Source organism: Verrucomicrobiaceae bacterium (genome assembly GCA_016713035.1).
Taxonomy (GTDB): domain Bacteria; phylum Verrucomicrobiota; class Verrucomicrobiia; order Verrucomicrobiales; family Verrucomicrobiaceae; genus Prosthecobacter.
In genome coordinates, this window is record JADJPW010000001.1 from 921,273 (window position 1) to 978,943 (window position 57,671).

44 protein-coding genes, 1 tRNA gene and 7 pseudogenes (2 of these 52 cut by a window edge) are annotated in these 57,671 nt (G+C 57.9%); 23 read left to right on the forward strand and 29 right to left on the reverse strand.

Features of this window, described 5'->3' with window-relative positions; genetic code table 11:
* Positions 1-46 carry the 3' end of a transposase gene (locus IPK32_03975; GenBank protein ID MBK8091161.1) on the forward strand. 260 nt of this gene lie to the left of the window's left edge, so 46 of the gene's 306 nt are visible here — the last part of the coding sequence; the start codon falls outside the window, past its left edge; it ends in the stop codon at positions 44-46.
* Between the two features lie 123 nt (positions 47-169).
* Here the strand turns inward: IPK32_03975 and IPK32_03980 are convergent, their stop codons facing one another.
* Entirely contained in the window at positions 170-1,240 is a 1,071-nt protein-coding gene (locus IPK32_03980; GenBank protein ID MBK8091162.1) for a leucine-rich repeat domain-containing protein, read from the reverse strand.
* 81 nt (positions 1,241-1,321) lie between these two features.
* Between IPK32_03980 and IPK32_03985 the strand changes: the two genes are divergently transcribed.
* Positions 1,322-1,627 (forward strand): antibiotic biosynthesis monooxygenase, encoded by a 306-nt coding sequence (locus tag IPK32_03985; protein MBK8091163.1) that lies wholly within the window; start codon positions 1,322-1,324, stop codon positions 1,625-1,627.
* Here the strand turns inward: IPK32_03985 and radC are convergent.
* Both radC and IPK32_03995 read right to left on the reverse strand, forming a co-directional pair.
* Entirely contained in the window at positions 1,616-2,314 is a 699-nt protein-coding gene (radC, locus tag IPK32_03990) for a DNA repair protein RadC (protein MBK8091164.1), read from the reverse strand. The two genes, IPK32_03985 and radC, sit on opposite strands and share 12 nt — an antisense overlap.
* Positions 2,315-2,478: 164 nt before the next feature.
* Positions 2,479-2,555 (reverse strand) — tRNA-Met (locus IPK32_03995).
* Between the two features lie 115 nt (positions 2,556-2,670).
* Between IPK32_03995 and IPK32_04000 the strand changes: the two genes are divergently transcribed.
* Positions 2,671-4,152: a hypothetical protein gene (locus IPK32_04000; protein MBK8091165.1), complete on the forward strand. Its 1,482-nt coding sequence runs from the start codon at positions 2,671-2,673 to the stop codon at positions 4,150-4,152.
* Between the two features lie 52 nt (positions 4,153-4,204).
* On the opposite strand, the gene IPK32_04005 is transcribed toward IPK32_04000, so the two are convergent.
* Together IPK32_04005 and IPK32_04010 are read right to left on the reverse strand one after the other, a co-directional pair.
* Complete coding sequence (locus IPK32_04005; protein ID MBK8091166.1) at positions 4,205-4,732, reverse strand: DUF5069 domain-containing protein; 528 nt, start codon at positions 4,730-4,732, stop codon at positions 4,205-4,207.
* Positions 4,733-4,763: 31 nt separating this feature from the next.
* Positions 4,764-5,675 (reverse strand): nucleotidyltransferase, encoded by a 912-nt coding sequence (locus tag IPK32_04010; GenBank protein ID MBK8091167.1) that lies wholly within the window; start codon positions 5,673-5,675, stop codon positions 4,764-4,766.
* 129 nt (positions 5,676-5,804) lie between these two features.
* Between IPK32_04010 and IPK32_04015 the strand changes: the two genes are divergently transcribed.
* Positions 5,805-6,569, forward strand: coding sequence for a M14 family metallocarboxypeptidase (locus tag IPK32_04015; protein ID MBK8091168.1), 765 nt, complete (start codon positions 5,805-5,807; stop codon positions 6,567-6,569).
* A complete protein-coding gene (locus tag IPK32_04020) occupies positions 6,566-7,522 on the forward strand; it encodes an alpha/beta fold hydrolase (GenBank protein MBK8091169.1) in 957 nt (318 codons plus the stop codon). Before IPK32_04015 ends, IPK32_04020 begins: the two co-directional genes overlap by 4 nt.
* Positions 7,523-7,552: 30 nt before the next feature.
* Here the strand turns inward: IPK32_04020 and IPK32_04025 are convergent, their stop codons facing one another.
* Positions 7,553-8,170 (reverse strand): MFS transporter, encoded by a 618-nt coding sequence (locus tag IPK32_04025; protein MBK8091170.1) that lies wholly within the window; start codon positions 8,168-8,170, stop codon positions 7,553-7,555.
* Between the two features lie 117 nt (positions 8,171-8,287).
* On the opposite strand from IPK32_04025, the gene IPK32_04030 reads away from it, so the two are divergent.
* Positions 8,288-8,722: a thioredoxin family protein gene (locus IPK32_04030; protein ID MBK8091171.1), complete on the forward strand. Its 435-nt coding sequence runs from the start codon at positions 8,288-8,290 to the stop codon at positions 8,720-8,722.
* 14 nt (positions 8,723-8,736) lie between these two features.
* Here the strand turns inward: IPK32_04030 and IPK32_04035 are convergent, their stop codons facing one another.
* Positions 8,737-10,671, reverse strand: a complete 1,935-nt coding sequence (locus tag IPK32_04035; GenBank protein MBK8091172.1) for a hypothetical protein — start codon at positions 10,669-10,671, stop codon at positions 8,737-8,739.
* 420 nt (positions 10,672-11,091) lie between these two features.
* On the opposite strand from IPK32_04035, the gene IPK32_04040 reads away from it, so the two are divergent.
* From IPK32_04040 to IPK32_04050, 3 genes are read left to right on the forward strand one after another with little or no spacing between them, the layout of a single operon-like run.
* Positions 11,092-13,335: a serine/threonine protein kinase gene (locus tag IPK32_04040; protein ID MBK8091173.1), complete on the forward strand. Its 2,244-nt coding sequence runs from the start codon at positions 11,092-11,094 to the stop codon at positions 13,333-13,335.
* A 34-nt stretch (positions 13,336-13,369) separates the two neighbouring features.
* Complete coding sequence (locus tag IPK32_04045; GenBank protein ID MBK8091174.1) at positions 13,370-14,155, forward strand: hypothetical protein; 786 nt, start codon at positions 13,370-13,372, stop codon at positions 14,153-14,155.
* A gap of 31 nt (positions 14,156-14,186) precedes the next feature.
* On the forward strand, positions 14,187-15,239 hold the full coding sequence (locus tag IPK32_04050) for a hypothetical protein (GenBank protein ID MBK8091175.1): 1,053 nt from the start codon (positions 14,187-14,189) through the stop codon (positions 15,237-15,239).
* 283 nt (positions 15,240-15,522) lie between these two features.
* On the opposite strand, the gene IPK32_04055 is transcribed toward IPK32_04050, so the two are convergent.
* The gene (locus tag IPK32_04055) at positions 15,523-15,729 is read right to left on the reverse strand and encodes a hypothetical protein (protein ID MBK8091176.1); all 207 of its coding nucleotides are present in this window, start codon (positions 15,727-15,729) and stop codon (positions 15,523-15,525) included.
* On the opposite strand from IPK32_04055, the gene IPK32_04060 reads away from it, so the two are divergent.
* The 7 genes and pseudogenes from IPK32_04060 (at position 15,718) to IPK32_04090 (ending at position 23,866) form a co-directional block, all read left to right on the forward strand.
* Positions 15,718-17,007, forward strand: a complete 1,290-nt coding sequence (locus IPK32_04060; GenBank protein MBK8091177.1) for a hypothetical protein — start codon at positions 15,718-15,720, stop codon at positions 17,005-17,007. The genes IPK32_04055 and IPK32_04060 overlap by 12 nt on opposite strands.
* A 14-nt stretch (positions 17,008-17,021) precedes the next feature.
* Positions 17,022-18,695: a hypothetical protein gene (locus tag IPK32_04065; protein MBK8091178.1), complete on the forward strand. Its 1,674-nt coding sequence runs from the start codon at positions 17,022-17,024 to the stop codon at positions 18,693-18,695.
* Between the two features lie 117 nt (positions 18,696-18,812).
* On the forward strand, positions 18,813-20,435 hold the full coding sequence (locus IPK32_04070; GenBank protein MBK8091179.1) for a hypothetical protein: 1,623 nt from the start codon (positions 18,813-18,815) through the stop codon (positions 20,433-20,435).
* A gap of 4 nt (positions 20,436-20,439) precedes the next feature.
* Positions 20,440-20,925 (forward strand): annotated as a pseudogene (locus tag IPK32_04075) (hypothetical protein).
* A 153-nt stretch (positions 20,926-21,078) separates the two neighbouring features.
* Positions 21,079-21,243, forward strand: a pseudogene (locus tag IPK32_04080) (autotransporter-associated beta strand repeat-containing protein).
* 186 nt (positions 21,244-21,429) lie between these two features.
* Positions 21,430-22,269 (forward strand): annotated as a pseudogene (locus IPK32_04085) (hypothetical protein).
* Positions 22,270-22,798: 529 nt separating this feature from the next.
* Entirely contained in the window at positions 22,799-23,866 is a 1,068-nt protein-coding gene (locus IPK32_04090; protein MBK8091180.1) for an autotransporter-associated beta strand repeat-containing protein, read from the forward strand.
* A gap of 28 nt (positions 23,867-23,894) precedes the next feature.
* Here IPK32_04090 and IPK32_04095 read toward each other — a convergent pair.
* From IPK32_04095 to IPK32_04130, 8 genes and pseudogenes are all read right to left on the reverse strand, one after another.
* Positions 23,895-26,014, reverse strand: a pseudogene (locus tag IPK32_04095) (DUF1553 domain-containing protein).
* Between the two features lie 111 nt (positions 26,015-26,125).
* A complete protein-coding gene (locus IPK32_04100; protein ID MBK8091181.1) occupies positions 26,126-26,815 on the reverse strand; it encodes a response regulator transcription factor in 690 nt (229 codons plus the stop codon).
* Positions 26,812-27,273 (reverse strand): FdtA/QdtA family cupin domain-containing protein, encoded by a 462-nt coding sequence (locus tag IPK32_04105; protein MBK8091182.1) that lies wholly within the window; start codon positions 27,271-27,273, stop codon positions 26,812-26,814. Before IPK32_04105 ends, IPK32_04100 begins: the two co-directional genes overlap by 4 nt.
* Positions 27,270-28,256 (reverse strand): glycosyltransferase, encoded by a 987-nt coding sequence (locus IPK32_04110; protein MBK8091183.1) that lies wholly within the window; start codon positions 28,254-28,256, stop codon positions 27,270-27,272. Before IPK32_04110 ends, IPK32_04105 begins: the two co-directional genes overlap by 4 nt.
* A gap of 123 nt (positions 28,257-28,379) precedes the next feature.
* Complete coding sequence (locus IPK32_04115; GenBank protein MBK8091184.1) at positions 28,380-30,320, reverse strand: tetratricopeptide repeat protein; 1,941 nt, start codon at positions 30,318-30,320, stop codon at positions 28,380-28,382.
* Positions 30,321-30,463: 143 nt separating this feature from the next.
* Positions 30,464-30,871, reverse strand: coding sequence for a hypothetical protein (locus tag IPK32_04120; GenBank protein ID MBK8091185.1), 408 nt, complete (start codon positions 30,869-30,871; stop codon positions 30,464-30,466).
* Positions 30,872-31,128: 257 nt separating this feature from the next.
* On the reverse strand, positions 31,129-31,275 hold the full coding sequence (locus IPK32_04125; GenBank protein ID MBK8091186.1) for a transposase: 147 nt from the start codon (positions 31,273-31,275) through the stop codon (positions 31,129-31,131).
* A 12-nt stretch (positions 31,276-31,287) separates the two neighbouring features.
* Positions 31,288-32,193: an ISL3 family transposase gene (locus tag IPK32_04130; protein MBK8091187.1), complete on the reverse strand. Its 906-nt coding sequence runs from the start codon at positions 32,191-32,193 to the stop codon at positions 31,288-31,290.
* A 220-nt stretch (positions 32,194-32,413) separates the two neighbouring features.
* Here IPK32_04130 and IPK32_04135 point away from each other — a divergent pair.
* Positions 32,414-33,446 (forward strand): annotated as a pseudogene (locus IPK32_04135) (IS630 family transposase).
* Between the two features lie 245 nt (positions 33,447-33,691).
* Here the strand turns inward: IPK32_04135 and tnpA are convergent.
* From tnpA to IPK32_04180, 9 genes and pseudogenes are all read right to left on the reverse strand, one after another.
* The gene (gene tnpA, locus IPK32_04140) at positions 33,692-34,126 is read right to left on the reverse strand and encodes an IS200/IS605 family transposase (protein MBK8091188.1); all 435 of its coding nucleotides are present in this window, start codon (positions 34,124-34,126) and stop codon (positions 33,692-33,694) included.
* 123 nt (positions 34,127-34,249) lie between these two features.
* A complete protein-coding gene (locus tag IPK32_04145; GenBank protein MBK8091189.1) occupies positions 34,250-35,644 on the reverse strand; it encodes an IS1380 family transposase in 1,395 nt (464 codons plus the stop codon).
* Positions 35,645-35,859: 215 nt separating this feature from the next.
* Positions 35,860-36,678: a UDP-2,3-diacylglucosamine diphosphatase LpxI gene (lpxI, locus tag IPK32_04150; GenBank protein ID MBK8091190.1), complete on the reverse strand. Its 819-nt coding sequence runs from the start codon at positions 36,676-36,678 to the stop codon at positions 35,860-35,862.
* A gap of 60 nt (positions 36,679-36,738) precedes the next feature.
* Complete coding sequence (locus tag IPK32_04155) at positions 36,739-37,566, reverse strand: hypothetical protein (GenBank protein ID MBK8091191.1); 828 nt, start codon at positions 37,564-37,566, stop codon at positions 36,739-36,741.
* 50 nt (positions 37,567-37,616) lie between these two features.
* Positions 37,617-38,808: pseudogene (kbl, locus tag IPK32_04160) on the reverse strand (glycine C-acetyltransferase).
* Positions 38,805-40,019: a DUF3472 domain-containing protein gene (locus tag IPK32_04165; protein ID MBK8091192.1), complete on the reverse strand. Its 1,215-nt coding sequence runs from the start codon at positions 40,017-40,019 to the stop codon at positions 38,805-38,807. Before IPK32_04165 ends, kbl begins: the two are co-directional and overlap by 4 nt.
* A gap of 72 nt (positions 40,020-40,091) precedes the next feature.
* A complete protein-coding gene (ccsA, locus tag IPK32_04170; GenBank protein ID MBK8091193.1) occupies positions 40,092-42,269 on the reverse strand; it encodes a cytochrome c biogenesis protein CcsA in 2,178 nt (725 codons plus the stop codon).
* 175 nt (positions 42,270-42,444) lie between these two features.
* The gene (locus IPK32_04175; protein MBK8091194.1) at positions 42,445-43,746 is read right to left on the reverse strand and encodes a cytochrome c biogenesis protein ResB; all 1,302 of its coding nucleotides are present in this window, start codon (positions 43,744-43,746) and stop codon (positions 42,445-42,447) included.
* 36 nt (positions 43,747-43,782) lie between these two features.
* Positions 43,783-44,436 carry a hypothetical protein gene (locus tag IPK32_04180; protein ID MBK8091195.1) on the reverse strand — a complete coding sequence of 218 codons (654 nt, stop codon included), beginning with the start codon at positions 44,434-44,436 and terminating at the stop codon, positions 43,783-43,785.
* 157 nt (positions 44,437-44,593) lie between these two features.
* Here IPK32_04180 and IPK32_04185 point away from each other — a divergent pair.
* From IPK32_04185 to IPK32_04200, 4 genes and pseudogenes are all read left to right on the forward strand, one after another.
* Positions 44,594-45,145: pseudogene (locus IPK32_04185) on the forward strand (glutathione peroxidase).
* 380 nt (positions 45,146-45,525) lie between these two features.
* Positions 45,526-47,439 carry a tetratricopeptide repeat protein gene (locus tag IPK32_04190; GenBank protein MBK8091196.1) on the forward strand — a complete coding sequence of 638 codons (1,914 nt, stop codon included), beginning with the start codon at positions 45,526-45,528 and terminating at the stop codon, positions 47,437-47,439.
* 66 nt (positions 47,440-47,505) lie between these two features.
* Positions 47,506-50,016, forward strand: a complete 2,511-nt coding sequence (locus IPK32_04195; GenBank protein ID MBK8091197.1) for a PSD1 domain-containing protein — start codon at positions 47,506-47,508, stop codon at positions 50,014-50,016.
* 19 nt (positions 50,017-50,035) lie between these two features.
* The gene (locus tag IPK32_04200; protein ID MBK8091198.1) at positions 50,036-51,469 is read left to right on the forward strand and encodes a DUF1501 domain-containing protein; all 1,434 of its coding nucleotides are present in this window, start codon (positions 50,036-50,038) and stop codon (positions 51,467-51,469) included.
* Here the strand turns inward: IPK32_04200 and IPK32_04205 are convergent.
* Both IPK32_04205 and IPK32_04210 read right to left on the reverse strand, forming a co-directional pair.
* Positions 51,426-52,811, reverse strand: a complete 1,386-nt coding sequence (locus IPK32_04205; protein ID MBK8091199.1) for a hypothetical protein — start codon at positions 52,809-52,811, stop codon at positions 51,426-51,428. The two genes, IPK32_04200 and IPK32_04205, sit on opposite strands and share 44 nt — an antisense overlap.
* Positions 52,812-52,897: 86 nt before the next feature.
* Entirely contained in the window at positions 52,898-53,416 is a 519-nt protein-coding gene (locus IPK32_04210; GenBank protein MBK8091200.1) for a hypothetical protein, read from the reverse strand.
* Between the two features lie 490 nt (positions 53,417-53,906).
* Between IPK32_04210 and IPK32_04215 the strand changes: the two genes are divergently transcribed.
* A complete protein-coding gene (locus IPK32_04215; GenBank protein ID MBK8091201.1) occupies positions 53,907-54,176 on the forward strand; it encodes a tetratricopeptide repeat protein in 270 nt (89 codons plus the stop codon).
* A 178-nt stretch (positions 54,177-54,354) separates the two neighbouring features.
* Here the strand turns inward: IPK32_04215 and IPK32_04220 are convergent, their stop codons facing one another.
* Positions 54,355-55,044, reverse strand: a complete 690-nt coding sequence (locus IPK32_04220) for a hypothetical protein (protein ID MBK8091202.1) — start codon at positions 55,042-55,044, stop codon at positions 54,355-54,357.
* Positions 55,010-56,932 carry a hypothetical protein gene (locus tag IPK32_04225; GenBank protein MBK8091203.1) on the reverse strand — a complete coding sequence of 641 codons (1,923 nt, stop codon included), beginning with the start codon at positions 56,930-56,932 and terminating at the stop codon, positions 55,010-55,012. Before IPK32_04225 ends, IPK32_04220 begins: the two co-directional genes overlap by 35 nt.
* Positions 56,933-57,149: 217 nt before the next feature.
* Between IPK32_04225 and IPK32_04230 the strand changes: the two genes are divergently transcribed.
* Positions 57,150-57,671, forward strand: the start of a protein-coding gene (locus IPK32_04230; protein MBK8091204.1) for a phospho-sugar mutase. It continues 1,446 nt past the right edge of the window; 522 of the gene's 1,968 nt are visible here — the first part of the coding sequence; its start codon is at positions 57,150-57,152; its stop codon lies beyond the right edge, outside the window.

The window sequence follows — 57,671 nt, forward strand, 5'->3', positions numbered from 1 at the left end:
GCTGGAAACCTTCGTGCAGAGCATAGGGAGACTCTTTGGACAATAACACCCCTCTGTGCCTCTCCGTGCCTCTCTGTGGTAGAACTCTGAGGCCGCAGGGTGTCGGAGTCGGAGGCAGAGACGGAGTTGACCTGCCCCCTTCCCTCTTGCTTTCCCCGGCAGCCGGGCATCAGGGGGTGATGCGGGCACCGGCGGTTTTGAGTTCAAGGAGGAGTTTTTGGGAGGCGTCGGTCAAGGGGTTGTTGGCGAGGGTGATCTGGCAGTAAGGGGACCAGTTGCGGGCGGTGGCGTGGTCTTTTTTCCAGGCGCGGTGAAGGGGCTGGAGGTCGGTGATTTTGTTGCCGTCGAGGTGGAGGAATTTGAGCTCGGTGAGGGGCTCGAGCGGGCTGAGGTCGGTGATGGCATTGCCGTTGAGGGAGAGCATGCTGAGCCACTTCATGCCGCCGATGCCTGCGAGGCTGCTGATTTGATTGCCATCGAGGTAGAGGGTCCAGGCTTTGGGGAGCTGAAAGAGGGGGGTGGCGTCTTGGATCTGGTTGTTGGCGAGGTAGAGGCTGGTGAGGGAGGTGATGCCGGAGAGAGGGCGGACGTCGCGGACGCGGTTGCCGGTGAGGGCGATGAATTGCAGGGCTTTGCAGGTGGCGAGTGGGCTGATGTCGGTGACTTGGTTGCCGGCGAGGTCGATGAATTGGAGGCGCTCGAGGCCTTGGAGCGGTGCGAGGCTGGTGATCTGATTGTCGGGGAGGGTGATGGAGGCAAGGGCGGTGCATTTTTCGAGCCCGCGGAGGTCTTTGATGCCGGCTTTGCGGGCATCGAGGATGGCGACTTGGGCGACTTCTTCGAGGGTGAGGGGCTCTTGGTTGTCGCGTTTGGCGAAGACTTGGTGGCGTATGGCGGCTTCGAGTGCTTTGTCGGCGAAGGTGGCTGCGGCAGGCTTGGGCGGTGCGGGGGCTGGGGCGGGTTTAGCGGCTGTGGGGGTAGGCTTGGCTGGTGTGGCAGACTTCGTTGCAGCGGTGGCGGGTTTTGTGGCGACGGGGGCGGGCTTCGTGGCGGCGGGGGGAGGCTTCGTGGCGGCGGGGGGGGGCTTGGTGGCTACGGGGGCAGGTTTGGCGGCTACGGGGGCAGGTTTCGCTGCGGGGGCCGTGGGGGCGGATTGGGGGGGCTGGGGCTTTTTCTCCTGGGCTGCGGCGGTGAGGTAGGTGCAAAGGATGGCGGCGAGGCAGAGGTGGGGCGTTTTCATGGCAGGTCGGAGAATGGGATGCGGCTTACTACGTGGACGGGGGCTTGCATGTTGGCAAAAAATGCGCCCTATCGCGGGTCTATGATTCATGTGATTGTCATTCTCGAGATCGATCCGGCGAAGATCGATGACTTCCTTTCGGTGGCGTTGGAAAATGCGGCTGCATCCCGCCAGGAGCCTGGCTGTGTGCGCTTTGAGGTGAGCCGCGATAGCACGCGGGGGAATTTCTTTGCGCTGAGTGAGAGCTACCGTGATGTGGCGGCGATGGAGGCACACTATACGACGCCGCATGTGGCGAAGTGGCGTGCCCGCGCACCCGAGTTCGTCCTCAATCGCTGGGCGGTCAAAGGCCCGGTGTATGAGGAGGATGCGGCGTCAAATGAGTAGATTGTGCTCGCGGAAGCTGAAGTAGGGCTGGGAGCGTGATTCTGAGGGCGTGCCGATGATGACGTGGTCCTGAAAGTGAAGGTCCATGCTGGCGGCGGCATTGCAGAGTCTGCGGGTGATGCGGCGGTCTGCCTCACTGGGATCTGGGTCGCCACTGGGGTGATTGTGCACGAGGACGAAGGAGTAGGCATTGTGGATGAGCACTTTGCGCAGCAGCTCTCTGGCATGCACGGTACATTCATTGATGCTGCCACGGAAGATCTCTTCACAGCGCATCAAGTTGAGCCGTGTGGTGAGCAGGATGAGGCGGACTGACTCATAAGGGAGTGCCTGGAGCTCGGGGCCGATGAAGTCATAGATGCGCTGGGGTTCATTCAGCGCGATGTCGCGGATGGAGGCCTCTGCGGCGGCGCGGCGACCGAGCTCAAAGGCGGCGGCGAGCTTGGCTGCCTTGGCGGGGCCGAGGGACTTGATCTTGGTGAGTACGGCGGGCTCCATGCGGGCAAGGTCACGCAGGGAGCCGTGCTGCTGGAGCAGCCGCTGGCCGATCTGGAGGGCGTTTTCCCCCTGGGTGCCGGTGTTGATGAAGAGGGCGAGGAGTTCTGCATCCGAGAGTGCCCCTGCGCCGAGTCGCAGTAGTCGCTCACGCGGTCGGTCATGGGCAGGGATATCAGCAATGCGGGACATGGGGATGTCAGGGCTTGATGGGGGGCGGAGTGGCGGCGGGAGTCCGAGCACATAGGCTGTCTGATCGGATGCGCAAATGGGGATCGACCATGGCCCCCTGGCGGTGTGGCCTTGAGCACCCACAAAAAAACCCTGGAATCCGATGATTCTCAGGGGTTTTAAATTGGTTGCGGGAGTAGGATTTGAACCTACGACCTTCAGGTTATGAGCCTGACGAGCTACCGGGCTGCTCCATCCCGCGATTGAGGTCTTCTCTATCGCCGTGCTCTAAGGCGGTAGCAACTTCTTTTTCCTCTTGCTCACGGATTCGCTCGAAACCAAGAAACGCATCCCTTAGCTTTCCCCCCGCACCCACTTTGATCACTGCCCCAAGCCACCTCTCCCGCTCTGCGCTCATCATCGTCGGCCATGGCTCGACGCTGAACCCGGACTCCAGTGCTCCGACGCACCTGCATGCGGATGCGATCCGCAGCCTGGGCATCTTCCAGGAGGTGGCGTGCTGCTTTTGGAAAGAGGAGCCGAATATGCGGGAGGTCTTTGAGATGGTGGAGTGTGACCGCATCTACATCGTGCCGAATTTTATCAGCGAGGGCTACTTCTGCCAGCAGGTGCTGCCGCGTGAGCTGCGGCTCGAGGGGCCGATCACACGCCGTGGCGAGAAAACCATCTGTTACTGCGATCCGGTGGGTATCCATCCGAATATGACTCGCCTGCTGCTCCAGCGTGCGGATGAGGTGGCTGCTGGGGTGCCCCGCTCAGAGACGAGCCTAGTCATCGTGGGCCATGGCACCAATCTGAATGACAACAGCACCAAGGCGATCCAGGACCAAGTGGCACACATCCGCGATGGCGGGTATGGCTTTGCTCAAGTCATCGACGCCTACATGGAGGAGGCACCCTTTGTGGCAGACTGGAAGACGCTCACCTCCGCGCCGCATGTGGTGATCGTGCCGTTTTTCATCGCGGATGGTCTGCATAGCTATCAGGACATCCCGGTGCTGCTCGGCATGCGGGAGGAAACGGGGGCGGCGCTGAGTGAGACGGGGCTCTTTCACTCGAACCCACACCTGCTCCATGGTCGCCAGCTTTACTACAGTGGTGCGATCGGTACGGAGCCGCTGCTGGCAGAGGTCATCCTGGATCAAGTGCGTGAGTTTGACAGCAAACACGGTGTGGAAGGTGCTGCACTAGCTGCGCCTCAGGCTGGCGTGCTCACACAACTCGGAGACTGGCTCGAAGCAGGCCGGAGCGAAATCGGTGAGGTGATCATCCGCCGCGTGGAAGCTGGAGGATACGCCGTGCAGCACCGGGAGGATGTCCCACTCCCGGCGGCCACCCATCACAAACCGGAAGACGCCCGCGAGATAGCCCGCTGGGACGCGAAAGGGGGCTTTCGCCCGCTGCACAGTGCTCCAACCCTGCGCCGTGGCTGGCGGCTCGATCTCGCATCGCTGGCCGAGCTGCGCCTTGCCCTAGATTTCCTGTATCCCGCCGCTGTCGGCATGCTGCATGCCCAGGAGGCGGGCACGCTCACTGCCACACCGTTGCGAGAGCTCCTGGGTCGCCAGAGCGGCATGTACCGCTTTACCAACACCATCACGGATGATGCCGCCCTGAAGATGATCGCGGATGTGTGTGCGAATTCACAATGCACACGCCGCATCCTCTGGCCGCTCACGCCAGAGCAACCACTCAGCGGCCCTGCTGCGTGCAAAGCAGCCGAAGCTCAAGATACCGGGAGCACTCTGCCCCTGCTCTGCATCGAGGCCTGCCCCAGAATCGTCACCACAGCCCGGAAGATCGCCCGTGAGCAGTTCGAGGCGAAGGCGGAGAAATAGGCGGAGAGCGGGGGGGGGCAATCTACAAGCACCACCGTGATGCAGCCATGCTTCAAGCCGAAGCATGCTTCACATAGTCGATGATCTTGCGATCATCCTCTCCAGCGGCCCAGGTGACACGCAGAAAGTCGGCAGGATGGATGTGGTGCTGAACAAAGAAGGCACGGTCACCGCCACAGCCGTACATCGTATCAGGGTCCATTTCACCATGCAGCTTTGCACGCGCTTTGACGATGAGGCGCGGCAGCCAGGGGATGCCATCGACAGCGGCAGGCTTTGGCGGCAGGGCGGAAGGCGGCACCGTCTTGCCGGTGAAGCGTCCCTTTTGGACAACCTTGAAGAAATCACGCCGCACGGCGGCGACGAGAAGCGCCGTCTCCAGCGTCGGTCCCTCTTCCCCATAGCGGCAGTGATCATCCACAAAGTCGAAAAACTCCTGCTTCGTGTGTCCGATAGAGCTCAGGAAAGCGGTATCGGCCTCGGTGAACCATTTTTCACCACGCGTATCGCCCGCTCGGTGAAGCCGTGCACAGCGCTCGAAAAGCTCACGGAAGGCGGTGTCCCAGGTGCGGTCGTTCATGATGGTGTGTTGTGTGTGGTTGTCGTTAAAATCATCCCCAGAGTGACTGCGGATAGGCTCCGGCATCGACGAGGGCGCGGATGCTGCGCACGACATCGGGCTTGTCCTCAGGATAGGTGACGCCGAACCAGGAATCATTCGATTCTAGGACGCGGACATCGGCATGGCCGTTTTGGATCAGCGTGTCGACCTCTTTGGGCACGTAGCACTCAGCCTTCATATCGGTGCCGTGCTCCTGCATGAAGCGTGTGAAGGCAGCCCGCAGGCGTGGGAAAATATCAGGCGTGAAGCCAAAGAAGTTCATGCTCACGACTTCATTGCCACTCAAAGGCACGTAGGCTCCCTCCACCTCGCGGTTTTCTGCCCCGGTGGGGGTTTTGAAGATTTTCGTCATCTCGGTGACGGTTTGCAGCATGCCATCCGCATGCCGTGTGCAGACGCCACGGGCCACGCTGCCGTGATCGGAGAGCGTGTTGCGCAGGTAGTAGCCGACCATGCTGAAGTGGCTCTTGCCATCCTGAGGACGTGGGGTGGTGAGATCCGCCGCGATCTTGGCAAAGGCATCCCGCCCATAAAAGTCATCGGCATTGATCATGAGAAAGGGCTCATGCACCACCTGCTCTGCCGCGAGCAGCGCATGCGTGGTGCCCCAGGGCTTCGTACGGCCCTCTGGCAGGGAGAAGCCGGCGGGCAGGTCGTTCAGATCCTGGAAGGCATATTCCACCGCGATCCGTCCTGCGAAGCGGGAGCCGATTTTCTCTTTGAAAAGGTCTTCAAAGTCGCGGCGAATGACGAAGACCACCTTGCCGAAACCCGCACGGATGGCGTCGAACACAGAGTAATCGAGCACCACCTCGCCACTGGGTCCCATGGCGTCGAGTTGCTTTAGGCCGCCGTAGCGGCTGCCCATGCCGGCAGCGAGAATGAGGAGAGTAGGCTTCATAAGGAAAAAAATTGTGGGCGCGATGGGTGGACTGAAAAACGAAAACTGAAAGCAGAAAGCTGAAAAATGAAAAACAGCACCCGTGCCTGCCAGCTTGAAACAGCCCCCCGCACCAAGTAAACGCCACGCATGTCCCCACCCCTCCAGCAGGCACATGATGCCTCCGAATTGCACCGCCGCTGGGTATCGCTCGCGCGGCGGCTACGGCTGACTGTGAGCATCCTGGCAGAGCCGCCCGGCGGCACACCTGTGCTCGCGCTCGAATCCGTCGCAGCACGGGCGGGCGAGCCTGCGGCCTATCTTTCTGCCGGAGTCCACGGGGATGAGGCCGCACCGCCATGGGCGCTGCTGCACTGGGCGGAGCAACATGCCCCTCAGGTGCGAGACGGCAGTTTCCTGATCCTTCCCTGCCTCAATCCTGTCGGTTTGCAGCAAAACACACGCACCGATGAACGCGGCCTCGATATCAATCGACGGTTTCATCTCACTCGTGATCCCCTGGCCCGTGCCTGGCAGCGCTGGATCACACAGCGGCGCATGACGATAGGCCTGTGCCTGCATGAGGATTACGACGCAGCAGGCTGCTATGTTTATGAGCTCGGAAATCATCGCTCCGGGCTCTCCGCAGGCATTTTGGAGCGCATGCGTGCGGTGCATGGCCGCATCACACCAGATCCACGCAGCGTCATCGATGGCCAGCGTGCCCGTGGTGGCGTGATCCGCCGGAAAAAGCTGCCCACGCACCTCCCTGGCATGCCAGAGGCCATCGAGCTGCATCTACGCGGCTGCCCTATCACGCTGACCTTTGAAACACCATCCGAGCTGGCTCTGCATGATCGCATCGACTGCCAACACGCTTTTATCCAGACGGCCCTCCAGCAGCTCTGCCCATGAAAAGACGCCCCATCCTCCTCGCGGGCATCAGCAGCGTGCTCAGTGCCTGCACCACCACGGCACCCCGTGTCTCCGCCACGCCTGCTCAGCTCAGGAAGCGTGACTGGACCAGTTTTGATGGCAAAACGATGCCTTTCACCACCTGGAGCACTCCACGGGGAAAAAAGCCGCGAGGCATCATCCTCGCCGTGCATGGCCTCAGTGGTGCTGCGTCTGATTTTTGGCCCTTGGGGGAGTCCTTGCGGCAAAGAGGGATCACCACCTACGCCCTCGAGCTGCGCGGTCAGGGCAATGATCCACAGCAGGCAGAGCGGGGAGACATCCGGGATGAAAAGCTCTGGCAGCGGGATCTGAAGACCTTTCACGCCCTCCTCAGGCAGCGGCACCCTCGCACGCCTATCTTTTGGTATGGTGAGAGCCTCGGTAGCCTCGTCGTGATGCACACACTGGCGCAGATCAGTCTAGCAGATCAGCCACAGGGCATCCTACTCGCCTCCCCCGTGGCGGGACTGCGCATGGAGGTCAGTGCAGCCCAGCGCTGGATGCTGGAAACAGGTGCCGCCGTGACACCGCGCACACGCCTGAGCCTGGGCACGCTCGCCGGAGTGGATGAAAGCTCCATCCAAGTCACCTCCACCACCACGCATGGCAGCCAGATGGCGAAGACGCCGCATCACATCAGCGCCTTTAGCCTGCGGCTCATCGTCGCCATCGGTCGCATGATCGATGCCCTGCCCGCCGCTGCCGCCGGACTACGGCAGCCCCTACTCGTGCTCGCATCCCCGCATGATGTCATCAGCTCGCCAGAGCAAATCCAGGCCTTCTTTGATCAAATCGGCTCCAGAGAGAAAAAGCTCCTGTGGTTCACCCGCTCGCGCCACCTCATCCTGCATGACGTGCAGCGTGTGGAGGCCCTGCAAGACATCATCCACTGGCTGGAGGGCCAAATTTGATCCGCCAGCGCCTACGGGCCTACATTTTGGCTATTTGCCCTTTTTCTTCACCTTTTTCACAGGCTTCTCGGGCTCCTGCACGGCCAGTTTGACGGTGTGAACCTCCAGCGGAGCACTGGTCGCACTGTCAAACTCTGCCGCAGCCTCTAGCCCGATGCGGGCGATCTCCTCCGCGCTCTCGCAGCGATCATAGGCCGCCTGCATGGCCCCCAGGGCGTAGTCACGGCCAGAGCCCGCCGCCCAGAACTTATGAAACTGCTGCGCCGACCGATAGGAATACAGGGCGAAGATGCCGTGCGCATTCGCCGCGAGGCCGTAGAACTGCGTCGTCTCATACTCCTCACCTTTATCCGGCATCGCGCTCATGAAATACTCCGCCTTCAGCCAGCCATGCGCATAGCGGAAGGTTTCAAAGATGGCATCTGGGGATGAAAAATCACGCGGACGCTCAGGATTGGCAAAGTAGCTCTTCAGCACCACCAGACTCGCAGAGGTGCCCGTCAGCCCGATGTAGGTATCTCCGATCTTGGTGATCTTCGTTTTATTGACGACGTGATTAGCCTTCTGGCGCAATGAGCCCAGGCAGCTGAGCGTGTCCGCTCCGATGCATGCGATTCCGTTTTTCTGAGTGACGACGATGGTGGACATGAGGGCCGCAGCATTAGCGGATCGCCCCCGGCACGCAAAGCAGAAAAAGCAGCTCACCAGCCACGCGGAAAAATAGATGAAATAATTTCGAGCCACCTCCATCTTATATCTGCCTCTATGAAAAAACTCCTCACACTCCTCCTCGCCGCTGCCACCATCACCTCACTCGCCAGTGATTTCCCCAAAGGCAGCCCCACATTCAAAAGCAGCGCGACCAGCGCCATCAATGCCGCCAAAAAGGAAGGCAAGCCGGTCATCCTCGTCTTCTCCGCCGCTTGGTGCCCACCTTGCCAAGCGATGAAAAAGGACGTGTATCCCAGCGCCGCCGTAAAGGCCTACCATGACAAATTTGTCTGGGCCTACCTCGATGTCGATGACGGCAGCAACCGCCGTGCAGCAGAAAAAGCAGGCGTCAGCGGCATTCCTCACATCCAGTTCCTCGATGCCCAGGGCAACGAAATCGGCAAGCAAGTCGGCGGCAACTCTCCTGAGGCTTTTGCCAAAACGCTCGAAAGCATGCTCGCTAAAGCTGGCAGCTCCGCAGCGAAATAAATCGGCTCCGGCGGTTACTTTTTCGCCGCCACAGCCACGACCCGCACACGGATCGGGTTCGACCACACGATGAAGGTCGCGTCTTTTGGCGCGGCCTTTGTGTTTTGGGCCTTCAGGGCCGTATCAGCGGCAGTTTTGTCTAAAGTGGCCTGGGCGACTTTATCGGCAGTTTCCTTGAGTGCGGAGTTTATTTCCGCTACCCCTTCCGATGACTTCAAATTTTTCTTCGAGAGCTTGGCAAACTCCTCATCATTCTTTGCGAGTTTCAGTGCCTCAGCGGCTTCTTTGACCTTTTTCTCTGCTTCGGCCAATTCTTCGAGATTTCGCCGCACACTCATCTTGGCCGAGCCTTGCAGGATGAAACCGTATTCGCCAGGTGCGAGCTTCAGCGCCTTCACATCGAGCGTGAATTTGCCTGCGGCGGTTTTTGCCGGGATGTCGGCCTCAGGGGCCTTCGCCACATCCGTGAGTCCCAGGGCTTTGAGCTTGATCGCATCGGTGAACTGCGCGTGACGCGTGACTTTGAGTGGGATTTCCAGCTTGGCATCGGCGGCGACTTCCAGAATATCGGTCTTTTCCGTCTGGATGAGTGCCGGAGTGCTCAGAGTGCTCACACCGACGCAGGGTGGGCCGCTGGAGCGAACCAGCACATTGTCCCGAGCTGTGTCGGCCACCACAAAGCTCACATAAGCAGACTGGGGGATACTTCGGACAAGACCTGCACCCGCCGGAGCATCCGCCGCCGCTTGGAACGCCAAGTAGCCCAGCGATTGCCCCTTTCCGATGAAGCCACCGAGGCAGGTGAGCCCCGATGGCAGCTTGTCCGCGCTCAATTCGATGGCCTCGCTCAAGGAGTGCCGATTCATCGCCACCACTTCCAGCGCATGGATGCCGCCACGCATGACAATCGCATAACCGAGCTCTGCATTCTTCGCGTTGGCAGCTTTGGGCAGTGCGGTATTCAGTGCCATGAGCCGATCGACCGCCTTTTCGGTGATGTTTAACTCAAAGGGCAGTGAGGTGGCGAAATTGTCATTCAGCGTGATGCGGAATTTGCCATCCGCTTTGGCCTCATAGGCGTAAACAGGGTCGCGGTTTTCCAGCTTGAGCCCTGGAGCAGGCGAGATGGCCGGTGCGTCGGCCACTTCTGCCTGTGCCGTGGTGCTGCCATCAGCTTTGATGTTCTCGATCACGAGATGCGGATCTGTCGCATGCCCTAGCTGATGCGAGAGCACCTGGATGACGAACCTCTGCCCCGCCTTGAAAGATAGATCATAGCTATGAATCCCCTGGAAGGCACCTTTGATGGCACTAGGCACAGCTAGACTCGTCTGGCTGACCTGAGCCGCCGGGTTATTCGGACTAGTGACACCTAGCACGACCCGGAAAGCATAGTCATCACCGGTGCGGTGCATCAGCTCATGCAGCCGCAAACGATAAAGACCATCCGCTGGGGCAGTGAAGACCATCTTGCCATTCGTCATGCGGGCAAGTTCACGCCCCTGGACATCGGTAATAGCTCCGAGCAGCTCAGTGCGCGTATCAAAGCGGTGCCCGTCGTAGCTAGCGGTGATGACTTGCCCCTTCTTCGCCTCAAAGCTGAACCACTGCGGCGTCGTGGCTTTGAAGATACCCTGAATCGCATCACCGACCTTCACCGCCAGCGCCTTGTCCGGCTTCGCATTGGTTCCAGGAGATTCGGTGACCGCATTTTTGCTGATCTGAAACACCCGCGGATTGCTCACACCATATCGACCGATAAAACGCAGATCGTGAATCCCCTCAGGCATGTCCGCTGGCAGCACGAGCGCTGCCTTCGTCACGGTCGAGAGCGAAATCGAGCGATCTCCGATCATGACAGCCTTCGGCCCATCCAGATCGGCTCCACGCAGCGTCAGCTCCACACTCGCCCCCGGTGCTCCTCCGAGCGGTGTGATGCCTGTGAGCACCGGAGAAGGAAAGGTGGCTTGGGAGAGTGCTGACCCAGCGAAAGTCAGCAGAACTGAAAATTGTAAACTGAGAACTGAGAACTGAAAATTGGGGCGGAACATGGGGTGTGGCATGACTGGTGTTATTTTGTCTCACACTTCCTACGAGATGCTTTGCGCCGATCTGTCCCGCAATCGCTCTCAGCGTTGAGCTGCCGTTTGTAGCAACGCCAAAAGTGTCTCTTACGATTTAAAAAATGTGCTAATGTCGGTGGATTGCGGCCCGCTTCTCCCCATTCCGTATCTCAAATTGAGACTAGATCAAAGCTCGATCTAGCTGCGTTGGGTCGTGTAGCCCTTGAGTCGCCCGTGTCCGTTGCGCTCGCGACCTGGGTGCCTCCGGACGTGGTCTCGTTGCAAGCGCTATTACCAGATTATGAAGTGCATAGCCTCATCGCACGCGGCGGCATGGGAGCGGTGTACCGCGCCTTCCAGCGGTCTCTAGGCAGGACTGTGGCGGTGAAGGTTCTGCCCGCACTGCTCCGGGAGGCGGATGCTGGTTATGCGGAGCGCTTTCAGCAGGAGGCGCGCACCATAGCCTGTCTCAGCCATCCCGGCATCATCGGCATCCATGAGGCGGGGGAGCTGCAGGATGGCTCGATGTACTTTGCCATGGAGCATTTGCAGGGCAGCGATCTGGGGAAAAAGCTGGCCGCTCAGGGGCGATTGGATGCAGGGACGGTGCTGCGCCTCGGTATCGAGATTTGCGAGGCGCTCCAGGCGGCTCATGAGCGGGGCATCATCCATCGAGATATCAAGCCAACAAACATCATGCTGTCGGAAGAGGGGCGCATCAAAATCGCCGACTTCGGGCTGGCCAGCACTCCCCAGTCCGGCGAGCTGGAGCTGACACGCACGAACTTCGTGATGGGCACGTCCTTCTTTGTGGCACCGGAGCTTCTGCTGGGCTGCGCTTCCAGTGTGCGCTCAGACTTGTACGCCCTCGGCGTCACCCTTTACCAGCTCCTCACCGGTCAGATTCCGCAGGGGGCTTTTTTGCCTCCATCACAGGCAGTGCCCGGCCTCGATAGACGCTGGGATGACATCATCCTACAGGCTCTACAGACTGATCCTGCACAGCGACAGGCTGATGCAGAGGGGCTACGGCAGCAACTCCAAGCACTGACCCTGCCTGCACCGCGAACACGCAGCCTCAGGTGGCTTTTCGCGGCAGGGCTGGCCTGCATAGGCTTCATCATCACTGCCGCCTGGTGGAGCCGTGAGCAGCCTGCACCGAGTCCCCAGGCACCTACCGGCACGGTGCCCAGGGTGACGAATCTGCTCAACTTCTTTGACCTGGAAAAAGGCACTCCCGAGGGAGGCTGGCGGCATAGCAAAAGCGGCTTCATGGTCGCTGAAAATCTCGGAAAACCGAGCATCCTGAGCACGCACTTCCCCGTCGTGGAGGAGTATGATTACGAGATCGAGTTCACCGCCCATCATGACACGCGGGAGACCTTTGTGAGCCAGGTCTTCGAGGTGAACGGCCATCCAGTGGAGTGGAGCCTGAATGTCTCCCCACTTTCACGCCACCCGTATCACAGCTTCCTCAGGCTGGACGGGAAAGAGACGCCGGACACGCCCGAGGTGCGCACGGCCCAGCCCGCACACCTGAATCGCGCCCAGCGCTACCGCTCGCTCGTGCAGGTGCGGCGTGAGGGATTGCGTGCTTTGCTGGATGGGCAGATCATCGTGGACTGGCGCGGGGATGCCCGCCGCTTCGCCCGTTCAAACCTGACCCAATGGCCTGCCGGGCACATCGGCTTCCTCGCCTGGAATGGCGGTGTCACCTTTCACAAAAAGATCCTCACCGAGCACCTGCGCCGGGATTCTGCCCAGCACTTCCCAGTGCTGAAAAAAACAGCGCCGGGAGAAATCTCTCCGGCCCAGCCTCCACCGCTCGTGGCGGCCAAAGAAGCCACCTCCACCACACCGAGCAGCAGCTTGCAGATCGACCTCCGGCTGGAGGACGACGCCCAGGCGGACATCACCCTCCTCTGGGCCTTCAACAGTCAAAACATCCCCATCGGCACCTACCGCCCAGGGCGGCATAGCATCGCTAGGCCAGAGCTGAAAGACGGCTTCAAACACCTCAAAATACGCAGCTCCGGCCACGCCATGCAAACCCTCTACATGAATGGGCATTCGATGCCGCAGCCGCAGCCCATCTGCCTCTACCGCAGCCGCTATGTCATCATGCGCGTCACTCATATCGGCAGTGGGCAGCGGCAGTTCGCCGAGCCTGGACTGCGCAGCACACGCGTGGCCCTCAGCCACTATGCCGCGCCGGAAAATCTCGGCAGCTTCGACTGGCAAATCGTGCAGGCAGGAGAAAACAGCTCCGTCAAAGGCCATGGCGGCCCCCATGTCTGGCTGCGCTTTCACCACCACACAGACGGCTACGGCATCGCCCCGGCACGAGCTGGAGAGAGCTACGAAACCATGATCGAGGCACCCGCCGAAGGCTACAGCACCCGAGCCATCCGGCCGAGTCCAGGCATGAAACTCTACTATCGAAACATCGGCAACGGCACCACCGACCACGGCTACGGAAAGCTTGAGATTGAAGCCATCACCGAGATACCACCCGCAGATGTCACCATCATCACACCGATCATACGGTAAAAAATGAAAAAAGTCTGGTTAGCGAATCAGGTGGATGCACCAAGAAAGCACCAATCGACATATCTCCCTCATGCCCAAGGACAAAGCCCCTGCCACTCAGCCTCCGAAGACCGACTTCCCCACCACTAGCTGGCAGCTCGTGCAAAACCTCGCCTCCTCAGATCCCGCCGCCGCCAGCGCCGCCTTTGGCAGTCTGGCTGAGCAGTACCGCTACCCCATCTACGCCTTCATTCGCTCCGAGCTGAAATGCAGTCACCAAGATGCCGAGGATCACCTCCAGGGCTTTTTCATCCACCTTCTCCGGCACAGTGATGACCTCTCCCGTGCTGATGCAGAGCTTGGCCGCCTCCGCTCCTACATGCTCGGCATCTTGAGGCACTACCTTTCCAGCCGCTGGCGAAAAGACACCGCCGCCAAGCGAGACGTGCGCCAGACTCACCTCTGGGACTCCCTGGACCCCGAAGAGCGCTACCGCCACGAAGCCGCTCAGTTCATCGAACCATGCCACCTCTTTGACCGCGAGTGGGCACGTTCCCTCATCGAGTCCGCCATCGAAAAAGCCCGCGCCGCCTGGGGACTCCGGCTTCCCAGTTTTGATGAACTGCTCCCCTACCTAAGCCTCGCCGATCCGCTGGAGGAAGACCAAGTCCAGCGCATCGCCACCCGCCACCGCAAGACGGTCGAAGCCGTGCGAATGAGCCTCTCACGCCTCCGCAAACACTGGCGGCAGGAACTACTGAGTCTCATCAAAGCCACCCTCGAATCCCCCACTGATAAAGCCGCCAAAACCGAACTCGAATATCTCCTTAGTAAAATTTGAAAATACCGTCAAACTACTACCCTATACGCCTATGAAGCCCTATCGCCGCCCTTCCTCGATTCTCGCGATCATCACTGCGAGCTTCCTTGTCCTAGACCACAGCGCCGCAGCAGAGCGCAGTTGGACGGATGTCACCGGCCGGAAAATCCAGGCCGAATACATCGCCTCAGACGCCACCAGCGTCACCCTTAGCATCGCTGGGAAACACCACCAACTCCCACTCACACGGCTCTCCGCCGCCGATCTGGCCTGGATCGTTGAGCAAAAAAGCAGCCCAGCACCCGCGCCCGCTGCTGCCGCCGTCTTTCCAGCCATGACTCAGCGCCAGATCTTTGAGTTTATCCACGAAGACCGTGCCGCGAGCAAGCCTCGTATGTCCGTCATGGCCGGAAAGGAGTTTCTGCGGGTTAGCGACCCCTCCAAGCTCCCCGCCGGGGACTTTTACATCCACAGCATCATGGAGACAGAGAAAAACACCACACCCTTCCCGTGGGCACTCCTCCAGCAGACGCCCAAGCTCGTGGATCTCGCCGTCAAATCCAGCGTACCCATCACCGCTGCTGATCTCGCCCGTCTCAGCGTCCTCACTCAGCCCTTCTCGCTGAACATCGAGTGTGACAGCACGCTCGACAGTGCCGCTGTCGCCGCCTTGCCGACGATGCCCACGCTCAAATTTCTCTTCATCTCCGCCAATCTCGTCGCCGAAAAAGACCTCCCCAGCTTCGCCAAGCACTTTCCGAAGCTGGAGCTATTCAGCGTGAAGAGCCGGGAAGCTACTTCGCCTATACTCATTACCGATCAGGCCCTAACCGACGCCCTGCCCACATGGCCAGACCTCCAAAAAATTTGGCTACAAGGCACCTCCTTCACCGCCGCCACCGCAAAGGCCCTCAAGGGCAGCCGCAAGCTCGAAGAACTCAGTCTCACCGCTACCGAAGCCACCACCCTGGCCGACCTCACTGCCCTAGCCGACCACCGCTCCCTGAAAACCCTCAAACTTCAAAAAATCCCCCAGATCATCGAAAAAGACGCCCAGACACTCAAGACAGCCCTCAAAAACTGCAAAGTGGACTATACGCCCTGAACCACCCAAGCACACGATCATCAGAATATGCACTCCTCTCCCGATCCCAGCCGTCCAAAAAAGATGAGGCAACAAGCAGTCAGAAAGGCCCCTCAACTTTTTGCCCTCCATCTTTTTGCCAGCCTTCTGATCTCAGCCTCGATCACCACGGCCCAGACCCCGCCCGCCTCACTGGCCACCCTCCAGCAGAGCTACGATAAAGCCGTCGCCGACAAAGCCACCGCACCCTACCTCGCCGCCGTCGCTGAGCCTGAATCAGAAATACAGCATCGCCCTCGACCGCCTAACCGCCAGCGCCACCCAGGCCGGAAACCTGGACGAAGCCCTCGCCCTGCGGGATGAAAAAAAGCTCCTCCTGCCCGATGGCACCCTGCCCGTCGATGCAGACACGACTCCCGCCACGCTCAAAGCCGCCCGCGCTACCTACCGCCAGCAGATCACCGCCCTCCAGGCCGCTCGCGATGCCGCCACCCAGCCCTTGAAGGAGCATTTCCGCACCTTGCTCCAAGGTTTGCTCACCCAGACCACCCAAGCCGGAAAGCTCGATGAAGCCCTCGCCATCCGCGAAAAGATCACCGCCCTTACCGCAGACACCAAAACCACCACCCCGGCGGAGACAGCCCCAGTAGCCAAACCCACAGCTCCGACTGGCAACAGCAAGCTCGCCACCGCCAAAAGCAACGGCAAGACCGACCCCGCCGCCGCCCAGCAAATCATCGCCTGGGCCTTGGCCAATGGCTCCACCGTCACCACCAGCCTCGGCATCGTCGGCCCCGAGGAAAAACTCAAAACCGCCCCTGCTGGTAAATACAGCGCCACCGAGATATCCATGGGACCGACTGCCGAAGGCTTCCCATGGTCTGCACTGGCAGGTTTGGGCCAATTGACTCGCCTAGGCCTGGGCACAGACAGGGCACTTACCGAAGCAGAGACGCAGCATTTCCGGCACTTGGGTGGACTTCGCGTGTTGAGCATCGGCTCTGTCACTGAAGCAGGTCTGCAAGCCATGCCTCTATTACCAAACCTCGTAGAACTGCAAGTGTCCCCAACTCAGGAAGATTTGCCTACATTCCATCTGCTACAGGAGCGCACGCAATCGGTCACCAAGCTGGTCATCTCCTACAAACGAATTGGCAAGGACGCTGAAGCCGTTTTTGCAGCGCTCTCCGGCTGGCTGGAGCTGAAGGAAGTTCATAGCTTTATAAGCATCAAAACCGCTTTAGCCCAGCATCTCGCCCGCCTGCCAAAGCTCACGAGGCTGTATCTTTTCACGGGATCTACGATTGAAGAAGGCTGCCTTTCGCTGATGCCGCAGCTCACGACTGTAAACTTTAACGCCAAGCAGTCACCGGGTGTCCTTCGAGAGGTTGCAAGCCTGCGGAATCTCGGATGGTTCAGCTTCGATATGGAAGGCCTCACCTTTGCTGACTTCCCTGATTTCAGCGGCTGCCCCAAGCTCCTCAAAATCGAAGTCGAAAACCCGCCAGGACTTTCCTCTGACATCATTGCCAAATGCTCTTTCCCCCAGGGCCTATACACCTTGAAACTCGTCAAAACAGAGATCGATGAAGCAGCCGTCGAAATGCTCCTCAAGTTCAAGCGCCTGGACATCCTTCAACTGGTCAATTGCCGCTTCTCAGCAGCCGCCATTGAAAAGTTACAGAACCTGAAACAGCCCAAGGAAATGGATCTCCGAGGCTCCAACCTTACCGACACCGACTTCAAAGCACTCCAAAAAGCGCTACCGAAGTGCAAGATCAACAAATGACACATGCCAACCTCATGATCCTAACTTTCCCCAATTTAAGCCGTCAAAAAGATGCCAGACAGGTTCTCCATCTTTTTGCCCTCCATCTTTTTGCCAGCCTTCTGGTCACCTCTGCATCTGCCCAAAGCCCAGCCACAACCCAGCGCCTCACTCTTCTCCGCACTGCCTACGAGGCCGCCTACCAAACAGAAGTCGCTGCTGGTCACACCGCCGCCCTGACCGATCTGAACGCCAAATACAGCGCCGCCCTCGACCGCGCTCTAGCCGCCGCCACCCAAGCAGGCCAGCTCGACACCGCCCTGGCCCTCCGCGATGAAAAAAAGCGCCTCGCCGCTGCTGCCCCACTGCCCGCCGACGACTTCGCCGCGCCTGAAACCCTCAAAACCCTCCGCCTCACCTACCGCAGCGCATTGGCGAGCTTGGAAATCCGCCGCGATCAAACTGCCGCCCCTGTCAAAGCCAAGTATGACGCCGCCCTCGAAGCCCTGCAAACCGAGCTTACCAAAGCCGCAGATCTCGACGGAGCCATGGCCGTGAAGCAGTTGCGTGAACAAGTGAAGACTGCTTTAGCAGCCACCACTCCCGCTGCTCCAGCAAAGTTACCTCAAGCCCCTCCGTCTACTTCAGGTATCACCGCCGGACCTGCGCGCACAGATCCCGAGGCCGCACAGAAGATGATGGCCTGGGTGCTGGCGAATGGAGCAACCTCACTCACCTCCGTTGGGCGCGTCGGCATGAACGAAAAGATCAAGGAAGTACCCAAAGGCCGCTTCTCCATCAAGACTCTAAACATCAACGACACTGTCAGCCCCTTCCCGTGGGAACTTTTGCGGCAGTTAGGGGAAATCACCTCTCTCAATATCAATTACAAAACACCCATCACGAATGACCAACTTCAGCACCTCGCCAGCCTGCCTAGTTTGGAGGAACTGATCGTCAAAGCTCCCCTGACCGTCTCAGCGCTCGAAAGCCTGACAGCGCGTGATCAGATGATGAATCTTCATATTCATCAGATCGGCGATGAAGACCTCAATCCATCCGGGCCGAGTCTTGCCAAAAAGTTCCCAAACCTCGAAAACCTAGGCTGGTGTCCAAAAGAAGATCAGGACAACCTCGCCGCCTGCCAAGCCGTCCAGGCATGGCCCAAACTCCATGGACTCACCACGCGGGGTGATCTTTCTGCCGAGTGTGTCGATGCCCTCAGCGCACTCAAGGAACTCAGTTCACTGACGCTTCTCGGAGCTGGCACACTCGACCCCACTCATTTGTCAAAGCTCAAGAACTTGGACCATCTACAGGCTTCTTTCGGCAAGCATCTTCCCGGACTGGTCTCCGCAGCAGCCAAGCTACCCAGGCTCAGAACCTTCCGCTGTCCTTTGGCGGGTAGCAGTCCCGCAGACCTCACAGACCTCACCAAGTTCCCGAGCTTGGATCATCTCACGCTCAAGCTCGCAGGCAGTTCAGTGCCATCTGATGATTTTATACCCACCGTGACAACCTTAAAGAATCTCACCGAACTCGACCTCCTCCAAAGCGACCTTACCGATGCCGGACTGGCTCAGCTTCATGGCATGAAGAAGCTTGGAAAACTCGTGCTACCTGCCAGCCGCGTCACGGAAGCCGGGATCGCCGCCTTCAAAAAAGCTCTCCCCAAATGCCAGCTCGGCCGAGACAACCCAAATTTCTGATACTACTCAATTCACACCGCAGAGATCGAAACGCCGCAGAGTCCAAGCCTAACCTTTCTAAGCTCTGCGGCGTTCAAAGCTCTCCGGTGTAATAATTGCTCACCTGCCCTTTCTCTGATGAACCCAATCCCCAATCCATCTCGGCAAAAAAACGCGAGGCAATATTATCTGAGCTTCTCATTTTTTGCCGCCCATCTTTTTGTCGGCCTTCTGGTCACTTCCGCCATTGCCCAAAGCCCAGCTACCCAGCAGCACCTCACCTTTCTCCGCACTGCCTACGAAGCCGCCTACCAAACTGAAGTCGCTGCTGGTCACGCCACCGCCCTGACCGATCTGAACGCCAAATACAGCGCCGCCCTCGACCGCGCCCTAGCCTCCGCCACCCAGGCAGGCCAGCTCGATACCGCCCTGGCCCTCCGCGACGAAAAAAAGCGCCTCGCAGCTGCTGCCCCACTGCCCGCCGACGACTTCGCCGCGCCTGAAACCCTCAAGACCCTCCGGCTCACTTATCGCAGCGCCTTGTCGAACCTCGAACTCCGCCGCGACCAAACCGCCGCACCGGTCAAAGCCAAGTATGACGCCGCGCTTGAAGCCCTCCAAACCGAGCTAACGAAAGCCGCCGACCTCGACGGAGCCGTGGCCGTGAAAACTCTGCGAGAAGGTTTGAAGACCGAAGCTGCGCCTAAGGCTGCAGCGGTCGTCGTGGAGAAGGCCAAGCCTGCCGCGCCTCCTGCGCCAACACCTGCTGCTACAGCTAAAGATGATATCACGGCAGCGCGTCAGTTGGCTGAATGGGTCTTTGCCGCTGAACGCACTGTCGCCATCATCAAAAAAGGTGCCAAGGAGCCACTCGAGATCAAGAGTGCCGCTGAGTTACCCCCGGAAGATTGGTCATTGCACGCAGTAAATCAGAGCGGCCATAGCCCCAATGCACCAGAATTCTTCCCCTGGGAGCTGCTGTCGCAAGTGCCCACAGTACAAGTGCTCATGTTGAATCAAAAGGTACCTCTCGGTGCCTCAGCCGCCCAGGCCATCAATACCCTGCCAGACTTGAAGCATCTCGACTATGGCAATTGTGTTTACACGCTGCCTATGATCGAGGCGCTGCGTCCGAATGATAAGATGATTTACCTCCGCTTTGGCAGGCTGGAGGGTGCCCCTCAAGCCATGCTCGGAATGATCGCAGATCGCTTTCCGCAGCTAGTCTCTCTGGAACTGAACTCACCGATCACGGCAGAAGCCTTCCCGAAAAAAAGCAACCTCTGGCCAGCGCTTACAAAGCTGACGCTCGTTGGCTCACTCACCACTGAGATCACCGCACAGGTGGCTAAGCTGCCGAAGCTAAGCGCATTCAATTCCATTGAATGGCGTGATACAGCACCTGATTCCGAGGCTTTAACAAAACTGCAAAATCTCCAAAAGATCGGCCTGCGGCGCTGCAAAGCTCCGGAACTCCTCATCTCTGCCCTCAAAGCACTACCAGAGCTTACCAGCCTAGAGCTGTCACCCGCCTCCATGGACGTGATATCGACCACATCTTTGGAGATGATCGCCGATCTGCCACATCTGACCGAAGTTTCCCTCGATGGCAGCACCAGCAAATTACTAGGTCAGGATCATTTGGAACCGCTAACCAAGCTCAAGAACGTGAAAAAACTCAAGCTGCAAAACCATCACATCAGCCCCGAAGGAATCGCCCGCCTGAAAAAAGCCCTACCGAAATGCATCATCACCCACTGAAACCATGAAGACCTCCATTTATCTCTTCTGCGCGTGTCTTCTGGTGGGCCATGCCCATGCCCAAAGCCTCTGGAATGGTGCGGGTGGCGATGACAACTGGACCACGGGTGCGAACTGGGGCGGCACAGCTCCAGTGGCGAATGCGAACCTCCAATTCGGCGGCAGCACACGACTGGGACCAGTGAACAACTTCGCGGCAGGCACGAACTTCAACAGCCTGACTTTCAACAGTGGGGCGGATGCTTTCACGCTGAGTGGAAACCGCCTTTTGCTCAGTGGGGATGTGGTGAATAGCAGCAGCGTCCTGCAAACGATCGATATGGAAATGACGATGACCTGGAACCGCACGCTGAATGGCGGCAGCGGCGGGCTGCTGGTGAGCAAAGCCATCGGGCAGACGGCAAACTATGGGCTGACCACGATTGGCAATGTGACCCTCAGCGGAGCGAACACCTACACGGGTGCCACAACCGTCGGCACGGGCACACTCTTCCTGACTGGCGCTGCCACTCTGCCAGATGCGGGTGCGCTGAACCTGAACGCCACCGGCTCCACCCTCGACATCTCCGGCATCTCGGCAGCGGGTGAGACGGTGGGATCGCTAGCTGGGTGGACAGGAACAGCCATTCTGCTCGGCGGGAAGATGCTCACTGCCACTGGCGGGGACAGGTTCACAGGCACTTACTCCGGCACGATGAGCGGCACAGGTGGTGGCTTTACCAAAATCGGTGCAGACACGCTAAACTTGAGCGGAGCCAGCTTTTCCCACACAGGCACGACCGCCGTGAATCAAGGCAGCATTCGCCTGCGCAATGCCAGCATCTCGGGGGGAACGATCACGGTGGCCTCAGGAGCGCGGCTTTATGTGTCTGGGAATGAAGGCGGATTCATCGGCGGCACGGTGACGGTGGCCTCTGGTGGTCAGTTGGATGTCTCTGGTCAATACGGCGGCATCTATCTCGCCTCAGGCACAGCCATCACCAACAACGGCAGCATGGGCATCTCCGCCGGTGGGTTTGTTTACACGCGCCTGCACCTCTATGGCAATGCCAGCCTCGGCGGCACGGGCACGATGACGCTGAATGACAGTGGCTATAACATCTTCTCAGGCGAAGCGGGAACAGAAGTATTTACTCATGGCGCAGGCCATACAATTCAGGGCAGCGGGCGCATCGGCGTTGACACGCTGAGCCTAATCAATCACGGCACGATCATCTCCAACAGCCTCAGCAATCTGAGGATTGACCCGAATAGCAATGGCTTCACCAACAGTGCTACCGGCATCGTCCGCGCTGTCAGTGGATCAACGCTGACCTTTGAAAACGGCAGCTTTACCAACAGCGGCCTCATCGACTCCGCTGGCACCACGGAATTCAAAACAGCCTCCGTCGCGAACACGGGCGGCACCATCCGGTCCACAGCAGGTTCTCTGCTCGTCACCAGCAGCACCATCTCGGGTGGCAGTATGGAGCTTTCTGGCGCAGCGGGGCTCACTCTCTCCAGCGGCACCCTGTCTGATGGCACAGTGAATCACGGAGGAACCGGCACGCTGACATCTACCGGTAGCTTCACGAACACAATCAGTAGTCCGCTATCACTCACAGCAAGTAACAGCATCACGGCGCTGCGGACTCTCAACGTCACAGGTGGCATCGTCAAAGACGCCGTCACCACCACCTTCACAGGCACAGCAGCCATCACCGTCAGCGGCACGGGCATCAGTGGCGCAGCGATGAACTCGCACCTCGTCACCAGCGCCAGTTCACTCACTCTTTCCGCTGCGAACACCTACGGCGGCAGCACCACGATCAGCGGCGGCACACTCACCGTCACCGGGGCGGGTACGCTGCCTGATAGCACAGCAGTCTCACTCACCGCCTCGGGCGCTGCTTTGAATCTCTCAGGCATCACGGCAGGTAGCGAAACCATCGGGTCGCTAGCCGGAGCAGCGGGCACCAGCGTCGTGCTAGGCGGGAAAAATCTCACCATAGGTGGCGATGGCAGCACCACGGCCTTTGCAGGCGTGCTCAGCGGCAGCGGGGCAAGTGTCACGAAGCTCGGCGAGGGCGCACTGACCCTTAGCGGCAATAATACCTACACCGGAGTCACGCTCATCACTGCTGGCATTCTCGAAGTCACGGCAAACAGCGCCCTCGGCACTACCGCAGCAGGTACGACCGTTCAAAGCGGTGCTGCCTTTAAACTCAACAACACCGCCTACACCAGCGCCGAGGCTTTGGCACTCAATGGCAGCGGCATCAGCGGTGGCGGTGCCTTCGTCAACAGTGGCACCAGCTATCACCGCAGCCACCGATGCCATGATCCATGCGGGTGGCGGCGCTTTGACCCTCACCGGAGGCTTGGTGAAAAACGGCACCACGCTCACACTCACCGGCGGCGGCAGCATCACCATCAGTGGCACCGGCATCAGCGGCGCGAGTGCAAACTCCGACCTCGTCGTCGCGGGCACCACGGTGAACCTCAATGCCGCAAACACCTACAACGGCCCCACTTTCATCCGTGATGGTGGCGTGCTGAATGCCAGCGTCTCCTCTGCCCTGCCCACCACTCCTCGCTCCGCGATGATCCTGGATGATGTGGGCACTGGCAGTTCCACTTTAGCGCTCACCGCCAGCAATAGCGCCGCCTCACTGAGCGGTGCCGCCAGCTCCACCATCATCCTGGCTACTGGCAGCACGCTCACCACTGGCAGCAGTAGCGGCAGCAGCACCTTTGCTGGCACACTTTCTGGTGCTGGAACGCTGGTCAAAGACGGCAGCAGCACGCAAATCCTCACCGCAGCCAGCTCCTACAGCGGCGGCACCAGCGTGACGGGGGGCACCCTGCTCGTGGGCAACAGCAGCGGTTCGGCCACCGGCACTGGCAATCTCACCATCGCGGTCGGAGCCACCCTTGCTGGCACCGGTAGCATCGCCCCAGATGCCGGGAACTACATTTACCTCAACGGAGCCCTCGTCGTCGGCGATCCCACACTCAGCAGCCCCGTCGCCTCCGCCCTCACGCTATCCACCTCTGGCAGTGGCAGCACGATTTTGGGCGCATCCAGCACCCTCAGTCTCGATCTCTTCGCAAGTGGTGGTGATCTCACCGCCAATGCCGCTGCTGCGGATCGTATTCGGATCTTTGGCGAGCTTGACCCCACTCTGGGCGGAACCGTTCTACTCGGAAACCCCAATCTCCTCACCTTTAATTATGGCGACCGGTGGACACTATTCCAGGTTACCGGCCCCGGCACCATCCTCGCCGACCTCAGCTTCAACGATACCGCACTTGGCCTCAGTCCTTTCCAATTCATCTTATTTGATCGGGACACAGGTATCCTCTCCATCGTGCCAGAACCCAGTCGTATGCTAATGTTGCTTTTAGGCCTCTTACTCCTGCAACTCCGCCGTCAGCGGAGGCCATTTTGAGCGAACAGACGGGCTCTGTTGAGCGCGATCAATGATTAAACAAAAACTCCTTCGTATTCAGCAGTGCCCAGAGGACGTCTTCGAAGGCTTCTTTTTTGGCTTTGAAGGCTTCATCGCCCGTTTTGCCGGCGGTTTTCTTTTCCAGATGAGCGCGGGCGAATTTCACTTCGTTGGCGTTCGGGTCGCGACTGAGGGCGATGTGGTAGAGGTCGGTGATTTTGTCGTCATCGGGGCGAGAATCTTTGGTCAGCGTGTCTGCGCGGCCATTGCCACGGGCGAGCCTGGGTCTGGATGTCGGCGGCGTTGAGTAGATGCAGGCTTTGAGCGAGGCTGGCTTCCTGCGTTCGCTCGCATTCGCAGGCGCTGGAGGAGTCGGGGCGTCCGAAGACGCTTAGGAAGTAGGTGCTTTGGTTGTAGCTGTTGTCCGGCAGGGCCACGGCGCGGGTGCCGGGAGCCTGGCCGGCGAAGTTGCTCTCCACATCGAGCAGCGTGTTCACGGCGTCGTAGAGCACCTCAGCATTGAGGCGTTTCGGGTAGTAGCGGCTGAAATTTTGGCGATCCTTGGCATTGTGTGCGTTTGGCACGGCGCTGAGCTGGTAAGTGGTGCTCGTGGTGATGGTGCGGATGAGTTTCTTCATGTCATAGCCGCTTTTCATGAAGTCAGCGGCCAGGGCGCTGAGCGAGCTCGGGATTCACGGGCGGGTTCGTCTCACGCATGTCGTCCTCTGGCTCGACGAGGCCGCGATTGAAGAAGTGCTTCCAGTAACGATTCACCAGGGTGTGGGCGAAGAAGGGATTGTCCTTCGCACTCATCCATTCGGCGAGGGCGTGACGCGGATCTTGCTCTGGCTTGATGCCGGTGAAGGGGCCGGGCTTGCGAGCCACATTGGCAAAGAAAGCAGCAAAGCCATAGTAGTCCTGCTGGCTCCATTTCTCGAAGGGATGGTGGTGGCACTGCGCACACTGCATGCGGGTGCCGAGGAAGAGCTGCGCGACATCCTCCATCTGCTGCTTCTGCTCCTTTACCTGACGATACCAAGCGACAGGAGGACTGTGGTCAATGTCGCCAGCGGCAGCGACGACCTCGCGCACGAATTTGTCATAAGGTTTGTTGTCCGCGATGCTGTCACGAATCCACTGCCAGAAAAGATAAGTGCCGCGAGCATAGACAGGCTGCGTACGCTGATTGCGCAACAGTGCGGACCATTTGTTGGCAAAGAACTCCGCGTAATCGGGACTGTCGAGCAGGCGATCGACGAGAGCGGTGCGCTTATCAGCGGCCTTGGAGGCCATGAAGTCCTTCATCTCACTTGCTGTCGGCAACCGACCCGTGAGATCGAGCGTGAGACGGCGGATGAAGGTGCCTTCATCCGCGATTTCGGAGGGAGGGATGCCGATCGTCTTCAGTTTCGCGAAAACGAGATCGTCCACGAAATTGCTCACAGGCGGCAAAGTAGCCACCGGAGCTCCGAGCGGCACGGTGGCGCGGAACGTGCTCACTTTCCCCTGATAGCGCACCATCACGGCAACATCACCGGGGAGGTCAAAGAGTGTGACGCGGCCCGTTTCGCTGGTTTCGGCCATGGATTTCTCATTGGCCTCATAGAGAGCACGCTTCGTCACATCGCGGGTGGAGCCATCGGTGTAATGCGCGGTGACTTTGAGCTGTTGGGCACCTTTGAGCGGCATGGTGAGCTTGGAAGGCTCCACACTGATGCTGGCCATCTTCGGATCACTGTCTTTGCCATAGGGCATGCCTTCGCGAATCCAGCGCACGAGATCGGCATAGTCTTCGGAGTTGGGATCGAGCTTTTTGCCGCCGCCATGTGGGAGCTGAGCGGTGCCTTTGGTCAAAAGAAGGCTCTGCTGGGGTGAAGCAGGGAAGATGCGGCGTCCGCGGGCCTCCTTGACGATGTGCTCATAGTCCTCCTGCGGCTCAAAACCGAGCAGTGAGAGCTTAAAGCCATTCTGCCCCCCCGCCTTGCCATGACAGCCGCCACTATTGCATCCGCCCTTGGTGAGAATGGGGGCGATGTCATTGGCAAAATTCAGTGGTCGAGGTGCATCCGCCGCGAAAGCAGGCGCGGCAGCGAGGAATAGGAGAGGGCGGAGATTCATGCGCGTGAACCTACGGCCCTGATGCCGCATTTTTGTCGCGGGATGTTGTACTTCACCGATTGGGGCTGTGCGCTGCCCTGTAGATGCATGGGGCAGAAACCGCCGGCTTGCGCTTGGATTGCCCCGTCAGATGGCTCTTGATCATGCGCCGTGATCGCGCACCCACTGACCCGCACGCAGGTAGAGCTCTGCGGCGCTGCGAAGACCCAGCTTATCCTTGATGCGGGCACGATAGGTTTCGACCGTAGAGTCCCCTAGATTGAGCATCTGGGCGATATCGCGCGTGCTTTTCCCGCGTCCGAGCATGTGAAAAACCTCCAATTCGCGATCTGCAAGTGTTTCGAGTCCAGCGAACTCGGCACCAGCACGCTTTTGTGTGATGCGCTCGAGCATGCGGGATGTCACGCGTTTGCTCGCATAGACCTCCCCTTTGAGGACGCACTCGATAGCTTGGACGACTTCAGAAGACGCTTCGTTTTTCGTGATGTAGCCACGGGCACCGCTGCGCAGGGCACGTTCTGCGTAAAGGTCTTCATCGTGCATGGAGAGGACGAGCACATTCACATCTAGGCCGAGAGCCTTGATGTCTTTGAGCAATTCCAGACCACTGGAGCCACCGCGCAGGGTAATGTCCACGATAGCGATCTGTGGCCGATGCTCTTCGATGAGACGCATCGCATCGCGAATGTTATCCGCCTCCCCGCAGATGATCACATCCAGCTCTCGTGTGATGAGCTGAGCGAGGTGCTCACGGAACATGGGATGATCCTCGACCAGGAGTACTTTGCAGCCGCGGGCTGAGTTTGTGACGGATTGGGTAGGTGTAGTCATAGCTGTGATGGTGTGTTTGTTGATTCGTTATGTAGATGAATAAAATGCTCGTAATCACGAATGTAGTCGTCGGAATCATAATCATGGGAGGCAAAGACCATCTGCACAGTGCCAGGCGCATGCTGATAAATTTTTACCCACACCATCGGCGGGACCAATAGGCCCGCACCGGGGCTCTCCAACCGCAGCTCTGCTTTTCTGCTACCATCATCGAGCTCGACTAAGCAGCTACCCGAGGCGCAAAAGATGAATTGGCTACAAATTCGATGCGCATGGTCTCCACGCACGCTTCCAGGCGGCGGTGAACTCACCCAGAAACAACGACGCGGCACAAATGGCAAAGCGTGTGCCAGATCAGCAACACAGAGATCGCCGCGCCCGAGATCGGGCACTTGCAACAACTTCACCAAATGAGCGCCGGGCACCGAAGTAGAAAGATAGTGGTCCGAGGGGGTCATGCGTCAGGCCCTCCAGGACGAGTAAAAACCTCACGCACGAGTGATTGTGGCCTGCCCGAGACCGTGAGGTAGGCGCGGCCCAGATATTCACCGAAAACTCCGAGCAAAAGCAACTGGGTGCCACTGAAGGCGGCTAACACACCCATCAGAGAGGCCCAGCCAGGCTGCCTAGTGCCACCTGAAACCACCTCATAAACTACAGCAGTCAGCAAAAGGGCTCCGAAGACACAAAAGGCCACCCCCAGCACCCCAGCGACTCGCAGTGGCATGATGCTGTGATCAAAAAACAAGCTCAAAGCCAAGCGCATGAGCCTACGCGGTGTGTAGCCGCTACGCCCCTCTAATCGCGGAGCATGATCGACAACCAGTGTGGTAATGCGGTCAGTGGCACCGAGAATAAGACCATCAAGGTGAGGAAATGGAGCCGAATGAGAAACGATACGATCCAGAAGCTCACGCCGCACCGCACGGAAACTAGAGAGGTACAATCCAGAAGGCTTTCCCAACAAAAATGTGGCACACCTGTTCGCAAGGCGACTGCCGATGTTTCGCCAAAGCGCGTGCTTTTTCTCCGCATAGATCGAGTAAACGACCTCTGCACCGGTCCGGCGTAAATGCTCAAGAAGTCGCCGCGCCTCACTGACTGGATTTTGTAGATCATCATCAAGATTGACGACAAAGCGCCCTCTAGAACGCCGCCAGCCCTCCAGAACCGCCGCATGCTCACCGTAGTTTCTCGCAAAGCCAACGAGCGTCACTGTGGCGGGAAAATTCTCCAACATCCCGCGCGCGGCCACTAGTGTCTCGTCTGTGCTACCATCATCGACGAGCACCAACTCCCAGCTTTCTCGAAGTGTCATTGCCTCTGCTCGAAAGGCACCCAAAAGAGGACGCAGCATCTCACCCGTGTTGTGCAAAGGCACCACAAAACTGAAATCAGGCATGGAAGTCAGCTCGTTTTGTAACGGTCGAGTGACGGGCATGATCATGTGGTGTATGAAATTGAATATTCCAAGTCACAAGTAGAGCACCCAGATGAGTTCCACGCACCCGACTGCACGGGTCATGCCAAACGCTACTCTGTTGTCATGAAAGGAGATTCTGAATCATAGATTCATCGCTTGCAGCAAACGAGTCACCTCAGGATCACCTGGGAGCAACGTTTGGGCATGCCGAAGATGCTCTGCGGCTCGATCTCGGTGCTGATAATGGTGGTAAACGACGCCTAAAAGGCGGTGACTCAGGAAGTGATCTGGCCGCTGTGAGACGATCATTTTCAGAATGGTAACAGCCTCATCCAATTTACCCATCCCTGCCAGAGCTGCCGCTTGATTGTAGTGTATCGTGGCCTCTCTCCTGAGTTCCTCCTTTTCGAGCATGTGCTGAGTGGTCTCAACACAGTCATCCCACCGCTCCATTTTGAGCAGGATGCTTGTTAGGTTCACCCTCGCAGCTACAAAGCGCGGCTCGAGCTCTACTGCCTGGCGAAAGCTCCTCTCTGACTCTGCCAACAGTCCGGCCTCTGCCTGTGCGACCCCAAGATTCGACCATGATTCAGAACGCTCAGGCCCCACCAACACCGCATTCGTCCATAAGCTGATATTGGTGCGCCACACCTCATTTCGCATGCAAGTCGCGATGGAGAGCCCCAGGACCGCTGCGGCGACGCCTACCGTCACCATCCATTGCCGCCTAAGACCCCTCAAACAGACTGCGTCTCGCAGACGATCCAACACACACGCAATAAGTATGAAAATGCCGATTGAGGGCAAGTAGGTGCGATGCTCTGAGATGAGATCTGGCAGTGGCACAGGCCCTGAGGAGATCATTATTATAGCGAAAAACCAGCACAATGATGCCCACGCAAGTAAAGCACGGTGATCAGCTTTACTGCTCACACGTAGCCCCCACCACCTCCACCATGCTATCGCAGTGACGAGTACACCTAGCAAAAGCCCAGAGCGCAGCACGGGCCATTGCCACATAGATTCATACGATGGCCAATAGGGCAGCACATTTTGGCCCGTTGGCCAAAGTAGCAGCCGTAGATACTCCACTACCACGGTCAATTGCGTGAGGGGATACTCCATTCGTCCCCATGGCATATCTGTGCGATTCAGCACATTGAGTGCTCGCCAGGGACTCCAGTCATGCTCATGAAGAGCAGCAGAGCTCGCCATAACGAGGAGTGGAACGAGTGGCAGGCACAGCAAGAGTGGCAACCCACGCCAAAGAGCTCTACGAAGTGGCGAACCGATCACCAACCAGTCCAGCATCACCGCTATGACCGGCACCATCACAGCATCCTCCTTTGTAAGCATGCTCGCTATGGCACAAAGCACTGAAGCAAACCTCCACCACACACGGCGAGTTGCGCTCCCCTCTCCTTCCCTTGTGAGTGAGATCACATGCAATAGCACGGCCAACAGGAAAAAGGTAGCCCCCATCGATGTGAATCGCTGGATGATATACGTCACGGACTCCGTTGCCAGTGGGTGAACGGTGAAAAGCAGCGCTGATACACTCGCGATGAAGAACGGTGATGCCCCCTGCGGCCATCGATTGCGTTGCGCCATGGCTTTCGCCAACTGCATCACCAGTTGGAATAAAAAACAGCCATTGAGGGCATGAAAGAGTATGTTCAGCACCCGGAATCCCCAAGGATCGAAACCACCAGCCAATATAAAATTCAAATACAGCGTCGCATAAGCTAAGGGGCGTAAGGCAATGTTTAGAGATAGATCAGGATCGAGTCCCTGGGACTTTGCCATTAAGACGAATGCGTTAAAATCTGTGAAAAACGGCATCGTCCCAAATTCCTTGAAAAACGGGTTCTCCCGCATGTAAAAATAATCATCGAAGACGAGTGGGAAATGCGCTGTCCAGCCATACAGAGCCGCACATAAAGTCACGATAACTGCTGCCATTCCCCATTCATGCGATTTGGAAACGCTTTGGCACGGCACACTCACCGCTACCACATTTACTTCGGGTAGCTCCAGGTTTCCTCGCTTCACAGAGGCACGGTTGCGCGATTTTTTGGCCATAATCGAGCTGAGAATGCCATGAACGACCTCCCATCTGCAAAAGACTGCCGCAGCCCGTCTGGGCACCACTCGCGTGGCAATTCAAAACACGACAGTGTAGCAAAATGCATTTCATTATTGACCAGCTTTTGCCTACAGCTCGGTTAGTAACTGGCCTGCAGCACCTCCGCGACCAAAGGATCACCAGGCTCCACTTCATTTGCACGAGTGAGATAATGCCTTGCCTGCGACATCTCTTTTTGAGCATGATGGACAATTCCCAAGAGCTTGAGGGCTTTAAAATGCTGTGGATTGTACTGGAGGATGCGGTGTAGCCACTTCGCCCCTTCCCCGGTCTTGCCAGTGCAAGCCAGGGCAAAGCCTAGATGAGCATATACAATCAGGTCATGCTCCATACGCGGAGGCTCCACCACGATTCTCTCACACTCATCCACACAATCCTGCCAGCGTCCTAATTTTGCAAAACGCTGGGCTCGATTGTATCTGGTCAAAAAAATGTCCAGGGCGCATTCAACCGCATGATTGTAGCTTTCTAGGGCTTTCTCATTCATCCCCGCTCTCGCCTGTAGTGTCCCCAGATTCAGCCAAGCCACAAACTTCTTAGAGCTTTGAGCCGTCGCATCGGACCAAAGGGTGATCTCATCGGACCATACGTTATTCCTCAGGCAAGTCGCTACCGCCAGAGATGCAGCAGCTACACTCACAATACCGCACTTCATCAGTCGCAGAATCAACGGAAAACCGCACACCTGCCCCACTAGCCAGTCCACCAAAACGCAGACAAAAATAAAAAGGTTCTTCGCGGGCTTTAGTGGGTGTGGGAAGGCTTGAGATCTAGTCTGCCGCAATGGAAGAGGATGCGCACGCGGTAGTTGGCGAATGAGCGGAAGCCTCTTGCCGCGCTTTTGATCGCCTGGATTCGACTATTGACTCCCTCGCTCGCTGCGTTGGTGATGCGGTGCTTGACCTAGTTGAGTATCTCCTGCCAGTGCGCGTCGATGAGCCGTGCTACCTTCTTGATAGGCTCCAGCCTGCTGCTCATGACTGCTTTGCGCCAACCTTTGTAAAACCGCTCCGCCGCTCCGGCATAGAGGTAGTTCCAGAAGTGGCGGAAGTCTTCCTTGTAGTGCCACGCTCGGCTGGTTTTCAGATCCAGCTCGTGCAGCTTGCGAAAGCTCACTGCCTCGCTGCTACGCTTGTCGGCATGGGTGCGCAGCCATTGGTATTTGCTCCCTTTGAGTGTGTCATCCCCCAGACCCATGAGCCTCTTGTGCTCGTCTTTGCGCACGCGGTCCACCGCTGCGTTGAGATGGGCGCTGATGTGATAGCGGTCATGCACGATGTCGGCTTCCGGCAGCACTTGCCGTGCGGCTTTAAGATAAGCGTCCCACATGTCCATGGCCACGGCTTTGATTCGGCGACGATGGCTTTCGGGGATCTGCTCCAGCAGCGCGACGGCGTCTTCGTGCTTGCGCCCGTGCACCACCTCAATCACGCGAGCAGATCCTTCACTGAGATCATTGAGTGTGGTGATGTAGTCGTGGCCGCTGCCAAAGCTCTTTTGCCTCGCTACGCTCGCCCTACGGGCAGCCTGCGGCTGGCTATCTCCGCTGCGCTTCGGTTCATCCATCCCTGCATACTCAAAACCATCTAGGCTGCGCCTCACCAGTCCACGCTTCACTGCCCGCTCCATGAGCCGATGTGCGCCTTCCCAGCCGATGCGCAGCAGTTCGCACGCTTCGCGGGTGCTCGCCGCGCTTTGTAGCACGGCAACGCCAAACGCCTCAAACATCCAGGTGAAGGGTGAGTGTTTGCCCGCCCATGGCACCTCGATGGTTTTAACACCGCAATGCTCGCACTGACAGCGCGGCACGCGGGTTCGCAGGCTCGGTCTCAAACTGCATGGTGTCGAGATGCCGCCACTTCCTCTCCGGGGCGTGATCGAAGATGCTGCAACGCCTCTGGCATCCAGGACAGATGACCGCCAAGCCACCTCTGTGTCGAAGCCTGATACAAACCGTGCGTGCCTCCAAACTTACTAATCCGGTAAATAGATAGCACGCATTATGAGGATGTGGTAATGGTGCGTCCGCATGAAAGAAGACGGACGCAAACTAAGCAAGGAACAACAGGTGGAAGCACGTCGCCGGGCGATGCTGCTGGCCAAAAAAGGCTGGAGTGAACATGACATTGCCGAGGCGGTGGGGGTGCATCCCCGCACTGTCCAGCAGTGGAAGCGGCACCAGCGCCAACACGGCACCGCAGCCCTGCTGTGCGACGAGCGCGGCAGGAAACATGGGGATAAACGGCTCATGAGCGCCGAGCAGGAGAAGGAAGTGCGCAGGCTCATCACCGACAGGTTGCCCGAGCAGTTGAAGCTGCCCTTTGCACTATGGACCCGCAAAGCTGTCGCCCAACTGCTGGACAAGCGCTTCGGGCTCAAGCTGCCCATGCGCACCATGGGGCTGTATTTGAAGCGCTGGGGGTTCACACCCCAGAAGCCATTGAAGAAGGCCTACGAGCAGCGACCCAAGGAAGTCCAGGCGTGGCTGGAGCAGAAGTATCCGCAGATCGCAGCTCAGGCCAAGGCGGAAGGGGCCGAGATCTATTGGGGTGACCAGACCGGGGTCAACAACCAGCCCAATGCCGTGAGAGGCTACGCACCACGCGGAGAGACGCCCGAGATAAAGCAGATGTCCAAGCGCTTTGGTAGCTCGATGATGAGCGCGGTGAGCAACCGGGGAGTTCGCGGTGGATGGTTTACAAAGGGGCACTGGACGCGCGGCTTCTCATCCGCTTTTGGAGCGGATGGTTCGCTCGATGCAGGGGCGCAAAGTGTATCTCATCCTCGACAACCTGCGGGTGCATCACAGCAAGCCGGTGAAGGAGTGGCTGGAGCAGCATCAGGAGCAGATCGCGGTGCATCACCTGCCCAGCTACAGTCCAGAGCTCAATCCCGACGAGAGGCTCAACCGTGCGCTGAAAAGCAAACTGGGAGTGCTACCCGCCGCCCGGAGTGAGCGGGAGCCGCAAAAGCAGATCATCGGCCAGATGCGCTCATGCCAGAGGCTGCCAGAACAAGTCCGTGCCTTCTTTAAATCTGCCTCAACCCAATATGCAGCTTGATGTGCTATCTTAGTGCCGGATTAATAGCTTCACCTCCTGCACCTCCCAGTCTTTGTCGAGGCCGAGGAGTAGATGATAGTGCTGTTGCAGGCTTTGATCGTGCGGCATTTATCCTCTTTACCCCAACTTCTTCACCCATCAAAACCCGCGAAGAACCAGTCAGATACCCCCGGCAAAGCCGGGGGCTTGTAATATGTTAACCGCTCAAAGCGGGTTGTTCTGTGCTTGGGGCCGCCAGTAGGCGGCTAGGACCCGTTGAACATCTCTAGTTGTTCGAGACGCTTATCCTCCTGCTCCTGGTTTTGAATGTACGCTCGCACCCCCGCTTCATCTCGACCCACCGTTGAGACGAAGTAGCCCCTCGCCCAAAAGTGTTGCCCCACGAAGTTTCGTCGTCGTCCGCCATATGCCCGTGCCAGATGTATCGCGCTCTTGCCCTTGATGTAGCCTACCACCTGCGATACCGCATACTTCGGCGGCACGCTCAGCAGCATATGCACATGATCCGGCATCAGATGGCCTTCCTCCACGCGGCATTCTTTCTGCTCCGTAAGCGATCTGAATACCTCACCTAAATATGGACGCAGCTCTTTGTAGAGCACTTTGCGCCGACATTTCGGGATAAAGACCACATGATATTTACATTCCCATTTCGTATGATTTAAACTTTGTTGTTCCATTGATTTGCTTGGTTTTGTGTCACTTTGAGCGGTCACACATCACCAGCCATCCGGGGACTCCCGGAACTGTCAAACTCTGGGAGTCCCCCAGCAAAACTGGGGGTTTTCCTGGATAAACCCGGATTATGCAATTGAGTAAGCGAACGGCGGTGGGCGAGCCTCGATTTGGCGGAAGATAGCGTCCATCCAGGGACGTTTTTTGCCAGGCAGTGAGAGCTTGAGCACTCGCTTTCGAGCGTGTTGTCTGACCCAACCGCCTATTGCAAAGCAATAGGATCGCAGCGTCACCAAGGTGGCTTGATTGTGACTGTTGAGTCCAAAATGCCGGAACAGACTCATCAGATTATAGGCCACCATGATGAAGCGGAACGAGGCCTCCTTGGCCCAAAGCCGAGCTGCCCGGCGGGCAGCGAGACAGACTGCACGCAGTGCAGCCCGCAGGGCGAGGGAGCCGTGAGGCGGCGACCGAGTCAACTCCTGCAGGCAGAACGCGTCGAGGCCGAAGTCTTGCTTCAACTCTTTGATCCTGTTCTCGCAGTCGGCCCGAGTGTTGTAGATGTACCATATCTGATCGAGCGGCAGGTCGAGATTGGTCACATACAGGCTAAAGCGGTAGTCGGGCAGGTCGTCGAAGAGCAACTTGCCTCCGGCCTGTGAACGGCGACTGATCTGCTTACGCACCACAATGTGCCGACGCGCCTTGGTCTTCGGATCGGCTGACTGATGCCGCCACTCTTTGACTGCGATGCCGGGGCAGATTTCCACCCAGTCCTTCATGCCGTGGACCTCGTTCTTGATGTTGGAGTAGGCCCGCGCGGCGATGATGTAGTTGAGGCTGCGCTCTTCCAACGCGCTCAGGATTTCGTCAGTATAAAAACCGCTGTCGCCACGCACGAGGCCCACCTTCACTCCCGCGAGCGCCTCATCGAAAGTCTCGCGCATGAACTCGACGCAATTGGAGCACGCTGCCGTGTTGCCCGGGCGCAGCCATGCGTTGGCTACCATGCGTGTCTGGCTGATGAAGGCCATGAGCGGATGGTGCGAGTTGCGCCCTTTGCGGTTGGGGTTGTAGCCCTTGGCAGCGCCTTCCTGGCTGCCATCGCGCGTGATGACCGTGCTGTCGAAGTCCACCGTCACTGCTCCCACGTTGATTTGCGCAAAGAACCACTTCTGTAATGCTGGGAACACCACCGTGTTGCGTGCCTGAGAGAACTTGCCGAAGAATCGGCTGTAGGTGCTTTGGCTCGGCAGGCTCTCATAGCCAAAAATGGCTGCGAGCGTTTGATCCTGGCGCAACCAATCGCAGTGGATGTAGCGACTGGCTCCCGTCCAGATGCTGAGCCAAAAGCTTTCGATGATCTGCACCGGATCATACGCTCGATTCGACCCGCCTTGAGGCAGATCCAAGGTGGCCAGATGTTCGCGGATACCAGTCTGATCCACAAAACGCTTCATCAACGCCATGCCGCCAAAGGGCGTCACAGGCTTGTCGGAGTATTCAATCGGTAGATTCACCATCACGGTGATTCTGCCACACGCGTCAATCCCTCGTAGTAACACCCCCTCGCTTCACTCCAGCTACTCTATTGCATTATCCAGGTTAAATAATGAAGGGGTCGAATAGTGCCCATTCGACTTCGCTCACATCGCTGGGGTAGTGACGTTCCATCCTCCGCCTTACACTCAATTATGGCCGCTCACATCTTTTAACGGACAGGCTCTAAAAAGTGGACTCAGGCCAGTGAGATCACGCTGACTTTGAGCTCGGTGCAGAGTCGCAGCACCTCATCGCGGCCGAGGATGAGGGTCATGCCGGCTTCCACGGCGATGAGATCGACTCCCGCAGCTGCAGCGGTGCGGATGGTGTCTGGACCCACGACGGGGACATCAAAGCGCATGTCTTGATTGGGCTTCGACACCTTCACCATCGTCGCGCCACCGCGTCCGAGGGCTCCGCCGCGCTTTACGGCCTCATTGGTGCCTTCAAAGGCCTCCACGGCCAGTACGGTGCCGTTTTTTACCACCACGGTCTGCCCGATGTCGAGGCGGCTACTTTCCTTGGCAATTTTGAAACCATATTCCGCGTCTTCTTGACGCCGTTTTTTGATTTGCGGCCCCGCGACGTGGCCGGCGCTGGGCATCAGGTTTTCGAGGAAAGTCGTCGCTGGGAGCAGGGTGATGCCATCTTTGGCCATTTCGCTGGCGATGCCGCCAAAGAGCGTTTCCGCGTTACGCTGCTTCAGTTTCGCCATCATGATCAGCGTGCGCAGATCTGGCCGTAGGTCGAAAAGGTTCTTTGGGGCGATCTGGCCCACCATGACGGTTTGGGTCACGCCCTGCTTTTTGAAGAAAGAAATCATCTTTCCGAGCTGCCCGACGCGGAACCACTCGATGGCGTCCACCATGCCGGCCAGCTCCGGCTTCGTTTCATTGGTAAAGGCCGCTGCGACGAGTTTCTTCACGCCCGCCTTCCGTGCCGCATGGACGAAGGTCTCCGGGTAAACGCCGTTTCCGGCGATGAGGGCGATGGTATCGAGATTCGGGGCGATCATTCGGGAATTCTGGCCGGATTCATCGCCGCACTGGTGGGCGGCTTCAACGCAGAATCCTGATCAAAAGAGCAACGGCTGGTTGTCATCCTCTTGGGGGCGTTTCGAGCGGCCTTTGCGTGGCTTTGGTGCTTCGGCGTCGAGTTCCAGTGGTGGGGGCTCCTGGATCTCTGCTGGCGGCTGCGGCTTCTCGATCGGAGGAGAAAGCGTCACGGGCTCCATTTTCGGCAAAGTGTAGCTGGGTTCTTCGATGGGCTCCTCTTCTTCGGGCGTGGGTTCCTCTGGCAAGGGGGCCTCGATAGGCTCCGCTGCTATCACGGCGGGTGGCGGGGCGGGGAAGTCCTCCAGGATTTCCTGCGCTGTCGGTGCTGGAGCTGTGTCCTCCAGTGGGGTGATGTCCTCTAGCTCAGTGATGGCCTCATCTGTAGCTGGTTCTGGCGTTAAATCTGTGACCTCGGGCTCAGGTGGGGATGGGATATGCTTGGTTTTTTTGGCATTGCGTAACTTCCGTTTCGTTACTATGGGCTGACCGTCTTCCTGGCGGCGGCGAAGGCGATGCTCCTCGACTCTTCTGGCGGTGAGAGAGCGGATTCGGGAGTCATTTCCATTATGCCGGGCAAAACGTGGAAAGGATAGCTTATCTCCTGCTTCGACTAGCCAACCGCAGGCGATCAGAGCCTCGCAAAAACCCTTCCGATCACAGAGTTTATCGAGAAACTCTTTTGTAACGCTTAAATCGTTAGGATTTACCCGATTCAGCTCGGCCCAGGACCATAGACGCACCAGCTTTCCGACCACCGCATCGGCGGCGATTTTCAGCTTGGAGGCGATGGCACAGATTTCCGGTTTGTCGGGTGTACAGACTTCGATTTTGATCCAGGGGCGGCGCATGCGGCGCTATGCAGCCGCTGACGGATCGCGTCAACGCAACACTTATGGCGTTACACTTTCAGGTTGACCTTGACCGCTGAAAAGGCTCTCACCGCACGCTCCAAATCCTGCCGAGTATGTGCGGCGCTGATCTGCGTGCGGATGCGTGCCTTCCCCTGTGGCACCACTGGGTAACTGAAGCCGATCACATACACGCCATGTTCCAGCATTTGCTCTGCGAACCGAGCCGCCAGCGCCGCATCCCCGAGCATCACCGGTACGATGGGGTGCTCACCGGGCACGATTTGGAATCCGGCTGCCGCCATTTCCGTGCGGAAGAAGCGAGTATTCGCCTCCAGCGTGTCGCGGAGCCGGGTGGACTGCCGCAGTAAATCCAGTGCGGCGATGGATGCGCCTGCGATGCTGGGACAGAGCGTGTTGCTGAATAGATACGGCCGCGAGCGCTGCCGCAGCAGCTCGATGATCTCCCGCCGTCCACTGGTGTAGCCGCCGCTGGCTCCGCCGAGAGCTTTCCCGAGGGTGCCGGTCAAAATGTCGATCCGGCCCATCACCCCGGCATGCTCATGCGTGCCGCGTCCGGTCTGGCCCATGAAACCGACGGCGTGGGAGTCATCCACCATCACCAGGGCGCCATATCGCTCCGCTAGATCACAAATCGCCCGCAGTGGGGCGATGTAGCCATCCATCGAGAACACACCATCCGTGGCGATCAGCTTGAAGCGGGCACCTTGGGCATCGGCAGCGATCAGTTGAGTCTCCAGATCGGTCATGTCGCAGTTTTTGTAGCGGTAGCGCTTCGCTTTGCACAGGCGCACGCCGTCGATGATCGACGCATGATTCAGGCTCATCACTGATGATGGCATCCTCCGGCCCGAGGAGGGTCTCAAACAGGCCGCCATTGGCATCGAAGCAGGAGCCATAGAGGATCGTGTCCTCGGTGCCGAGGAAGTCGGTCAGGCTGGCCTCCAGCTCCTTATGCACGCCCTGTGTGCCGCAGATGAAGCGCACACTCGCCAGTCCGTAGCCCCAGTGCTCCAGCGCCTCATGCGCGGCCTGCCGCACCTTGGGATGCTGGGCTAGGCCGAGGTAGTTATTGGCGCAGAGATTGAGCACTGCCGCGCCGCCATTTGCCCGCACCAGCGTGCCTTGGGGGGTGGTGAGCACCCGCTCTTGCTTGTAGGTGCCTGCCGTGCGGATGGCATCGAGCTGGGCGGAGAGATGGGTTTGGAATGCGGGTGTCATGGCAGCTTTAGGGTCGGTGCTACATCCGCAGCGGGGCGGGTGAAGGGTGTGCCATAAGGTGTGGAGCCCTCCACGAAACCACCGTGTGAGAGGAAGAAGCGCCCCTTTTCCACCCCCATGAAGCGGTCTAGGCGCTGCTCTTTGCCTGTGGGGTCGTGGCTGAACTTCGCGGTGGTTAGCTCGGTCCACTTGCCATCGGCATCGGCGATCCATTGTGGCCCGTAGAGTGCTTTGCGCTGGAGGTGGCCATTTTGACCGCCGAAATTCTCGCTGAAGGAGTGCAGGCCGCGCAGGTATTTGCCGTCCTTTGGGGCACGGAAACTGGCGATGAGCATCCAGGCCCGCTTTTCCGGGTGAAACCAGTAGCCGCTATACGTCGTGTGCTCGCCCACGGGCTTCACCGCGACCACGAATTTCTGCGCCTCGCCGGTCTTCCACGGATAGACGAGGTGCGAGTGCCCGCCCGTGCCCTCATGGCCGAAGACGCTCGCGACCACGCCTTCCCCTTTCTCGATGAGCTGCGTCTGGTCATCCTTTGCCACGGTGGAGCGGTCGATGGCGTTGCTGCCATTGCCCGCATCCCAGATGGAAAAAATGATGCGTCGCTCGGTGCCAGAATTCACCTGCATGCCGAAGTAACCGCGTGAAAAGCCACAGGCCATGTAAAATGTGTGCAGGGGCTCCTCCACCGCCGTCACCTCGTTGTAGAACAGGGAGATCTTCAGATCCTTCGGCGTCGGATACATCAGATGCACGGAGGCCGCATTGCGCCGCGGCTCCAGATTGAAATGCGCATCCTGGGCAGCAGGGCCGTCTAGGATGAGGGCCTCGATGCTGCCCCGGCCATCTGCATCGCTCGGAGAGGTCAGCTCGATGCGCACATAGCCTGCCTTCGTGATCTGGAATTCGCCAAAATCGGCCACCCCACGCGTCACCACTGCCTCGTGGCCTGTTTCAGCTACCTGGAGCCTTAAAGCGCGGCCGTCATCGCCTGCGACACGTAAATTCGCGGTGAGCTTGCCGGGCGTTTTGATCTCTCCGAACCACAGCAGGTGCTGTTGCTTATCCTTCCAGCCTGAGATGCCCTTTTCTCGTGAGATCTCCACTCCGTGGAAATCCGGCTCCGAGTAGGCGGTGAAGGCTGGGACACGAAGCTCGGCCTGCACATGACCGATGAGGGCGAGAAAGAGATAGGGGGCGATGGAGCGCATGGTTTGCCAGTATATTGGACATATATCCTGTATTTTGGCAAACGAGATTTTCTAAGCCAGGCCTTCAGAGGCTCACGCAAGGCTCTCTTTCTCCGTCGCAGCACGCTTGGTGCGGTCCGACCAGGCCAAAATCAACCCGTAGAGCATCAGCGCGGCCTGGGAGACCCAGTACCAATAAATTTTCGGCCAGATGCCATCGGTAAAGCCATAGGCGTGCAAGCCCACACCGAGCTGATTCACGCCGAACCATGAAAAGATCACGATGCAGCCCAGAGCCAGATTGCAGCAGTGCAGCCCTACCTCACGGATGTAGCCACCGAGGCGGGCATGCAGGATCACGAGGCACATGAGGCAGATCATGAGCGCACCATTCTCCTTCGGGTCCCAGCCCCAGAAGCGGCCCCAGCTATAATTGGCCCAAATACCGCCCAAAACAGTCCCCACCAGCGAGAGGAACAATCCGGCGCAAATGAAGCCATAAGCCACACGGGTCAAAAAGCGTCCGTCATCGCTCTTCGGGCCGATTTTGCCAAAAAGCCGCTGGGCGAAGTAGATCATCGAAATCAGCGCCGCGACCATGCAGGCCGCGTAACCCAGATTGATCAGCGGCACATGGGTGGAGAGCCAGAAATTCGTGATCAGCACTGCCTGGAGCTGCTGGAGGGTATCTGTGGCCTCGCTGGCCTCAAATTGGATCGCGAGGAACATGCATGCCGTGCCGCCGATGGCTGCCACCAGCAGTCCCAGGCCGCGTTTGGTCATCCACTCCGCCAGCAGGCCAAATAGCGCCACGGAGGAGCCGATGAAGAGGATCGTCTCATACAGCGTGGTGATGGGAGGACGCTGCATGATGATGCAGCGCACCACCACACCCGTCACCGCATAGCCCGTGGCCGCCAGCAGCAGCAGCCAGGCGCCGATCTTTGCGATCCGTCCGAAACCCGACTCTGGCGCGATCCACGTCAGCGCCACCAGCACCAGCCCCACGAGGAAAAGCCACTGCGCATAGAAAAAGTAGTCCGCCTTCATCGCATGCCGCTCCAGTGCGATGTACTTCCCCTCACCGCGTGCCTTTGCTGCATCTTGGATTTTTGTGAGCAGCGCTTTGGCTGTGGATTTGAATTTCTCGGCATCTGGGAGTGCGAGGAAGATGTTTTCATAGTCTGCTAGCCACGCGAGTTGTTCTGGCGTGGCTTCTTTGTCGCTGTTGATGGTGCTGAAAATGATTTCACCTGGTCCATGCCATTGTTCATCCTCTTTGGCTGCGGGCGGGAAGATGCGCAGTTGTTGCTCTGAATTGCCACTCATCATCGCACCGAGAGCTCCTTGGCCAAAAGAGCGGAACCACGGCTTCTGCATCGGAGGCACGTCGCCTTTGCGAATGTCGGCAGCGAGCACATTCAGGCTTTTGGAAAGGCGTAGCGGCTTTTCGACTCCTGCGGGCAGGGCTGATTCGTTTTTACCCACAGGCGATCGCACAAAATCGAAGTGCCCGGTGATCATTTCATAGTCCAGGTAGTTCGCCGCGAGCTGCACAATCATGCGCTGCTCGGGGGACTGCTTTTTGGCTGGGATTTCGCGATACTCGGCCATTTTGTCCATCAGCGTCTGCCGTGCGGGCTCGATCTCGGCGGAGGTGTATTGATCGCGCTTGGCTTTGGCGGTGAGGCCCAGCTCCGTGATGGCGGAGGAGTTATCCACTTTGAAAAGCGGCACCGTTTTGGCGATGTCGGGGCGGAACCAGCTCATGAGGAGCCATTCCATCGCACTAAGCTTCATGGGCTTGCCTGGTTCCCTCTCGATGGGCTTTTGCGTGGCCGGGTCGATCAAAGGTTTCCCCTCCATCTCACCCGTGTCGGTCAGCCAGATGCTGCGCCGGGCGCGGAACTTCAGCAGCCGATAGCTGGCGATGTTTTCCAGAGGCTTGATCCGCCCTGACTCCTGCACCGGGATCGCGGCGAAGGTGTCCACCACTTCCTTGTCACGCAGGAGATCGAGTGAGGGCAGTCTGGAGGTAGCTGAAGATGCTGGAATGATGGCGCGACGGCGCGGATCCTCTGCGGGCTTGTTTTCTGATGCCGGGACCACGCCGCCGCCTGAGGGGAGGAGTGTCCGCCTCCTGGCCTGATTGGCCGGGGCTTCCTGAGCTGGCACGAGACCACCAGACTCAGGAGTCGCTTTAGGTGCCTCCTGCGCCGTCAGGGAAGCGACGGATAGGGCAAGGGTGATAAGATGAAGGATGCGATTCATGACTTGGACACGGTTGATACAGGATTAACAAGATTCACAGGATTACAGGATTCAGTTTCAAGCCGCTTGGGATTCATGGACGAAGCTTGGCATCTCCCAAAGGGAGCGAGTGCACCAAGGTAAATCCTGCATAATCCTGTCATCTTGTTAATCCTGTCTAAAGAGCGTTCGAGGTTCAGAGCAGCTTCCACATCGCGAGGGCGAAGGCGGCATTGAAGGTGAGGATGAGGCCGATGGAGAATTTCCAGGGCTCCACTTTGATGAAGCGGGCCAGCATCATGAGGAAATGCAGCAGCAGGCCTTCCGCGACGATGATGCAGGAGATGAGCGGCCAGTGATCCGAGGGATTCTCCACGATCTGAAAGCCGCTGCTCTTCACGCCACTGCGGCTACGGCTGCCATCATCAAAGCTCTGCTGGAACACGGCGTAGCCACCGCCGCGCACAGGCTCATTCATTGTCACCACGCGTTTCTCTTCGCGGCCTTCGGTGAGCTTTGTCACCCAACTGGTGAAGCGCCGTGCACGCTCGGTGCCGGGGTGTTTTTCCTGCTCGGTCTTGTCCAGCTTCAGGGCAAAGGGCAGGCGGAAGCTGCGGCGGCGTAGATCGATCAGATATTTCTCCGTGCCCACTGTCACGGTCCACGGCGCAGCGGCGAACTCCCACAGGATGCCTTTCTGCTCCGCGCCGGTCTTTTTGTCCTTCACGATGGCCACACAGGCGCTGGAGAGCTGCTCATCGGCTTGTGCGGAGCCTGTTTCATCCAGCACACTGATTTCTTGGATGAAATAACCATCCACGGCATCGCTGCGGCTGCCGTCTTTGTCGCGGCGGGGCTGCGCATGGCGCTTCCAGCCCGTGATCATGAGATCAAACGGCAGGCTCTCGTGCGTGAAGGTGCGGCCCTTGCCTGGCTCCAGGTCGCGGTAGCTCGATTCGTCGATCACCAGGGCGCTACGCTTCGCTTTGTCATCCGCAGGAGCTTTTTCGATCTCGATCACGCGGTCATGGAAGCTCTGGAACTCATCACCCGTCTCGCCCTCACGCAGATTGAGAATGCCCTCGGTGGCAAAGTGATACGTCACCGCGCCGGAGGCGATCATGAAGAGGATGCCGAAGTGCGAGATTACCACACCGATGGTCTTGGGCGACTTGCGGATGCGGATCAGGCCCCCGAGCAGCATGTTCACGAACAAAATTGTCATCAGCGTGTAGCCGCCGGGCATGATGGTAACGGGCACGGAGAATTTCCCCAAGTCCGTGATCGACAAGGCCCGCAAGCAAGCCGCCACGTCGATCCGATCGACGAAAAAGGATTCAAAATACCGAGCTTGGCTTGCCACCAGTCCATACTCCGCCTGCTCCAGCGTGCCGAGGAAGGTGATGAGTAGGAGCAAGGCGAGTGCGACAGTCGCGAGTCCGAAACTGGAGAGGAAGGCGATGAGTTTCGCGAGAGGAGATGGAGTGGGCGAGGACACGATGAGAAAAAGGACAAATGATGAGGGACGATTGCGTCACTCCTTCGGGAGGTTCGGTTTGATGCTCTGGCAGAAGGCATCAAAGGCGGCGGTGTTTTGCTCCACGAGCGCTTTGGGGCCGGTGAGCTTCACAAATATGGTCGCCTGTTCGGTGCTGTGAATGATGCCTAGGAGTCGGTAGCCTGTTTTTGCGGCTTCAGCTCCGAAACCTTTGAAATCACCGTCAAAGGCCACAAAAGAGCCATCGCGATTGAAGAAGGGCTTTTTGGCCAATTTGGCGATCTCATCGGCGGAGTAGGCGGGTTGGCCCATCTGCGTGCGCCAGCGGTTCACATTGGCCTCTAGGCCGCCTGCATTCCCCGGCATGAGCGAGATGTAGCACTCGCCCTCCTGCGCTGGGCCGAATCGCAGATCGACCAGGCGCATGCCTGCTGCGTCCGGCTTGTCGGACTCGCTCCAGCCCTCTGGGATCGTCCATGTCAGCAAATCACGCAGGCTGGGCCGTTGTGCGGATTCCTCCTCTGCGGTGTCATCGAAGAAGCGGGTGGCGCTGGGGATGTCTGCGTGCGTCTTGGCCGCGTGCTCGGAAATCTGCCGTGTCTCCGTGATGGCGACACGTTCGCCGAGCCGGTCACAGGCCGTAGTGAGCAGTGCCGCGAGTGCTGCACCGCATGGAAAGAGGTTTTTCATCGAGAGGAAACGCATGAGGGGGGCGCAGACTTAGCGGGCAAATCGCATGCTCAAAGATGAAAACCGAAGAATGACTTTTTTCTTCCTTCTTCCCAGCCCCCTCTCCGGGAATGATCTGTCGTATGATTTTGCCACAATACACGTTTTGCTAGATCCCATGAAATTACTCACTTTCACCGCCACACTGCTCGCTGCCGCCTCTTTGCTCGCGGCGGATGCCCCGAAGTCCGTCTATGATGTCCCGCTAAAAGACATCACTGGCAAGGACACCTCCCTCAAAGCCTACCAGGGCAAAGTGATGCTCATCGTCAATGTGGCATCCAAGTGCGGGAACACGCCGCAATACACCCAGCTCGAAGAGCTGAACCAGAAGTTCCAAAAGACGGCCTCGCCGTGCTGGGCTTCCCCTGCAATGACTTTGGCAAGCAGGAGCCAGGCACCAATGTCCAGATCATGGAATTCTGCTCCGAGAAGATACAAAGTGACCTTCCCCATGTTCGACAAGGTCGTCGTGAAAGGGCCTGAGAAGCATCCGCTCTATCAGGTGCTCAGTGGCCCAGATTCTCCCTTTCCAGGCGATGTGAAGTGGAATTTTGGCAAATTCCTCGTCGGCAAAGACGGCAAGGTGCTGAAGCGCTTCGAGCCCAAAGTGAAACCTGATGCCCCCGAAGTGGTCTCCGCCATCCAGGAGGCACTCGCGGCCAAGTAAGAGCCTACCTACCCGCATCTCTGGCTGCTAAGTGGGACCACTGCGCACGGTCGTGTGCAATGCTACGCGGGTGTGTCCACGTAGCCCAGCTCGGGGATGTAGCCGCTACCGCTAGCAGAGGATGCAGCCACTGCTGTCTGCATCCTCATGGCCGCATCACGCTAGATTGGTGTGCTGTGTCAGCATGGAGATCAGGCTGTCAGAACCACACTGACCAGTCATGCCAATGGCCATGACATAGAGCAGGTGCTCGTGATGACGAAGCCGGATGTGATAGATGCACGTCTTGTAGCAGGCCTCGTGGGGACATTTGTGGCCTTGTAGGCCACGCTGCTTGTGTTTTGTAGAATGACGCCTCGGTCTGGCACTCTGCGGGTGTCATGACCAAGAGACTATTCACCCCAAAAACGCCCTCGATGCACACCGAGCCTCCGGCTGCGGTCACTGCGGAGAGGGGTGATCCGGCTCCGGCATTTCGCACGCCATGGCGCATCCATTTGCTGATAGCCGCAGTGATGGGGGGACTCTGTGCATGCCTGTATGGCTGGACCGCAGACTTCCCATTCCTTTTCGATGACATCGTCTACATGACGAAGAATAAGCTCTTCATGGAGGCACGGTCGCTGCCGTATTTGACGGACTTTACGGCCTTTGCCACCTGGCCTGGAAAGAACTGGGAAGACCCCGATCTGGCGCTGAACATCATCATGCGGCCTGCGGCCTATCTATCCCTGCATCTCAATTACATGCTGGATGGATTTCAGCCACGGTGGTTCCGAGTGGGGAATATGGCGCTCCACGCGGCCAATGGTTGGCTGCTCTACTGGCTGGTGATGCTGTCCGGGCGCAGCCTGGTGGAAAAAGGCCTGCTGCGGGCTCAATCAGCGCGGTTCATCGCGGTGGGAGCCTCACTGCTTTTCCTGGTGCACCCATTGGCGACAGAGTCCGTGACGTACGTCATTCAGCGCTTCACCTCGATGGCGACATTTTTCATACTGGCATGTCTGGTTTTGCATCTTCACTCCATTGCAGTGGAGAGCAGGAGTAAACGAGCCTGGTGGCGTGCTGCGGCTGTGCTGTGTGCGCTTTTAGGCATGCAGACCAAGGAGACCGCCGTGACCGTCCCTCTGCTGGCGGTGCTTGTGCATTGGCAACTGCTGGGAGCTGGATTGCGGAGGGCACTTTGGAGCGGCCTTCCGCTGCTGCTTTGTCTGCCGCTGGTGCCTGCATTGGTATGGAAGACATCTGGAGCGATCCATGGAGGAGACTGGGACCTGCTGACGGCACTAAACATCGTGAACTACAAAAATGCGCCGCTGCCGGTGCTGACCTACTTCATCACACAGATCACGGTGGTGGCAGACTATGTGCGCCTGCTGCTGTGGCCGAGTGGGCAGAATGCGCTGCCTGATCCGCCCGTGTATTCCACGCTGTGGAATGCCCGGGTGCTCATCTGTGCGGCGGCGCTGGCATGTTTGCCTGGGCTCACCTGGCTGGTGCGCCGCTCCCAGGGTGGGGAAGGACATGGTCGGCTCATGGTGGTGGGAGTGCTGTGGTTTTTTGCGACTATTTCGGTGAGCTCCAGCGTGGTGCCACTGCCTGATCTGATGGCAGAGCACCGCGTCTATTTGCCATCCATCGGCATTTTCATTTTCATCGCTGCCTTGCTCGATCGCTTGGTGGAAAAATCGCGAATTCAAGAGGTCATGGGGAGCCGACTGCGATATGGATTCGTGGGTGCGGCTGCCGCATGCCTCGCGGTGGCGACCTGCCAAAGGAACGAAATCTGGCGTGATGAAATCTCGCTGTGGGGAGATACCGTCGCCAAGAGCCCTGGGAAATTCGTCGCGTGGACAAATTTAGGATTGGCCCAAGGCGAGGCAAATATGAAAGAGGCGGCACTCAAAAGCCTGAACAAAGCGGTGGAGTGCGATCCCAACTTATTTTTTCCCAGATACAATCGGGCGCTGCTCTACGCCTATATGGAGCGGTGGCGGGATTGTGTGGATGAGTGCAAGCGCATCGTCGTGCATCCGCCACGTAATGAAAATGACATCATTGTTTATTCCTATCTTGGCTTTGCCTCGACACGGCTAGGGCGGCTCAATGAAGGGGAAAAGTGGATGCGGAAAGTCTTGCGCTACGATCCAGATCATTTCTTCTCCCACAAGGTGCTGGGAATCATTTACTTCGAAAAGAAGTACGTTTCACAAGCCCGGCGCTGCCTACTCCGCGCCAATCAGCTCTCTCCTGGGGACCCGCTCGTCGCGGAGGTGCTGGCGGCATGTCCTTGACTCGATGCAGATGTGAAACTCTCACAGGTGGGCGGTGTTAAGTCTTCAAAACACCACCGCTTTCCCATGAAGGTCCTGTCTGCCTTGCTCACATTCTTCCTCGCTACCACGCTGCATGCCGCTGATGCCCCTGGCGCTGCTGCGCATGCAGGTATCCCAGCGGACCAGCTCGCGTTCTTTGAGAAAAACATCCGGCCAGTGCTGGTGCAGCAGTGCTACAAATGCCACAGCGCTGAGTCAGAGAAGCTCAAGGGCGGTCTCACGCTCGATACACGCGAGGGGACGCTCCTCGGCGGCGAGAGCGGCCATCCTGGCGTCACGCCGGGAAATCTCGCCGAAAGCTCGATCTACGAGGCCATCCTCTGGCAAAACGAAGACATGCAGATGCCTCCGAAGCAAAAGCTGCCAGCGGAGGTCATTGCGCATTTTCGTCAATGGATCGAAATGGGAGCACCAGACCCCCGCGAGTCCAAAATGGCCACCGCAGCCACGGGCGGCAAACGCAGCATCAATATCGACGAAGGCCGCAAACACTGGGCCTTCCAAAAACCGGTCAAAACAGCTCCTCCAGCCGTCAAAGGCACCAATTGGCCCAAAAGCGACATCGACCGCTTCATCCTCGCGGGGCTGGAGAAAGCCGGTTTGCAGCCCACAGGCGATGCAGATGCCGCGACACTGCTGCGGCGCATTTCTTTCGATCTCACAGGCCTCCCGCCGACGCCTGATGAGGTGAAGGCCTTCCTCGCAGACACCTCCCCTGATGCAGTGAAGCGTGTGATCGACATGTACCTCGATAGCGAGCATTACGGCGTCAAATGGGCACGGCACTGGCTGGATGTGGCCCGTTATGCAGAGAGTAGCGGCAAGGACAGCAACGTGCTCTACCCGCACGCCTGGCGCTACCGTGACTACGTCATCGACAGCTTCAAAAAGGACAAGCCGTATGACCAATTCCTCAAAGAACAAATCGCTGGCGATTTGATGAAGTGGAAAACCAAGCAAGAGCAGGCGGAGAAGATCGTCGCCACTGGATTCCTCGCTGTCGGTAGCAAAGGCCACAACCAGCGTGATAAGCGCCAGTTCCAGCTCGACCTCGTCGATGAGCAGATCGATGCCGTATCGCAGTCCATGCTGGGGCTCACGCTGGCCTGCGCACGCTGTCACGATCATAAATTCGACCCCGTGACCCAGCGTGACTACTATGCTCTAGCGGGCATCTTCCTCAGCAGTGAGACGCTTTACGGCACCTACAGCCAGATCCAGAATCAAAACCCCGGCACGCTCATCGAGCTCGATCGCGAGGCTGATCAAGTCGCCGCTTTGGCCAAACTCAGCCCCACAGAGGTCTCGCAGCTCAAAAAGCGCTACGAAGAAGCCCTCGCCGCCTCGAACAAAATCCGCGATGAAGTCCGCAGCATGTCTGCGCAGGAGCGGAGCACTCAGACAGCGCAGAATTTTCTGCGCATCCGCAGCTCCTTTGATCGTGCGGATGGGATGAAGGCGGATGCAGATCTGTTCTATGACGACGGCACACCCAAGACACTCGCCATGGGCGTGCTGGATCGCCCCGCTCCGATCAATAGCCCCATCCTCATCCGTGGGGAGCTCAAGCAGCCCGGTGAAATCGTCCCACGCGGCCTGATCGAAGTCCTCTGTGCCAAAGACGAGCCACGGAACATCGCGCAGGGCAGTGGCAGGCTCGATCTCGCTTTCTGGATCGCGTCCAAAGAGAATCCGCTCACCGCCCGCGTGATGGTCAATCGCATCTGGCTCAAGCTCATGGGCTCTGGACTCGTCGCGACGCCGGACAACTTCGGCGTCATGGGGCAGAAGCCCACGCACCCGGAGCTGCTCGATTATCTGGCCGTCCGCTTCATGGAAAACGGCTGGAGCATCAAGCAGCTCATTCGTGAGATCATGCTCAGTCGTGTTTACCAGATGAGCAGCACGCACCAGGTGGCCAATTTCGCTGCTGATCCAGATAATAAGCTGCATTGGCGCATGAATCAGCGTCGCCTCGATGCGGAGGAGATCCGTGATGCCATGCTCGCCGTCGCTGGAGTGATCAATTTTTATCCCACCGATGGATCGCCCGTCGCTCGTGCCGAGGAAGGCCGCGCAGGCATCATCAATCTGCTGCGTGAGGTGAACTCCCGGCCACAGTTTTACCGCAGCGTCTATCTGCCGATCATTCGTGATCAGATCCCCGAGTTCTTGACCATCTTTGACTTCCCAGATGCCAGCCTCGTCGCAGGAGATCGCGACACGACAAATGTGCCCTCGCAGAGTCTCTTCCTCATGAATAATCCGCAGGTCCAAAGCCTAGCGGATGCCTTTGCGAAGCGCATTGGCGAATATGATGGCGATCCCGCCGCCAAGCTCGCATTCGCTTACCATCTGGCCTTTGGCCGCCAGCCGAACGCAGCGGAAAAGAGTGCCATCGCCAGCTTCTGGAATCGCTTTCCGCAAGAGGTGGTCAAAAACAAACCGATCCTCAAAGACAATCTCAAAAGCGTCTCCCTTGCGGCCTTCTGTCAGGCGCTGTTCTCGAGCGCAGAGTTTCGCTATTTGAACTGAACCCCAAGCTCCACAAGCCATGAACTCGACCTCTCATCCCTTCTCGCGACGAGCAGCACTCAAATACTCTTCGAGCGGCTTTGGCTACATGGCTTTTTCTGCACTCTCGACTTGGGCTGCGGAGCAATCAGGCGTCCAGCATGGGCCACTCGCTGCCAAACAGCCACATTTCACCCCCAGGGCAAAGCATGTCATCTTCCTCTGCATGCAGGGAGCCCCATCGCATGTCGATACCTTTGACTACAAGCCGAAACTCATCGCCGATGCAGGCAAAACCGCCCCTGCCGCAGCGGGTGGTCGCGGGCAGGCAAAGCTGATGGCTCCACAGTGGGAATTCCAGCGCCGTGGGAAGAGCGGACTGTGGATTTCTGACCTCTGGCCAAATCTAGCCAAGCAGGCCGATGATCTCTGCATCCTCAATTCGATGGCTACTGATGTCCCCGCGCATCCGCAGGCCTTTTCGCAGCTCCACACCGGCACGGCGCAGTTCATCCGGCCATCTCTCGGGGCGTGGACGCTTTATGGACTCGGCACACAGAACCAGAACCTGCCGGGTTTTGTGACGATCAATCCGCCAGCCAATGCCACACGCAGCTTTGGCAGCGCCTTCCTGCCCGCGATCTACCAGGGCACCAAAGTAGGCGGTGGCAGCATCCCCGGACTGCCACAGGCACTCGCACGACGCTTCGGCGGCGGCACGGAGCAGGCCACCGTCGCGAACATCAAAAACAACCGCCTTCCCACCGAGGCGCAGCGTGAGCAGCTCGATCTCGTGCAGGCACTCAATCAAGCCACCATGCAGCAAAGCGGTGGCGTGAGTGCTGAAGTGGAAGGCGTCATCGAGAGCTACGAACTGGCCTTTCGCATGCAGGCAGAGGTGCCAAAGGTCATGGACCTCGCGAAGGAAACTGCCGCCACCAAGGCACTCTACGGCATCGGCGACGACGAAACGGACACCTTTGGCAAGCAGTGCCTCATGGCGCGGAAATTCGTCGAGGCCGGTGTGCGCTTCATCGAGATCACCCATGGCAACTGGGACCATCATTTGAATCTCAAAGCCTCCCTGGAGCGCAACTGCACCCAGGTGGACAAACCCATCGCTGGCCTATTGGCCGATCTGAGAGCACGCGGCCTGCTGAAAGACACGCTCGTCATCTGGGGCGGAGAATTCGGCCGCACCCCGCACTCCCAGGGCGATGATGGACGCGATCATAATCACAAAGGCTTCAGCATGTGGATGGCCGGCGGTGGTGTGAAAGGCGGCATGAACTACGGCCTCACCGACGACCACGGCTACGAAGCCGTGCACAACAAAATGCACATCCACGACTGGCATGCCACCGTGCTCGCCCTCATGGGCCTAGATCACGAAAGGCTGACTTTCCGCTACGCAGGCCGCGATTTCCGCCTCACCGATGTGCACGGCACCGTGGCGAAGGAAATCTTCGCGTAATGCCATCTTCAGAGAGAACCACGGATGGTGCTGATCCTTCGCCAGCGCTGAACTTCACGCCGACGCTCTTGAAGTTTTCCTTCATCTCATTGGCGAGCTGACTGAGGCTACGGCCTTCGAGAAGCACGTCGAGGTGCTTGAATGGGGCGGTATCGGGCTTCAAGTCAGGTGGCCGAAAGTCACTCGGGTAGCTAAAGCGCCCATCTGGGAAGCGCTTCACGCGTGGATCGGCAAAGAAGGTGCGCAGGGCCTGCACTTCGCCATACACGGCGTCCATGAACTTGATGAAGCGGGTACCTTTCTTGTCCCCATCCAGGTGGCAGAAGTAATACACGATGAGGTAGGAGTGGAAGTAGAGCTCGCTCATCTTGCGGTTATCCGTCTCTGCCAGCCCATCCCAGGTGGCGCGGTTCATTTTCAAATGGGTGCCCAGGCTGCGGATGCCGGTGCTATGGCCACGGCGCTCACCGTTTGCGATGTGTTCTTTGAGGCCGGTCTTGTGGGCCTCTACACGGAAGTTGCCGCTTTTATAGGGCAGGCTCTCGGAGTATTCGGCGGTGCCTTCGATGATCCACTTCGGTAGGAAGGTGAGGTAGTCATCCATGACCTGATGCGTGATCTCGTGGACGAGGGTGTCGTTGCTGTAATTGTCGTCTTTGAACCAGGTTTTGCCGCGCATTTCCAGCCCCAGGCTGGGAAAGGGGATCATGAAGACTTTTTTACCCCCCATGTACACGCCACCAGAGTTCTCTGGGCCACCTGCGGCGATGTAGTCATTCCGGGTTTCGTAGAGCTCGGCTTTGTAGCGCTCGAATCCAGGTGGTGGGCGGCAGACGATGCCCCAGGGTAGGTCGCCGATGAGCTTTTTCGTGGCTTCAAAGGTCCTCGCGACCTCCTTCATCACGCTGCCGGCGATTTTGGCCTGGGAGGTGAACTCAAAGCCCTCCGACTGATACACAAATTGCCGCGCAGGGGCATTTTCGACAGTAGGGGTGATTTCGACGGATCTCGCGGCGACTTCGACCTGCGCTGGCCAGACGCGTTTTTCGATGGGGAGCCGCGCTGGATCTGCTGCTGCCGTAGGAGCCGCTGCGGGCTGGCCAGATGCAGGCGTAAGGCTTTTCACATAGGCCTGATCTTCGGCGGAAAAGCGCGTGATAGGCAGCGTGTGCTCCTTCCCATCGCTCATGCGGATGGTGACACTGTCTGCCGTGGCAGAGACGAGCGTGGCCTGGATGATGCGCCCTTGCGTATCCTTCCATGGCCGGACGGCGTTTTGGGCCGCCAGCAGCATGGTTAGCGACAAAAAGGCAAACAGAAGACAGGGAAAGCGTGCAGGCATCACAAGTCGATTTATAAGGCAAATGTCCCAAGTTCCGCAACGCCTTGTTTCATGCTCGAAATGTGCGCCTTCAATCCAGTTCACGGTCAGAGCTGTGTAGCTATGCAGAACTGTATCCCAAGGACTGCCGTCACGATGAGGCAACCAAATACTGGAGAAATGGAACACATCGCTGAGAAGTCCATGCCTGCTTTCCGAGTCCTCAGATAAACGAACACGTCAAAAGCGAAGTAAATCACCGTCATCCAGAATGCCAACGTGCACGCCACCCGGAAAAAAGGCAATCTATAAGCGGCCAATAACAACAAGGTAGCCGTCTCCAAAATGAAGCCTCCAGCCACAAATATGAAAGCGGTAGCAGCGGTCGGCATGAGCGGCTCTGCGGGCCTGATGTAACGATCTGTATCGGCAGGGCTGCCCCACTCGTCCCCATCTCTCAGTGCGACGTGCTGTGGAAAGGTGAGCAATCGAATCCGCATATTGCGTCGTGGAACGCCAACCGCCAATCCCGCGAGATAGTGTCCACACTCGTGCACGGCAACAATGGCGAAATACGCAACGCTCCACACCGCAAGCATCCAAGGCATTTGGCTGAGGTCAGGCATATCGTGTGATGCAGTTTGGTGGGCAACATTAATCTCACCAACGTCCAAGCGGAGGGCGGGGATTGGTTCGGAGAATGATCGAACGGCCTTAGAGTGTCAAAGCCTCAACGTGTTTGGATTCTGCCTCGCGGCTTGCAGCATCGAGCAGTTCCTCGGCCAGGAGGATGTGCGCACGACGGAAATCTACACCGTGCTGGCCAAGGCGATGCGCGGGTAGATCACCAACCCGCTGGATGATCTGTGAGTCGGGAGTGGATGGCTTCACCTGAGCCTTGCTTGAGCAATGAAGCGCCCCATTGCAGGCCCAAGGTCGTCGCTCACTTCATTTCAGGAATCGACTGTAATATCCAGTCCTCATTGGAATCGGCTCTTGGACAATGTTCTAGGTAGCATCTGCGCACGCACACGTAGTTGGAGCATATGCGTTAAGGTTGGCACGAGATAAAATGGCGAAGAAATCATCTACGCCTCGCCGCAACATTAACTGTAATTGATAACGTGGCTACTTAGCAAAGCACACAACCGCCGTGGAGACTGCCTCCTGCTCTACGGCCGTGCACAGGACGCCCTGGATGCCTATGAAGCCGCGCTCGCTATCACACCAGATGATGACTACGTCCTCTACAACCGCGCCCGCGCCCACCTAGCCCTAGGAAACCCCACCGCCGCGAAAACCGACCTCAACGCCGTCCTCGACTCCAAAACCAGCCAACCCGGCGCACGCAAACTCGCGACCAAGGAACTGGAAAAGCTGAAGTAACTTTCCGTCAGCCCATCTGCGACAGCCATCGTTTAGCAGGGCAGTTGGAGCCCAGGATTATTGCCATATTTTTAAGCCTGGCCAGATCATTAAACCAGCAACGACACAGTTAACGGTAATCCTGGCTACTTGTTCGTGCTCTTGAGTAGCATCGCATCGCGCATCAGGTGACCAAGACTCACCTCCCCTTTGGCTTCATATCTTTCTGGCCTAATGCCACAGGTGTTTTAATGAGCTTATGCCTGAGCAATCCTTGGAGTGCCTGTATCATGCCGGACTGTCGGCCCGTCACTCTCTCGGATCTGGCATGATTGAATTCTAGCACATTTTTTTTGAAGTAACTGCGGATGATGTCTTTATTAGGATGAGGGTCCGCTCCTTCGAGTAAGCGCAGGCATTCAGAATCACTCAATCCGGACTGCTTCAGAACAATGAACTGCAACTCGGCGACAGGGCTGCCGTCGTAAAAATGATTCAACGCAGCAGAATGATCCGAATGTTTTGCATCTTTGAGTGCATTCATGAGCAGCATCATTTTAGCCAGCCATCCGGTTCCTGAGAATTTAGTCCCGTACCGCTGGCTGTACGCGTTGCTGATCTTCAGTACTCGCAAACGATCCCCTTTTACAAACCAGTGAGCAGTCTGTTTCTGCAAATCCAAGGCACTATAACTCGGTGCATCATCAACTGCGGCCTCCATACCAGGCATGTCGTCCTCAAGATAAGCGATCATCCAGCGCATCGGTGCCTCAACATTACTAAATAAGACCTCCTTGCCCGCGATATTTAATACCTGGCTATAGAAACGTTTAGCAGAATCAAGCGCTCCGATTTCAAGTATACCTGGACATGATGAAGGATATATCATTCCGCCCCGGAGATTTCCAATAAAGCTCCTCGAAACGCTGCACCCCTTCCAAAGAAATTTTCTGCGCATCTTGCAACTCGCCCCGCAACATGTTTCGATGCAGAAGATATGCATTTGGACAATTGTTTACGATTTCAGACAACAATTGCGGCTCCTGATTCTTGACCACATTAAGGTTTCGCACGTCAGGAAGAAACGCTAGCACAGCCCAAGCATGTGCCAGATTTCCCTCTCCACCTTGCTCCACAGCCATGCGGTAAAAAGGCACGGTCAGTTTTTCATTCGGCGTACTTGGCAGCATCGATTGCCATAGTTGCCAAGCACCATATCCCGTGCGGGTCCAATTCCTCAAAAAGCAGCCTGAGTTCGCTGGCATCCCTGTGATGGGACTCTTTTGATCTGCGGCGAAGAGCAACGGCCATGTCACTTCCCGTTGGTCTAGGTATTCAAGACGAAAGATCGGCACACTTTGAAATTGCAACGGAGCACGATGAATATCCTGCATGGTGAAGGCCAGAGAAGGTGCCGAGGCGCAAACCTCTTTGGCCAATTTATCAGCTTCTTCTTTGACTCCCAGGGCTTTGGCCAGAAAACGATATAACTGTCGCCAGTTAAGTGCGGATGTCTCCCAGCCATGAACGAGTAAATCTTCGCGCCTGGCCACCGCTAGGGGGCGCAGGGGCTGCCCATGCGTGCGAGAACCCATTTCTATAAGCTTTCCTGTCACGTCCAGGCCAGGGATGATCGCTGGCGGATTCAAACTCGATCGAAGAGCAATTAGAGCTAACCCTGACTGACTAGGGGCGCTTTTCTCCAAAGGCGCAGGGATTTCCCCCTGCATGGATGCCAATTCTTCCATCCATTCCTCCTGCGCTCGGCGCATGAGCATAATGCAATTGCCACGCAAGCCGCCCAACAGGTACGTTTCACTCAAGAGTGGCGCGCAATCCGTGAGAGAAAACAATTTCCTCTGATAAATACCGCCCAATACCTCCTCCAAACCGCTTTTAGCACCCGTTTCAAAACGTAAATGTGAGAGCAGAAATGGCAGCCCATACTCTAATCGCTGCGCCTGAGCCGCAAATAGTGCCAGATCACGAAGGGACGCAGGATAATGTCCTAACACATAATTCCACCATTCCCATGCAGTGTTGTTTTGGAAGTATCCCCCTTTCACAGAATTCCATGCCCTACTTGCTGGTATTTCACGCCCCGCTAAGTAACCAATCACACACCACTCCCGCTCTAAAGTAATGCCAGCGAGTTTTTCAGCATGGCAAAGCCATGCCGCAGCGCGTGCCAAAAGCACATGATCCAGCGTGCTGCTTCCCTCAAGTACAGGCATGGCTCCTTGCGTCAACTGACCGGCTAATTTCGCCGCATCGATGGCTTTGCGAGTAGGATCAGTCTGTGATGCATGCTTCCTGCCAGCAGCTACCGCTGAAAGGCGCGAATGCCCAGCACTGCCAATCCCCTGCCAAAAAGCTTCCGAGAGATCCGTGAGCGTTGGATTCTGTCCATCAACTTGCACAGATATGGCTGAGGTTAGCGATTCCCATGCCTTACGATAATGTACGGCCCCGCGACTCAGCGAATCTGCCGCATATGACACTTCGGTAGTATGCACCTTTTTCCCGTTGGAATTTAGCCATGCCAGCTTCCATGTACAAGCACCGTCAGGCTGAGCCAGTACAGACCAGGTTACCTCACTAAGTTTTTCACTTTCTGTTCGGTTCATCCAGGCTAGCACACGTGCGGCCTCGACAGGGAAAAGTCGCTGGGCTTTATCATGTAGATAGACCTCTGTGACGTAGTGCTGAGCGCAGAGCATCTGCGGAACAAGCCAAGCTAAACAAAATATCCAAAATTGCGGAGCGTGATGATTCATGTCCGCGTTGTCTCAGAAATGGCCAATCTTCACAAGTGCAATTTTTCTATACGACCCTGCATGCTAGCTCAGTGGGTGTCCCTGCTACTAGGAAAAGTAGCCATGCTTTAAGCCACCGCCTGGAAGACTTCGTGGGCCAGTGGTATCAGGGGTGCGGCGGAGTCATTGGCAGGCTGTTATTGCCAAAGTGGGGCTCGCCGCTAGTATCACGGCCCTTATGTCGCTCGAAGCCACTCTCCAAGCCGCCTCTGCTGCGGGTAAAATCCTCGCCTCTACGCATGAAAATATCCTTGCCTTGCTCGCCGCGAGCAAGGAGCCCATTTATAAGGCCGCTATCGAAGAACTCGCGGCGGCCGAGCATTGGGAGGAGCTGAATGACCGCTTTTTCCAGGCACTCAAGTTTGGCACTGGCGGGCTGCGCGGTCGCACGATCGGTAAAGTGGTCACGCAAGCCGAGCGCGGCCATGCTGCTGCTGATCAGCGCCCTGATCACCCCTGCGTGGGCACGAATTCGATGAACTTCTACAATGTGGGTCGTGCTACACGGGGACTGGTGGCCTATATCCAGGCCTACCGCCAAAAAGCGGGCCTCAGTGGGAAGCCGACGATCGTTTTCGCTCACGATACGCGGCATTTCTCCCCCGAGTTCGCTCAGAGATGTGCCCGTATCGCGATGGATCACGGGGCGGATGTTTACCTCTTTGATGGATGCCGGGCTACGCCGGAGATGAGCTTCGCG

Excerpts from the sequence above, each read along its gene's own strand:
- IPK32_03980 (MBK8091162.1), bottom strand. The coding sequence starts at position 1,240 with ATGAAAACGCCCCACCTCTGCCTCGCCGCCATCCTTTGCACCTACCTC.
- IPK32_03985 (MBK8091163.1), top strand. The coding sequence starts at position 1,322 with ATGATTCATGTGATTGTCATTCTCGAGATCGATCCGGCGAAGATCGAT.
- radC (MBK8091164.1), bottom strand. The coding sequence starts at position 2,314 with ATGTCCCGCATTGCTGATATCCCTGCCCATGACCGACCGCGTGAGCGA.
- IPK32_04005 (MBK8091166.1), bottom strand. The coding sequence starts at position 4,732 with ATGAACGACCGCACCTGGGACACCGCCTTCCGTGAGCTTTTCGAGCGC.
- IPK32_04010 (MBK8091167.1), bottom strand. The coding sequence starts at position 5,675 with ATGAAGCCTACTCTCCTCATTCTCGCTGCCGGCATGGGCAGCCGCTAC.
- IPK32_04015 (MBK8091168.1), top strand. The coding sequence starts at position 5,805 with ATGTCCCCACCCCTCCAGCAGGCACATGATGCCTCCGAATTGCACCGC.
- IPK32_04020 (MBK8091169.1), top strand. The coding sequence starts at position 6,566 with ATGAAAAGACGCCCCATCCTCCTCGCGGGCATCAGCAGCGTGCTCAGT.
- IPK32_04025 (MBK8091170.1), bottom strand. The coding sequence starts at position 8,170 with ATGTCCACCATCGTCGTCACTCAGAAAAACGGAATCGCATGCATCGGA.
- IPK32_04030 (MBK8091171.1), top strand. The coding sequence starts at position 8,288 with ATGAAAAAACTCCTCACACTCCTCCTCGCCGCTGCCACCATCACCTCA.
- IPK32_04045 (MBK8091174.1), top strand. The coding sequence starts at position 13,370 with ATGCACCAAGAAAGCACCAATCGACATATCTCCCTCATGCCCAAGGAC.
- IPK32_04050 (MBK8091175.1), top strand. The coding sequence starts at position 14,187 with ATGAAGCCCTATCGCCGCCCTTCCTCGATTCTCGCGATCATCACTGCG.
- IPK32_04055 (MBK8091176.1), bottom strand. The coding sequence starts at position 15,729 with ATGCTCCTTCAAGGGCTGGGTGGCGGCATCGCGAGCGGCCTGGAGGGC.
- IPK32_04065 (MBK8091178.1), top strand. The coding sequence starts at position 17,022 with ATGATCCTAACTTTCCCCAATTTAAGCCGTCAAAAAGATGCCAGACAG.
- IPK32_04070 (MBK8091179.1), top strand. The coding sequence starts at position 18,813 with ATGAACCCAATCCCCAATCCATCTCGGCAAAAAAACGCGAGGCAATAT.
- IPK32_04100 (MBK8091181.1), bottom strand. The coding sequence starts at position 26,815 with ATGACTACACCTACCCAATCCGTCACAAACTCAGCCCGCGGCTGCAAA.
- IPK32_04105 (MBK8091182.1), bottom strand. The coding sequence starts at position 27,273 with ATGACCCCCTCGGACCACTATCTTTCTACTTCGGTGCCCGGCGCTCAT.
- IPK32_04110 (MBK8091183.1), bottom strand. The coding sequence starts at position 28,256 with ATGCCCGTCACTCGACCGTTACAAAACGAGCTGACTTCCATGCCTGAT.
- IPK32_04115 (MBK8091184.1), bottom strand. The coding sequence starts at position 30,320 with ATGGCCAAAAAATCGCGCAACCGTGCCTCTGTGAAGCGAGGAAACCTG.
- IPK32_04120 (MBK8091185.1), bottom strand. The coding sequence starts at position 30,871 with ATGAATGAGAAAGCCCTAGAAAGCTACAATCATGCGGTTGAATGCGCC.
- tnpA (MBK8091188.1), bottom strand. The coding sequence starts at position 34,126 with ATGGAACAACAAAGTTTAAATCATACGAAATGGGAATGTAAATATCAT.
- IPK32_04145 (MBK8091189.1), bottom strand. The coding sequence starts at position 35,644 with ATGGTGAATCTACCGATTGAATACTCCGACAAGCCTGTGACGCCCTTT.
- lpxI (MBK8091190.1), bottom strand. The coding sequence starts at position 36,678 with ATGATCGCCCCGAATCTCGATACCATCGCCCTCATCGCCGGAAACGGC.
- IPK32_04155 (MBK8091191.1), bottom strand. The coding sequence starts at position 37,566 with ATGCGCCGCCCCTGGATCAAAATCGAAGTCTGTACACCCGACAAACCG.
- IPK32_04165 (MBK8091192.1), bottom strand. The coding sequence starts at position 40,019 with ATGCGCTCCATCGCCCCCTATCTCTTTCTCGCCCTCATCGGTCATGTG.
- ccsA (MBK8091193.1), bottom strand. The coding sequence starts at position 42,269 with ATGAATCGCATCCTTCATCTTATCACCCTTGCCCTATCCGTCGCTTCC.
- IPK32_04180 (MBK8091195.1), bottom strand. The coding sequence starts at position 44,436 with ATGAAAAACCTCTTTCCATGCGGTGCAGCACTCGCGGCACTGCTCACT.
- IPK32_04190 (MBK8091196.1), top strand. The coding sequence starts at position 45,526 with ATGACCAAGAGACTATTCACCCCAAAAACGCCCTCGATGCACACCGAG.
- IPK32_04195 (MBK8091197.1), top strand. The coding sequence starts at position 47,506 with ATGAAGGTCCTGTCTGCCTTGCTCACATTCTTCCTCGCTACCACGCTG.
- IPK32_04200 (MBK8091198.1), top strand. The coding sequence starts at position 50,036 with ATGAACTCGACCTCTCATCCCTTCTCGCGACGAGCAGCACTCAAATAC.
- IPK32_04205 (MBK8091199.1), bottom strand. The coding sequence starts at position 52,811 with ATGCCTGCACGCTTTCCCTGTCTTCTGTTTGCCTTTTTGTCGCTAACC.
- IPK32_04210 (MBK8091200.1), bottom strand. The coding sequence starts at position 53,416 with ATGCCTGACCTCAGCCAAATGCCTTGGATGCTTGCGGTGTGGAGCGTT.
- IPK32_04220 (MBK8091202.1), bottom strand. The coding sequence starts at position 55,044 with ATGATATATCCTTCATCATGTCCAGGTATACTTGAAATCGGAGCGCTT.
- IPK32_04225 (MBK8091203.1), bottom strand. The coding sequence starts at position 56,932 with ATGAATCATCACGCTCCGCAATTTTGGATATTTTGTTTAGCTTGGCTT.